The organism is Undibacterium sp. Dicai25W (genome assembly GCF_049340505.1).
GTDB lineage: Bacteria > Pseudomonadota > Gammaproteobacteria > Burkholderiales > Burkholderiaceae_D > Undibacterium > Undibacterium jejuense.
In genome coordinates, this window is sequence record NZ_JBMPOQ010000005.1 from 1 (window position 1) to 57,671 (window position 57,671).

50 protein-coding genes are annotated in these 57,671 nt (G+C 45.1%); 16 read left to right on the plus strand and 34 right to left on the minus strand.

What is annotated here, in order from left to right; genetic code table 11:
• Positions 1–144: 144 nt before the first annotated feature.
• Positions 145–1,470, plus strand: a complete 1,326-nt coding sequence (locus ACO0KY_RS07490) for a hypothetical protein (RefSeq protein WP_423045092.1) — start codon at positions 145–147, stop codon at positions 1,468–1,470.
• Positions 1,471–1,775: 305 nt separating this feature from the next.
• Here ACO0KY_RS07490 and purL read toward each other — a convergent pair whose 3' ends face one another.
• The 21 genes from purL to ACO0KY_RS07595 form a co-directional block, all read right to left on the minus strand.
• Positions 1,776–5,777, minus strand: a complete 4,002-nt coding sequence (gene purL / locus ACO0KY_RS07495) for a phosphoribosylformylglycinamidine synthase (protein WP_423045093.1) — start codon at positions 5,775–5,777, stop codon at positions 1,776–1,778.
• Between the two features lie 137 nt (positions 5,778–5,914).
• The gene (locus ACO0KY_RS07500) at positions 5,915–7,591 is read right to left on the minus strand and encodes a glycosyltransferase family 39 protein (protein ID WP_423045094.1); all 1,677 of its coding nucleotides are present in this window, start codon (positions 7,589–7,591) and stop codon (positions 5,915–5,917) included.
• A gap of 186 nt (positions 7,592–7,777) precedes the next feature.
• The gene (locus tag ACO0KY_RS07505; RefSeq protein ID WP_186911592.1) at positions 7,778–8,995 is read right to left on the minus strand and encodes an EAL and HDOD domain-containing protein; all 1,218 of its coding nucleotides are present in this window, start codon (positions 8,993–8,995) and stop codon (positions 7,778–7,780) included.
• A 41-nt stretch (positions 8,996–9,036) separates the two neighbouring features.
• The gene (cheZ, locus tag ACO0KY_RS07510; RefSeq protein ID WP_423045095.1) at positions 9,037–9,669 is read right to left on the minus strand and encodes a protein phosphatase CheZ; all 633 of its coding nucleotides are present in this window, start codon (positions 9,667–9,669) and stop codon (positions 9,037–9,039) included.
• Between the two features lie 27 nt (positions 9,670–9,696).
• Positions 9,697–10,092 (minus strand): chemotaxis response regulator CheY, encoded by a 396-nt coding sequence (gene cheY, locus ACO0KY_RS07515; protein WP_186911590.1) that lies wholly within the window; start codon positions 10,090–10,092, stop codon positions 9,697–9,699.
• 99 nt (positions 10,093–10,191) lie between these two features.
• Entirely contained in the window at positions 10,192–11,268 is a 1,077-nt protein-coding gene (locus ACO0KY_RS07520) for a protein-glutamate methylesterase/protein-glutamine glutaminase (RefSeq protein ID WP_423045096.1), read from the minus strand.
• A 50-nt stretch (positions 11,269–11,318) separates the two neighbouring features.
• Positions 11,319–11,927 (minus strand): chemoreceptor glutamine deamidase CheD, encoded by a 609-nt coding sequence (gene cheD, locus ACO0KY_RS07525; protein ID WP_186911588.1) that lies wholly within the window; start codon positions 11,925–11,927, stop codon positions 11,319–11,321.
• Positions 11,924–12,814: a CheR family methyltransferase gene (locus ACO0KY_RS07530; RefSeq protein ID WP_423045097.1), complete on the minus strand. Its 891-nt coding sequence runs from the start codon at positions 12,812–12,814 to the stop codon at positions 11,924–11,926. Before ACO0KY_RS07530 ends, cheD begins: the two co-directional genes overlap by 4 nt.
• A gap of 80 nt (positions 12,815–12,894) precedes the next feature.
• Entirely contained in the window at positions 12,895–14,607 is a 1,713-nt protein-coding gene (locus ACO0KY_RS07535) for a methyl-accepting chemotaxis protein (RefSeq protein ID WP_423045098.1), read from the minus strand.
• A 62-nt stretch (positions 14,608–14,669) separates the two neighbouring features.
• The gene (locus ACO0KY_RS07540; RefSeq protein WP_186911585.1) at positions 14,670–15,185 is read right to left on the minus strand and encodes a chemotaxis protein CheW; all 516 of its coding nucleotides are present in this window, start codon (positions 15,183–15,185) and stop codon (positions 14,670–14,672) included.
• 37 nt (positions 15,186–15,222) lie between these two features.
• Positions 15,223–17,277 (minus strand): chemotaxis protein CheA, encoded by a 2,055-nt coding sequence (cheA, locus tag ACO0KY_RS07545; protein ID WP_423045099.1) that lies wholly within the window; start codon positions 17,275–17,277, stop codon positions 15,223–15,225.
• A gap of 52 nt (positions 17,278–17,329) precedes the next feature.
• A complete protein-coding gene (locus ACO0KY_RS07550) occupies positions 17,330–17,695 on the minus strand; it encodes a response regulator (protein WP_162020889.1) in 366 nt (121 codons plus the stop codon).
• A 52-nt stretch (positions 17,696–17,747) separates the two neighbouring features.
• Positions 17,748–18,296 carry a chemotaxis protein gene (locus ACO0KY_RS07555; RefSeq protein WP_423045100.1) on the minus strand — a complete coding sequence of 183 codons (549 nt, stop codon included), beginning with the start codon at positions 18,294–18,296 and terminating at the stop codon, positions 17,748–17,750.
• Between the two features lie 49 nt (positions 18,297–18,345).
• Entirely contained in the window at positions 18,346–19,275 is a 930-nt protein-coding gene (gene motB, locus ACO0KY_RS07560) for a flagellar motor protein MotB (RefSeq protein WP_186911582.1), read from the minus strand.
• 21 nt (positions 19,276–19,296) lie between these two features.
• Entirely contained in the window at positions 19,297–20,157 is an 861-nt protein-coding gene (gene motA / locus ACO0KY_RS07565; RefSeq protein WP_186911581.1) for a flagellar motor stator protein MotA, read from the minus strand.
• 140 nt (positions 20,158–20,297) lie between these two features.
• Positions 20,298–21,107, minus strand: coding sequence for a class I SAM-dependent methyltransferase (locus tag ACO0KY_RS07570; RefSeq protein ID WP_423045101.1), 810 nt, complete (start codon positions 21,105–21,107; stop codon positions 20,298–20,300).
• A gap of 18 nt (positions 21,108–21,125) precedes the next feature.
• Positions 21,126–21,680: a flagellar transcriptional regulator FlhC gene (gene flhC / locus ACO0KY_RS07575; RefSeq protein WP_423045102.1), complete on the minus strand. Its 555-nt coding sequence runs from the start codon at positions 21,678–21,680 to the stop codon at positions 21,126–21,128.
• 33 nt (positions 21,681–21,713) lie between these two features.
• The gene (flhD, locus tag ACO0KY_RS07580) at positions 21,714–22,031 is read right to left on the minus strand and encodes a flagellar transcriptional regulator FlhD (protein WP_186911578.1); all 318 of its coding nucleotides are present in this window, start codon (positions 22,029–22,031) and stop codon (positions 21,714–21,716) included.
• Positions 22,032–22,540: 509 nt separating this feature from the next.
• A complete protein-coding gene (gene dnaQ / locus ACO0KY_RS07585) occupies positions 22,541–23,248 on the minus strand; it encodes a DNA polymerase III subunit epsilon (protein ID WP_423045304.1) in 708 nt (235 codons plus the stop codon).
• 63 nt (positions 23,249–23,311) lie between these two features.
• Entirely contained in the window at positions 23,312–24,721 is a 1,410-nt protein-coding gene (gene tilS, locus ACO0KY_RS07590) for a tRNA lysidine(34) synthetase TilS (RefSeq protein WP_423045103.1), read from the minus strand.
• A gap of 9 nt (positions 24,722–24,730) precedes the next feature.
• Positions 24,731–25,705, minus strand: a complete 975-nt coding sequence (locus tag ACO0KY_RS07595) for an acetyl-CoA carboxylase carboxyltransferase subunit alpha (RefSeq protein WP_186911576.1) — start codon at positions 25,703–25,705, stop codon at positions 24,731–24,733.
• A 599-nt stretch (positions 25,706–26,304) separates the two neighbouring features.
• On the opposite strand from ACO0KY_RS07595, the gene ACO0KY_RS07600 reads away from it, so the two are divergent.
• The 5 genes from ACO0KY_RS07600 to ACO0KY_RS07620 are packed head-to-tail and all read left to right on the plus strand — an operon-like array spanning position 26,305 to position 30,656.
• Positions 26,305–27,342: a L,D-transpeptidase Cds6 family protein gene (locus ACO0KY_RS07600; protein WP_423045104.1), complete on the plus strand. Its 1,038-nt coding sequence runs from the start codon at positions 26,305–26,307 to the stop codon at positions 27,340–27,342.
• Positions 27,342–28,610, plus strand: coding sequence for a L,D-transpeptidase family protein (locus ACO0KY_RS07605; RefSeq protein WP_423045105.1), 1,269 nt, complete (start codon positions 27,342–27,344; stop codon positions 28,608–28,610). The genes ACO0KY_RS07600 and ACO0KY_RS07605 overlap by 1 nt, the downstream gene beginning before the upstream one ends.
• Positions 28,611–28,624: 14 nt before the next feature.
• Positions 28,625–29,287 carry a peptidylprolyl isomerase gene (locus tag ACO0KY_RS07610; RefSeq protein WP_423045106.1) on the plus strand — a complete coding sequence of 221 codons (663 nt, stop codon included), beginning with the start codon at positions 28,625–28,627 and terminating at the stop codon, positions 29,285–29,287.
• 55 nt (positions 29,288–29,342) lie between these two features.
• Complete coding sequence (locus tag ACO0KY_RS07615; RefSeq protein WP_186911574.1) at positions 29,343–29,831, plus strand: peptidylprolyl isomerase; 489 nt, start codon at positions 29,343–29,345, stop codon at positions 29,829–29,831.
• 39 nt (positions 29,832–29,870) lie between these two features.
• On the plus strand, positions 29,871–30,656 hold the full coding sequence (locus ACO0KY_RS07620; protein WP_423045107.1) for a UDP-2,3-diacylglucosamine diphosphatase: 786 nt from the start codon (positions 29,871–29,873) through the stop codon (positions 30,654–30,656).
• Here the strand turns inward: ACO0KY_RS07620 and ACO0KY_RS07625 are convergent.
• Positions 30,653–31,372, minus strand: coding sequence for an ABC transporter ATP-binding protein (locus ACO0KY_RS07625; protein ID WP_423045108.1), 720 nt, complete (start codon positions 31,370–31,372; stop codon positions 30,653–30,655). The genes ACO0KY_RS07620 and ACO0KY_RS07625 overlap by 4 nt on opposite strands.
• A gap of 67 nt (positions 31,373–31,439) precedes the next feature.
• Here ACO0KY_RS07625 and ACO0KY_RS07630 point away from each other — a divergent pair, with 67 nt between their 5' ends.
• Positions 31,440–32,018 (plus strand): arylesterase, encoded by a 579-nt coding sequence (locus tag ACO0KY_RS07630; RefSeq protein ID WP_423045109.1) that lies wholly within the window; start codon positions 31,440–31,442, stop codon positions 32,016–32,018.
• A gap of 4 nt (positions 32,019–32,022) precedes the next feature.
• Positions 32,023–33,084 (plus strand): tRNA 2-selenouridine(34) synthase MnmH, encoded by a 1,062-nt coding sequence (gene mnmH, locus ACO0KY_RS07635; RefSeq protein WP_423045110.1) that lies wholly within the window; start codon positions 32,023–32,025, stop codon positions 33,082–33,084.
• 5 nt (positions 33,085–33,089) lie between these two features.
• Here the strand turns inward: mnmH and ccoS are convergent, their stop codons facing one another.
• The 7 genes from ccoS to ACO0KY_RS07670 all read right to left on the minus strand — a co-directional run bounded on the left by ccoS (position 33,090) and on the right by ACO0KY_RS07670 (position 39,436).
• Entirely contained in the window at positions 33,090–33,233 is a 144-nt protein-coding gene (gene ccoS, locus ACO0KY_RS07640) for a cbb3-type cytochrome oxidase assembly protein CcoS (RefSeq protein WP_186911571.1), read from the minus strand.
• 2 nt (positions 33,234–33,235) lie between these two features.
• Positions 33,236–35,530 carry a heavy metal translocating P-type ATPase gene (locus ACO0KY_RS07645; RefSeq protein ID WP_423045111.1) on the minus strand — a complete coding sequence of 765 codons (2,295 nt, stop codon included), beginning with the start codon at positions 35,528–35,530 and terminating at the stop codon, positions 33,236–33,238.
• On the minus strand, positions 35,527–35,769 hold the full coding sequence (locus ACO0KY_RS07650; protein WP_423045112.1) for a heavy metal translocating P-type ATPase metal-binding domain-containing protein: 243 nt from the start codon (positions 35,767–35,769) through the stop codon (positions 35,527–35,529). The genes ACO0KY_RS07645 and ACO0KY_RS07650 overlap by 4 nt, the downstream gene beginning before the upstream one ends.
• 498 nt (positions 35,770–36,267) lie before the next feature.
• Positions 36,268–37,260: a S49 family peptidase gene (locus ACO0KY_RS07655; RefSeq protein WP_423045113.1), complete on the minus strand. Its 993-nt coding sequence runs from the start codon at positions 37,258–37,260 to the stop codon at positions 36,268–36,270.
• A 15-nt stretch (positions 37,261–37,275) separates the two neighbouring features.
• On the minus strand, positions 37,276–37,641 hold the full coding sequence (locus ACO0KY_RS07660) for a Rieske (2Fe-2S) protein (RefSeq protein ID WP_423045114.1): 366 nt from the start codon (positions 37,639–37,641) through the stop codon (positions 37,276–37,278).
• 11 nt (positions 37,642–37,652) lie between these two features.
• A complete protein-coding gene (locus ACO0KY_RS07665; protein WP_186911567.1) occupies positions 37,653–38,312 on the minus strand; it encodes an HAD-IA family hydrolase in 660 nt (219 codons plus the stop codon).
• Between the two features lie 110 nt (positions 38,313–38,422).
• Complete coding sequence (locus ACO0KY_RS07670; protein WP_423045115.1) at positions 38,423–39,436, minus strand: RluA family pseudouridine synthase; 1,014 nt, start codon at positions 39,434–39,436, stop codon at positions 38,423–38,425.
• A 645-nt stretch (positions 39,437–40,081) separates the two neighbouring features.
• Between ACO0KY_RS07670 and ACO0KY_RS07675 the strand changes: the two genes are divergently transcribed.
• From ACO0KY_RS07675 to ACO0KY_RS07705, 7 genes are all read left to right on the plus strand, one after another.
• Positions 40,082–43,072 (plus strand): Rne/Rng family ribonuclease, encoded by a 2,991-nt coding sequence (locus ACO0KY_RS07675; RefSeq protein WP_423045116.1) that lies wholly within the window; start codon positions 40,082–40,084, stop codon positions 43,070–43,072.
• Between the two features lie 229 nt (positions 43,073–43,301).
• The gene (gene moaA / locus ACO0KY_RS07680; protein WP_423045117.1) at positions 43,302–44,426 is read left to right on the plus strand and encodes a GTP 3',8-cyclase MoaA; all 1,125 of its coding nucleotides are present in this window, start codon (positions 43,302–43,304) and stop codon (positions 44,424–44,426) included.
• Positions 44,427–44,616: 190 nt separating this feature from the next.
• On the plus strand, positions 44,617–45,492 hold the full coding sequence (locus tag ACO0KY_RS07685; protein WP_423045118.1) for a peptidylprolyl isomerase: 876 nt from the start codon (positions 44,617–44,619) through the stop codon (positions 45,490–45,492).
• A gap of 223 nt (positions 45,493–45,715) precedes the next feature.
• Positions 45,716–46,972: a hypothetical protein gene (locus tag ACO0KY_RS07690; RefSeq protein ID WP_423045119.1), complete on the plus strand. Its 1,257-nt coding sequence runs from the start codon at positions 45,716–45,718 to the stop codon at positions 46,970–46,972.
• A gap of 6 nt (positions 46,973–46,978) precedes the next feature.
• Complete coding sequence (locus ACO0KY_RS07695) at positions 46,979–47,413, plus strand: hypothetical protein (RefSeq protein WP_423045120.1); 435 nt, start codon at positions 46,979–46,981, stop codon at positions 47,411–47,413.
• A 5-nt stretch (positions 47,414–47,418) separates the two neighbouring features.
• Complete coding sequence (locus ACO0KY_RS07700; protein WP_423045121.1) at positions 47,419–49,023, plus strand: diguanylate cyclase domain-containing protein; 1,605 nt, start codon at positions 47,419–47,421, stop codon at positions 49,021–49,023.
• Between the two features lie 464 nt (positions 49,024–49,487).
• Entirely contained in the window at positions 49,488–50,708 is a 1,221-nt protein-coding gene (locus ACO0KY_RS07705; protein WP_423045122.1) for an SGNH/GDSL hydrolase family protein, read from the plus strand.
• 60 nt (positions 50,709–50,768) lie between these two features.
• Here ACO0KY_RS07705 and ACO0KY_RS07710 read toward each other — a convergent pair whose 3' ends face one another.
• Positions 50,769–51,824: a questin oxidase family protein gene (locus tag ACO0KY_RS07710; protein WP_423045123.1), complete on the minus strand. Its 1,056-nt coding sequence runs from the start codon at positions 51,822–51,824 to the stop codon at positions 50,769–50,771.
• Positions 51,825–51,922: 98 nt separating this feature from the next.
• On the opposite strand from ACO0KY_RS07710, the gene soxR reads away from it, so the two are divergent.
• Positions 51,923–52,372, plus strand: a complete 450-nt coding sequence (gene soxR / locus ACO0KY_RS07715; RefSeq protein ID WP_186911557.1) for a redox-sensitive transcriptional activator SoxR — start codon at positions 51,923–51,925, stop codon at positions 52,370–52,372.
• 9 nt (positions 52,373–52,381) lie between these two features.
• Here the strand turns inward: soxR and ACO0KY_RS07720 are convergent, their stop codons facing one another.
• Genes ACO0KY_RS07720 through ACO0KY_RS07735 form a run of 4 tightly spaced genes read right to left on the minus strand, consistent with a single transcriptional unit; the run spans position 52,382 to position 57,646 of the window.
• On the minus strand, positions 52,382–53,857 hold the full coding sequence (locus tag ACO0KY_RS07720; RefSeq protein ID WP_423045124.1) for a DNA recombination protein RmuC: 1,476 nt from the start codon (positions 53,855–53,857) through the stop codon (positions 52,382–52,384).
• Positions 53,858–53,912: 55 nt separating this feature from the next.
• Positions 53,913–54,404, minus strand: coding sequence for a group II truncated hemoglobin (locus ACO0KY_RS07725; protein ID WP_423045125.1), 492 nt, complete (start codon positions 54,402–54,404; stop codon positions 53,913–53,915).
• Positions 54,405–54,450: 46 nt separating this feature from the next.
• The gene (yfcF, locus tag ACO0KY_RS07730) at positions 54,451–55,092 is read right to left on the minus strand and encodes a glutathione transferase (protein WP_423045126.1); all 642 of its coding nucleotides are present in this window, start codon (positions 55,090–55,092) and stop codon (positions 54,451–54,453) included.
• A gap of 43 nt (positions 55,093–55,135) precedes the next feature.
• Complete coding sequence (locus ACO0KY_RS07735) at positions 55,136–57,646, minus strand: ABC transporter permease (protein ID WP_423045127.1); 2,511 nt, start codon at positions 57,644–57,646, stop codon at positions 55,136–55,138.
• Positions 57,647–57,671 lie beyond the last annotated feature (25 nt).

Below are 57,671 nucleotides of genomic sequence, written 5' to 3' on the forward strand. Positions count from 1 at the left end.
TGTGTCGCCGACGCCGTCTAGGCGTATTGATTCCATCTTCCATCATGTACAAGTGTCCACTTAATAAGTGGACACGATCATCTACGCTTACGCTCTTAACTTCAAGATGACTTCACCGGGTGCTTACAATTAAAGCGCCGCAGTATGTTGTTGATGGCAGCAGCGGGGGCTATTTCCTATATATCTTTTTCTCAAAAAATATTTGGAACGAATTTTTTGTTCAATGGCTATTCACGTGATTTTTCATTTTCATTTTCATATCCGGGTGTCTGGACGCATGGAAGCAAGATGGCAAAAGCTGTCGACGGTGGATATGTCATTAGTGTTGATGGGGGAAGCTCATCGAATATTGTTAAGATAAATGCGCTTGGTAAGCAAGAATGGGTAAGAATGTTGATCGGTAGCGATGATGGTTCTTCTTTTAAAGGTAAAGGGGTGACTATCGACGGAAACCAAGGATATCTTTTGATTGGGAATACGGACTCACACGATTTGCTGGGTAGAGAGTGGAGCGAAGCCGAAGCCAAGCGAACAAGACTAATGTATCAGTTCACACCAAAGATGGCACTCATATCGAAAATAAACTTGCGTGGTGAGGTCGTTTGGCAAAAAATTTATGGAGATAAGGAAACCAATTATGTTAGTTCTGCACAGCATGTGATTCCGGTAATTAACGGCGGATTTATTGTGTTTGGCGTAAGAACAATTAGACTTCCGGATGCCGTTTTAGGGGGGCGTGCTAAAACAATTCAAACCCCATGGATTTTTAAAATCGACACAAATGGGGAAGTTCAAAGTGAATTTTCGATCCTTGAAGTTAATGATATTTCTGTGAAGAGTCCATCAGGGGAGGATATTTTTTCTAAGCCAGTGATTGATTCGCATGGAAATATTTTTGTTGTCGTTGAGACTGAAGAGATAAAACATATTTTAGATGAAAATGGCATTGATAAGTTGGATGCTGGTTTCCTTGGAGGTGTGCGCAATTATCTTCTTTTGAAATTAGATCAAACCGGGAAAGAGCTACGTCGATATCAATTAAACACGGATACTTTAGGTATTCCCGTAATAGTTTCGGCTGAGGCTGGTATAGAAATGTTCCGTTTGAATGATGAGGATACATCGTCAGATAAACTCCCCGGATTTGTTCATTTTCGTTTTGACTCTGAACTTAAACTTATTTCCTCAAAATTTATTGCTGAAGAAAAATTCCGCGTGGAAGCTGCAACACGTTCTGGAGAAAATAGTTTTCATTTATTTGGCATTGAGTATAACCCAGGAAGCGATAGTGGGCATGCCACATTGGCGTATTTGAATAAGGATGGAGTCTTGGAGTACAAAAAAAGGTTTGGAGGAGATTACTGGCCAAACGATATTGCTGCAGGCAATAAAGACAATGAAGTGCTTGTGTTTTATAACACCGACTCATCAGATGTCACGAAGGTAGAGAAATTTACCTTAAAGATATAAAACGAGTTCCGTAAAGTAGTGAATGAACCAGTTACGACGATTCAAATTGATTGACTGTTTTATAGAACCCTGACCTGTAGTGGTTGCGACCTGACCGTCTCCAATAGGCACAACTACTACAAGTGAGCCAATCACCGCGAACAATCAACGCCAGTTCACCACCATTAACCGGACAATTGATATACGGGCACATCTCAACTTACTTAGTTTAAATTTGCAACTCTATTTTGCAAAAAAAAGCTCTTGCTTATTTGTGCGAGAGCTTTTTTATTCAACAAACTACACTGTCTTAGCAAGTGAAAAGTTTAACCCACCCATTTGCGCGCATTACGGAAAACGCGCATCCACGGTGAGTCTTCTGCCCAGTCATCTGGATGCCATGAATGGATAGCAGAGCGGAATACGCGTTCCGCGTGCGGCATCATGACAGTAAAGCGACCATCTGCATTGGTGACCGAAGTAATGCCTTGCGGAGAACCGTTCGGGTTGTATGGATACGCCTCTGTTGCTTGTCCATGATGATCGACAAAACGCATTGCGGCTTGCACTTTGGTGATATCGCCAGTGGTAGAGAAGTCAGCAAAGCCTTCACCGTGTGCAACGGCGATTGGTGTCTGTGTACCCGCCATGCCTTCAAACAAAATGGAATTTGATTCGAGCACTTCTACCATGGAAAAACGGGCTTCAAATTGTTCCGATTTATTGCGGGTAAATTTAGGCCACGCTTCTGCGCCAGGAATAATCGACTTCAAGTTACTCATCATCTGACATCCGTTACAGATGCCCAGACCAAAAGTATCGTCGCGATGGAAGAAGCCTGAGAATTGTTCAGACATCATGCTGTTAAACAAGATGGTTTTGGCCCAACCTTCACCTGCACCTAATACGTCGCCGTAAGAGAAACCACCGACTGCGATTAAACCTTTAAAGTCCGCTAATTTGACACGTCCGGCAATCAAATCGCTCATATGGACGTCAACAGATTCGAATCCTGATTTATGCATTACATAGGCAGTCTCAATGTGGGAATTGACGCCCTGCTCACGCAAAATAGCTACCTTTGGACGAACACCTTTTGCGATAAATGGTGCAGCAATATCCGCTTGCATATCAAAGCTGATCTTTGGCTGCATACCTGGATCTTGCACGTCCAGAATGCGGGCATACTCTGCATCTGCACAAGCGGGGTTGTCACGCATACGTGCGATCTGCCAACTGGTTTTACTCCAGATTTGATGCAATGAAGACCGTGCCTCAGCAAAAATTTCTTTAGCGTCGCGCATAAAGCCTATGCTGTCGCCCTGGTGTGCTTTGCCGATGATGTGGCTGCAAGCACCTAAGTTATGTGCACGCAATACATCCATGACTTCGGAACGTTGTTCAGTACGAACCTGAATCACAGCTCCGAGCTCCTCATTGAACAATGCGCGCAAGGTCAGATCGTTACGACGTTCTGCAACCTGCCCTGCCCAATTTTTAGCGTCACCCTGATCGGCTGCGTGTTCCGCTTCCATCGTCAGAATATCGAGATTAATCGACAAGCCTGCGCGGCCAGCAAATGCCATTTCACACAGCGTCGCAAACAAGCCACCATCCGAACGATCATGATACGCCAGGACTTTATTGTCACGATTTAATTGTTGAATCGCTGCGAAGAAGGCTTTCAAGTCTTCTGCGCTATCCACATCAGGTGCTTGATCACCAATTGCTTGCATTACTTGCGTAAAGCAAGATGCACCGAGACGGTTTTTACCGCGGCCAAGATCAATCAGAATCAGGCTCGTATCGCCTTGATCGAGACGAATTTGCGGCGTCAGTGTTTTGCGAACATCGTACACAGGAGCAAAACCAGAAATGATCAACGATACCGGTGACATGACCGATTTATTCTGATCATCTTCTTTCCATGTAGTACGCATGGATAAAGAGTCTTTACCGACTGGAATACTAATACCCAGCGCCGGGCACAATTCCATACCAACTGCTTTCACTGTATCAAACAGTGCTGCATCTTGCCCTGGTTGACCACATGCAGCCATCCAGTTAGCTGAGAGTTTGATATCTGAAATTTCTTTGATCGGTGCTGCTGCGATGTTGGTAATTGCCTCACCCACTGCCATACGGCCAGATGCTGGGGCATCAATAACGGCCAACGGAGTGCGCTCACCCATGGACATTGCTTCACCCAGATAGCCTTCAAAACTCATGGTAGTGACCGCGCAATCAGCAACAGGCACCTGCCATGGACCAACCATCTGATCACGCACGGTGGTTGCGCCAACGCTACGATCACCAATCGTAATCAAGAAAGACTTATCGGCAACAGTTGGTAAGCTCAGAATGCGATGCGCAGCGTCACGCAAATCGATGCCTGTCAAATCCAAAGGCGCAAATGTTTTTTGAACGCGCTCAACGATACGATGCATCTTAGGTGGTTTGCCCAACAATACATTCATTGGCATATCAACCGGAGAATTGTTATGTTCAGGGTCGATCACCTTCAATTGACGCTCTTCGGTGGCGGTACCAACGACGGCAAACGGGCAACGTTCACGCTCACAGAAACTGCGGAATAATTCCAGACTTTCAGGGGCGATTGCCATGACGTAGCGTTCTTGAGATTCGTTACTCCAAATCTCTTTTGGAGCCATGCCGCTTTCTTCGAGATGGATTTTACGTAAATCAAAAATCGCGCCACGCTTGGCATCATTCGTAATTTCAGGAAATGCATTCGACAAGCCACCAGCACCGACGTCATGAATCGACAAAATCGGATTATCGTCGCCCATTTGCCAACAGGAGTTGATCACTTCTTGTGCGCGACGTTCCATCTCCGGATTTCCGCGTTGCACGGAATCAAAATCAAGATCTGCAGTGTTAGTGCCTGTTGCCATCGATGAGGCAGCGCTACCACCCATACCAATACGCATGCCTGGACCACCAAGTTGTATCAACAGACTACCGACTGGCAAATCATTTTTGAGTGTGTGCTTGGCAGAGATATTTCCAATACCACCTGCAATCATAATCGGCTTGTGATAGCCGTAGACGGTACCAGCAACGTTTTGTTCATAGGTACGGAAATAACCGCCCAGGTTTGGACGACCAAATTCGTTATTAAATGCCGCGCCACCTAATGGGCCATCGACCATGATTTGCAAAGCAGATGCGATGCGATCTGGCTTGCCGTAAACTGCAGCAGACTTTTCGCCGGTATTGCAATCGCTGGCATTTTCCCAAGCTTGTACATGACCAGGAATTTGCAAATTGGAGACCGTAAAACCGCACAAGCCGGCTTTTGGCTTCGCACCACGACCAGTGGCACCTTCATCACGAATTTCGCCACCAGCACCAGTGGAAGCACCAGGGAATGGGGAGATCGCGGTCGGGTGATTATGCGTTTCCACCTTCATCAAAATGTGGGTCAGTTCTTCAGATGCCTGATAAACACTGCCCTGCTCACCATTCTTTGGATAAAAACGTTGAACCGTCGCGCCTTCGATAATCGATGAGTTGTCGCTATATGCTACCACCGTCCCTTGAGGGTGTAATTCGTGGGTATTTTTGATCATCTTGAACAAAGACTTGTCTTGAGTGACGCCGTCTATGGTCCAGTCTGCATTGAAAATTTTATGGCGGCAATGTTCGCTATTCGCCTGTGCGAACATCATTAACTCGACGTCAGTAGGATTACGCTTTACCGTCTTAAAAGCATCAACCAGATAGTCGATTTCATCGTCCGACAACGCAAGCCCCAGCGTTGTATTGGCTTCGAGTAATGCTTGTTTGCCACCAACCAGAATATCGACAAATGCCAATGGCTTAGCTTCCAACGTACTGAACAATGCCTGTGCTTCATTGGTATGCGACAAGACCATTTCTGTCATGCGATCATGCAACAATGCAGCTATCACATCACGGTTCGCTTGCTTGATCTCTTTCGTGCCGCCAAAAAAGCCAGTTTTCATTTGTACAAAATAACTGACGCCACGCTCAATCCTGCGAATCTGAGGCATGCCGCAGTTGAGGGCAATTTCAGTCGCTTTACTAGCCCACGGAGAAATCGTACCGAGACGCGGGATCACGACAAAAGTCTCACCCTCCTCGGTTCCGCTGAATGATTCGCCGTACACCAGCAGCGCTTTCAGGCGATCAATTTCAGTTTCTTGAAGCGCAGAGCTGACATCAACAAAATGTTGATATCTTGCAGTGACACCAACAATATTGGCATCAACTTCTTGCAGACGGTTAAGAAGATTGGAAGTACGAAAAGCAGACAGGGCGTTAGAGCCTGACAATATCAACATGGCGTGAGAGGTATTGGGCAATAGCGCGAGACAGTTTCTCTCTAACTATCGCAGGTTGGACGAGAAAACCGTGATTATACCTTGATGCCAAGGCGCACTCCAGAACAGCGCGAATTAAATCAGCACAAATTGCTGACTTAATTTGAAAAAATGGAAGTGTTTCCGATTTGTGCGATCAATTTGAACTGTTTGGAATAATTTTTTTGCTTGAATTCATCCAAATCTTGCTTCACAACAAGCAAAGATACCGTTCCAGTCGTGATCACTTTCATGAATTCAGCATCATCAATGACAATGTTATTTTTATGTAATTTATTTCCCCAAAACAAATCACTGCTATGACTCTCAACGATTTTAACTGGCTTTTTTAAATAAAATGGAACCGAGGATTGCTGTTCAAATACATGGAATAAATAAACCTCAGACGCAGCATTATTTTTCTGCAAAAAGCTAATCGTCGAACGCGCTGAATTAACATCATCCAATGCAGTCAACGTTTCCAACAATATTGGCAAGCTCAACACCGGCAATAACAGATAAGCAAACACCCCTATCCTTATCACGCTAAACGCCACTACCATACTAACCAGAACAGCGATGAGTAATCCGATCAAGCTATACAAAACAAAATTTGATGCGTCAATGCCACCAATTAACAACCCGTTCATACTGTCGTGGCTTGCAGTGAGCAACCACCAAATTGCGAACGAACAGAATGTAATCAAAACAATCCCGGGCAACAACATCCTCCAGCTTGCTGTTTTTATTTTACTTTCGACCATAAACGCCAATTGCATAGCAGCCACGGGCATGACCGCAACCAAATAGTAATTTGCTTTAGCACTAGAACTAGAAAAGAACAGCACGGGCATCAACCATGCCATAAAAAGAAACAAATGTAGCTTCTTATCCTGTAGCACTTGTCCCTTAGCAAAGAATAAACTTGGCAAAAGTAACGACCAAGGAAATAAAAATATCAACACCCGTGGAATGTAGTACCACCATGCCCCTGCATAATAGTCGTGTGGTTCGCGCTTTCCGAGAAAACGCAATATGTGTTCATTGATAAAATAAAACCAGGCAAAAATCGGCTCCGTCATCATGGCGGCGATATGCCATGGTGCGGAAATAACAAAAAATACCAACAATCCGCGCCAGTTAAACCACAGACCCAGACGCTGAAAGAAATCACCGATCGAGCTTGAACTTATCAAGATGTAAGACCCAATGATCGCTGAAAACAATATCAGCGACACAAATCCCTTGGCTAGCAACGCAAATGCCAGCAACGCCATCGTGCGGTAAAGTAAAGACTGTTGCCTGCTTTCGAGATAGAGATAAGCATGCATCACTGCACCGGTTAAAAACACGGTCAGCAACATGTCAAACATCAGCGTTCTCGCCATTGCGGTCACACCCAAAGCGGACACGAAAACGATTGCTGCAAATTTACCGGCAGTTTCGCGGTTCACTTGTCTCGCAAACCATAAAATGAGTCCAACACATCCAAGACACGACAAAGCTGGCACCAATCTGACAACCCACTCCGCCTCACCAAACATTCCAAAAAACATGGCGGTCAACCAGTACAACAAGGGTGGTTTTTCCATGTAGGAAAGTCCGTTCAGATGCGGGATGACCCACTGTGCCCAGTCTCCGGAATGCAGCATTTCTCGCGAAATTTCGGCGTATAAGCCTTCATTATTATCGAGCACAGCATATCCACCCAATCTAAATCCTACGAAATAGATAGCCACTACCCACACCAACCAACGTGGCATATCAGGAAATAGAGGTGTTTTCTGTACTTGCATTCAATAACAATTCAACAAAATGACCACAACAAATAGGACTTACGCAAAATTTTCCTCAATGGGCTTGTCAGTCGCGCGGTACAAATTGTACAACAACGAACCATCATTCCGTTGAGTTGCTTTTTGGGTAAGTCCAAACAAAAATGGCAAGCGCTCACGCTTGCCATATTCAAGCATTACAAACAATCACGCAGCCGATGCAACGTTTTTGGCCCAAACTAGTGATGCCAAATGCGCAGCATTCACGTCCTCAGCCGATATTTTGACTGATTCAGCCAAAGACCCAACCAAAGTGCTATTTAACTCACTTGCCTCAGCCAATGCCAGATAAGGGCCATAAATACCGCCCCTTGAAATCAACGCATCAGTAACAACATCCGGCAGTTGAATAGAAGACAAAACTTCTTGCATTGGCAAACCAAGCAAGCGATCTAATAGCGAAAACATACCGGCCACGAATAAATTTTCAGCCTCAGCCTTTGACATCTTCATTTGCCCGAGCACTTCAGCGAAGCGACCACGGACGATTGCAGTTTCTAACAAAACAGGCGAATACCCACTGCTACTCGCAGTTGCCAGTAATACCGTTAACCATCGGTACAAAGGACTATATCCCAGCATTTGTACTGCATGTTTTAAAGACTGCACTTCAGTTCGCAAACCGAATCCTGCAGAGTTAATGTAGCGTAGTAATTTATATGCCAAAGTCGGATCTCTCTTAACCACCAACTCTAGCTGCTGAACATCCGCATTTTTTCTGACCATCTCCATCAATTGCAAAATAGTCGTCTGTGACGAGTTCAGCGCCTTAGGTGCAGAACTCGGACGTGGTGTCAAATGCAACTTACCGACAAAACTATCCAATCCTAAAGCGGAACACGCGTCGAAATCCTGCCAGGTTGCTACGTTGCGAGCGACCATTTTTACTGCTGACTGCTTTAGGCTAGCATAAACCTTCGCTTGTGATGCAAAGTTGGATGCGTTTAGCTTTACTTCAATATGCGAAACGTAGGCAAAAAACGAGCGCTCCAGCGTTGTAATTTCAGCCCCGCGTAAGCAAATTCCAAAGCCCAGCGTGCGTAGTTTTTTTACCGCCTCCAGAGTCGCTTCATTTGCAAAATACTTCTTATGCAAAATAAGCACCGTGTTTTTAGGAGGAAATAAACTCAAGCCTTCAGCTTGCAACAGCTCAGGTGCAGCCTCTAGAAAAAGCAGACTATCACCTAATAAAAAACCTTTATCGTCATCGTTGAGGTGACCAGCAACGAACTCAAGCAAATGATTGAGGTTTTCTAAGCTAGTTTCGGCGTTCGGATCTTTTTGTAGCCATGAAAACTGAAAACCAATTACTCGCTGCTTGGGATCAAGTAAAGGTTCGCGTAAAATAAAATTATCTTCAATCATGTCGACTTTGCTATTAATATAATTTGTCGAAAACAAAAATTTTAAAAACCCAAACTATCCAAAAGGTCGTCCACTTGACTTTGATTGGCGACAACGTCAGCTTTCCCTTCAGGATTAATCTGCGGCCCATTTAACAATCCATCTGCCACTTCTTTCTTCTTGTCACCTGGAGAATAATCGATGAGCAATTGCACGAGCTGCTGCTCAAGATTCTGAGCCAACACGGTTACTTTCTTGATGACTTGTCCGGTAAGATCCTGAAAATCTTGCGCCATCATGATTTCCATCAAATGGGCTTTGGTTTCAGCACTATTATTACTTACCAACGTCAAATACTGGATCATCTCATGCGTCAGTTCCTGATATTGCTCAGGAGTTGCAGGCTGCAAAGCAAATGCTTGTAAAGACGAGTTAATTTTTTTTGCACCAACATCCAATTCTTCTTGCAAAGGAATCGCGATGTCTGTCGCATTTAATACGCGTTGAGCAGCTTGCTCCGACATGCGAGCTACGTAGTCAAGCCTGTCTCGCGCATCAGGAATATCTTCTGCTGCCCGCTCTAACAACTTATCCAGACCCAAACCGCGCAAGCTGTCATGCAATAGCCGCGTCATGTGCCCGACTCTTGACAGGAGATCTTCTTGCTGAGTATTTTGATTTAAATTTTGACCCATATTGACCCCAGTACTTTGCATTTCTGCTTATGCAGGCTTACCCAGCTTTTCAAAAATTTTCGAAAGCTTCTCATCCAAAGTCGCAGCCGTAAAAGGCTTAACGACATAGCCATTAGCACCTGCCTGAGCCGCAGCAATAATGTTTTCTTTTTTCGCTTCGGCCGTTACCATTAATACTGGCAATTTTGACAAAGCTGGATCAGCACGAATATGCTGAAGCATAGTCAACCCATCCATATTTGGCATATTCCAGTCGGAGATAACGAAATCGAAGTCGCCATTTTTTAATTTGGCGAGCCCCATCGCGCCATCTTCTGCTTCATCGACATTGGAATAACCCAATTCTTTCAGCAAATTTCTCACGATGCGGCGCATGGTAGAAAAGTCATCTACAACTAAAAATTTCAGATTTTGATCGGCCATGAATCACTCCACTATTTCTTTAATTACAGTTATTAGTATTATCGGTCAAATTAAGTTTAAAAGGTGTTGAAATTGCAGTTAAGCATGATTTCTTATCGATTAAACCCTTAAAGCACGGCTTCCTTGCGTTGCAAGATAATGTAACACTTTTGCAGGCAAGTCATTCAAAGAAGCAACTTCATGTGTTGCGCCAGCCGCTATTGCTTCCCGAGGCATCCCAAATACAACACAACTAGCCTCATCTTGCGCAAAATTATATGCACCGGCGTTTTTCATCTCAAGCATGCCTGCAGCACCATCTTTACCCATACCTGTCAATATAACACCGACCGCGTTCTTACCGGCAAAACTTGCTGCTGACCGGAACAATACATCGACCGAAGGTTTGTGACGATTAACCGGTTCACCGGTATCAAGTTGGGTAACATAGTTTGCACCACTACGTCCTAGCAATAAATGTGAGTGTCCAGGTGCGATATAAGCATGCCCGGGCAACACACGCTCCCCCCCTGTTGCCTCAGATACCGAAATCTTACACAAGCCATCAAGTCGCTTAGCAAAAGACCGTGTAAAACCTTCTGGCATATGTTGTGTAATGAGAATACCAGGACAATCTGAAGGCATTTGAACCAGAAAACTCTTAATAGCCTCAGTACCACCTGTTGACGCTCCAATAATGATGAGTTTCTCACTACTGGTCAAAGGATTTCTTACCATCGGCAAGGAATCCTGCGTAGACTTTTGTTGACCTGCAACGCTCATCGTTCGCGGACGGATTCTTGCCTTGGACGCAATCCTGATTTTGTCCGCGATAAGTTCTGCGTATTCCAGCATTCCGCTCTGAATCGACAACTTAGGCTTTGTAACAAAATCCACCGCACCCAATTCCAAAGCACGCATCGTTATCTCTGAACCGCGCTCTGTCAGCGAAGAAACCATAATCACGGGCATAGGACGCAAACGCATCAAGCGCTCGAGAAAGTCCAGCCCGTCCATTTTTGGCATTTCAACGTCCAACGTCAACACATCAGGGTTGGTTTGCTTAATCAATTCACGAGCCACCAGTGGATCTGGTGCAACACCAACGACTTCCATATCTGGTTGACTACCAATGATTTCAGTCATGACACTTCTAATCAGCGCTGAATCATCAACAATTAAAACTTTAATCTTCATTGTAAAACCCCGTATTCACGAGCCTGCTGTTAGGAACAATGGCGTTTGGATCAAAACAGATCCACCTCGCCACCAACCGACGTCGACTTCAGCCTACTTGCATAATCCTGTTCGCGACGTTTCAGCGTATCGTTGTGTTCAACTTTCAGCTTTTTAACAAGCACTTTGCCTGTTTTTGGAAAAAAATAGACTTTTCTCGGATAAATGTCGTTCAGATCTTCAGCAATAACACGCATCCGCTCCGCCTTCAAATAATCGAGCACGAATTTGGCATTTCGCTCCCCGACATTGATCGCTGTAAATCCGCGTAAAACGTTTCCACCACCAAAAACCTTTGCTTCCATATTCTCACGTTTTGCTCCAGCCTTGAGCAACTCATTAATCAAGACCTCCATCGCATAGGTGCCGTATCGCATCGAAGCCGATACAGGATTATCAGCATCACCACCCGTATCGGGAAGCATAAAATGATTCATACCACCAACACCCGAGACGCGATCACGAATGCACGCTGACACACAGGAGCCCAACACTGTGACAATCAGCATATCCTTATTTGTGAAATAAAACTCACCTGGTAAAATTTTTGCTGCATCACAGTCAAATGTTCGATCGTAATAGACATTCGTCGCGAAGTGCTCTTCACTCAATTGACTCATAGGCCACCTTTGTGCGCATGATTTGCGACACCCTTTCCATGGGCAGAATGCAAGCTGGCAAGTTCGTACACAGTTTTGCCTCTCAACTTAAAGTCATCTGACACATAAAGAAAATTCTCTGAATGTCCCGCAAATAACAAACCATCTGGCTTCATCAAAGGAACAAATCTCTTCAAAATTGCTCCTTGAGTCGGCTTGTCAAAATAAATCATTACGTTGCGGCAAAAAATTGCATCAAATGGCCCCTTCAAAGCCCAGCTATTTTCTAATAAATTTAGCTGTTTGAAAGTAATCATATCTCTTAATTCTTGCCTGACACGAACCAAGCCTTCTTGAGCGCCTTTACCTTTAAGAAAAAACTTTTTTACACGATCAGCAGATAATTTTTCTATTCTGTCTATATTGTAGACACCTCTTGCAGCCGTATTTAAAACGTTGGTATCGATATCGGTCGCAATAATTTGAGCTGGTGGGCGCAAGCTTCCAAAAGCTTCACAGAGCGTCATCGCAATCGAATAAGGTTCTTCACCGGTAGAACTTGCCGAACACCAAATTTGCAAGGACTCCCTCTTATTCTTGGCATGTTCGGCCAAAATAGGGAAATGATGTTCCTCGCGAAAAAATGATGTTAAGTTGGTCGTCAATGCATTCGTAAAAGCTTCCCACTCGTCACTTTCATGCTCTCTTTCCAGCGTGTTCAAATAATCTGAAAACGAATTAATACCAGTCGCTCTCAAACGCCTGGCGAGGCGACTGTACACCATCTCTTGTTTGCTGTCGGCGAGAGAAATTCCAGCTCGTTTATAAATAAGATCTCTGACACGATCAAAGTCACGCGCATGAAACTCAAATTCTTTAGACCCTTCAGACTTTTCTTTCGCCGCCATTTTTTTCCTTATTCTCAATTCCAGACAAGAGCAAATCTCACTACTCTTCTATCGATTAAACCCAACAATAAACAAGGAAATCAGAACTCTTCCCAGGCATCACCGTCACCCGCTGGAGCCGACTCAGCTTTTGGCTTTGATGCTTTTGCACTAGAAAGATTTGAACTGATCGCCTTCGCTTTTATTTTTGGACTCTGACTAACGGTAGTCTTTTTAACTGGAGCAAAAGATGTTTTAACTTGGGACGTCGCATTCACTTTGAAAACGCTGACCGCCTGACCCAGCGCGATTGCTTGCTCTTCCATACTTTCAGCCGCTGCTGCTGCCTGCTCAACCAAAGCGGCATTTTGCTGGGTCATCTCATCCATTTGCGTAATGGCAAGGTTAACTTGCTCAATACCTGCGCTTTGCTCCTGACTTGCAGCAGTAATTTCACTCATAATGTCGGCAACATGTTGGACGCTAGTGACGATTTCATTCATGGTTTTACCAGCCTCATCAACCAATTTACTACCTTGGTCAACTTTGTCAACAGAGTCACCTATCAGGGACTTAATTTCCTTCGCTGCACTGGCGCTTCGCTGCGCAAGGTTACGCACTTCGGCAGCGACCACAGCAAATCCACGTCCCTGCTCTCCGGCTCTCGCGGCCTCTACTGCGGCGTTTAAGGCCAAAATATTAGTTTGAAATGCGATCCCGTCGATAACACCTATAATGTCAACAATCTTGCGAGAACTTTCTTTGATTGATCCCATGGTACTGACAACTTGCCCAACTACCGCCCCCCCTTTGACTGCTACACTTGATGCTGAAACGACGAGTTGATTTGCTTGACGTGCATTATCTGCATTTTGACGTACCGTGCTAGTCAGCTCTTCCATAGAACTTGCCGTCTCTTCCAAAGAACTAGCTTGAGATTCAGTTCGGCTAGACAAGTCGGCGTTTCCAGAGGCGATTTCCTGAGACGCCACAGTAATTGTTTCAGTCCCATTACGAACCTGACCAACAGTAGAAGCCAAACTGTCATTCATGTTTTTCAACGCAGCTAGCAAAAGCGCGACTTCATCACTACCTTCTACCGTGACCTGGCTACGTAAATCCCCGCTTGCTACTGTCTCTGCTAATTCCAACGCTTCGGTCAATGGCTTAGTAATACTATTCGTCAATATCCAGGCAAAAAACGCACCCAATCCCAAGGCGCATAGCAAGATCAAATATAAACTATACGTGAGCCTTGCCCCCGTCTTGGCCGACGATTCAAAAACATCTTTCGAAGTAGCATCTTGCAACTCAACTAGCTTATTAATTCCTGCAATTGACTTACTACTTAACGGTTCAAGAACTGTCGTAATGATCTTGACGGCTCCTTCGCCATTAAACGCCAATGCTTGCCCAACCGCATCTTTGAACGGTTGCTCACTTTGCTTATCGAGCTTTTCCACATCACTCAAGATATTTTTTTCTTCATTACTCAAACCGAGGAGAGAAATTTTTTCTTTTGCCTCCTGGTAAATTTTTCGCTGACCTTTTACTTTTCCCTCTTCTTTTTGCATCTCTCCGACATCGGACTGAATACCGATATTGCGCATAGCGATACCAGCTTCATACAGGGAGTTTTTCATTGAATTTGCTAATGCTTGCTTTTGACTCGCCAGACTGAGGTGCTCAGTCATTTCTGTTCGATTAGAGGAACTCATTGCATTAACGAAAAGCATTACTACAACAATTCCACCTAAGATAAGTGCAAAACCGATTCCTAATCGTGCACCAATTTTTAAATTGCGCAAATTCATACACTTATCTCCAAAAAAGTTATTACTTCAGCCAACCAAAGAAAAGTTCAATGGCTACTGGACTAAACTGAATGGTCAACCAAGCCCATTTCTGGACTCGACATCAATTTGTCGATATCAACCAAAATCAACATCCTGTCTTCCAACGTCCCCAACCCAATCAAAAATTCAGTGTTAAATGTTGTCCCCATTTCCGGCGCAGGACGAACCTGGTCCGGCATTAACGTCGTCACGTCAGACACGCTATCGACCACCATCCCTACGATACGGCCCTCGATATTGAGAATAATGACCACCGTAAACTGATCGTATGTCGGGCTTCCCAAATTAAACTTAATGCGCATATCAACTACCGGTACGATAATCCCACGCAAATTGATGACGCCTTTAAGAAATTCTGGAGCATTGGCAATACGCGTTACCGCCTCGTAACCGCGAATTTCCTGCACTTTCAAAATATGAATACCATACTCCTCATTACCTAAAGTAAATGCGAGAAATTCATGCCCGGCAATATCTGCTTCTGCGTGTCCGCCGTGTGAATTTTGGTCATTAATAGATTGTGCACCTTGCGTCATTTCTTGTCCTTCATATAAATAAGTTGCTGTTTCGGTATCATTTAACTGATCTCAGGAGTGCCGACACATCTAGAATGAAAGCAACACCACCATCACCTAAGATAGTAGCCCCAGATATACCCGGGATTTTCTTGTAATTGGATTCAATGTTTTTAACAACTACTTGTTGCTGACCAACCAGATCATCAACAAACAGCGCCGCTTTTTTACCATCGACCTCAACAATCACAACGATACCTTCTGATGGGTCTAAAAATTTCGGCTCCAAGTCAAATTTTTGGTAGAGCGGAACGAGCGGCAAGTATTCATCCCTGACTTTAATTACTTTGCCTTTACCATTAACTTCTTTGACATCCTCTTTCGCAGGCTGTAAGGATTCAACAACAAAACCTAACGGCAAGATATAAATCTCTTCACCAAGCTTAATCGACATACCATCAAGAATCGCCAACGTCAAAGGAAGAGAAATGATAATCGTGGTGCCATAACCTTTTGCGGACCGTATATCTACCACGCCGCCCATCGCAGTAATATTACGTTTAACCACATCCATACCGACACCACGACCAGAAACGTCAGTAACAATTTCAGCCGTGGAAAATCCTGGAGCAAAAATGAGTTGCCACACTTCGGGATCGGACATCGAATCAGGAGCGGTTAAACCATTCTGACGCGCTTTAGCTAAGATTTTTTCGCGATGCAGACCACCGCCATCGTCACTGACTTCAATTACGATGTTTCCGCCTTGATGAACAGCAGACAAAGAAAGACGACCAGTTTCACTCTTACCGACTTCTTTCCGTGCAGCAGGCATTTCGATACCATGATCGATACTATTTCTTACCAAATGAGTAAGCGGATCAACAATGCGCTCGATTAAGCCCTTATCCAACTCTGTCGAGGCACCATAAGTAACGAATTCAACTTTTTTGCCGAGTTTTGTTGCCAGATCTCTGACCATGCGTGGGAAACGAGAGAATACATAGTCCATTGGCATCATACGAATCGACATGACTGCTTCTTGCAAATCACGCGTATTACGCGTGAGGTGCGCGACGCTATTGAGCAGTCGCTCATTAGCAATCGGATCCAGATCCTGGGTGCGTTGCTCTAGCATCGCCTGGGTTATTACCAACTCACCAATCAGATTAATCAGTTGATCTACCTTCTCGATCCCAACCCGGATCGTAGAAGACTCTTGAGAAGTATGGCTTTTTTCATTTTCTTTTTTTACAGCGACTTTCTTCTCAATATTTGCAAGCGGATTGACGATATTAGAAACTGAAGAACTTGAATTATCCGGCGCATTGTTCGTTTCGGATTGACCTTCAAGAGGCGGGAACATCGATTCAAGGGGCTCGAAAAAGCCATAACCCAAATCTTCTTCAGATTGCGCATCCTGCTTTTGAGCACTTTGTTCTGGCAATGCCTCTTCGGTGATCGAAAGGCAATCCGGATCTAAAATAAACGAGCAAATGGAGATAATGTCATCTTTACCTTCATTGGTTCGCAAGTGAAGGACGACCTTGTCAGCATGAGCATCGCCGCGTAAGATCATGCCAAGTAAACCCAACTCAGCCATCAAAGCACTGGCATCACCTTCGCTCACATTTGGTAGTTCGATTTTATAAGCAGATTTATAAACAATGGAGCCATGATCAACGACTTCGACTGGCGGAGGCGGAGGCGGAGTAAACGATGGAACGTCCTGCGACAGCGACTGCAATAACATCCTGACATCCGCGACCGCATCTTGATCAACCGGCGTCCCTAAGCGATGACCGTCCAATTGCATCTTAAGAATATCTTTGGCGATCAAAAAAGCGTCAACGTGATCACCCGTTAACGCCATTTCACCTTTTCTGATTTTATCCAGCAACGACTCTAAGACATGCGTGACTTCCGTCATGTCATTCAAGCCGAATGTCGACGCGCCACCTTTGATTGAATGCGCCGCACGAAAAATAGCATTCAGATCCTCTGGATCAGGAGCGGAAATATCGACCGCAAGCAACAATTTTTCCTTCTCTGCCAGAAGCTCATCCGCCTCATCAAAGAAGACTTGGAAAAACTGACTCATGTCAATCGTCATTATTAAACTCCGAGATTTACATTGGCACGACAAAAATGCAAAGCGACATTACTTAGCCGATTACTTTTTTTACTACTTCTGTTAATTTTTGAGGATCAAAAGGCTTAACCAACCAACCATTCGCTCCCGCAGCACGCCCCTTTGCCTTCATGTCATCACTGGACTCAGTTGTCAGCATCAGAATTGGCACCCGTTGGTATGTTGCCAGACCTCTTAAAGACTTAATCAAAGTAAGACCATCCATGCGTGGCATGTTTTGATCAGTCAAAACTAAATCAACGACTTGGTTACGTGCCTTTTCAAGCCCATCTTGCCCGTCTACAGCTTCAATGACTTGATATCCCGCAGCTTTCAGACTAAAAGCGACCATCTGTCTCAAAGAGCCAGAATCGTCAACTGCTAAAATTGTCTTGGCCATAATTACTCCGTTTTACCAATTAAAGGCAAAATGCCTTGAGGGTTTTTTCAAACTAAAATAATTCAATATCACCACTATCCAGATGCTTTTGGTGAACCGCTTTTCTCAACAAATCTTTCAGATCCGCACTCTGTTTTTCCAAACGCAACGTCGTCTCTTTCAACAAATGGGCAATATCATCACTTTCTGTATCAGTAGCAATATCATCCCCAACAACACCGAGAGCAGTCAACACTTCACGCAACCCCTCACAACGCTGCATCGTACGTGAAATAAGTTGACTAGTAAGATCCTGGAATTGCAAGCAAGTTACTGCTGAATTGATATGTTGCGCTATTTCCTGTTGAATAGTTTTTAAGCGATCAATGCTATCTTCAGAAATAGATCCGGCATCAATAATCATGGAAATTTCATCCTGCTCTTTCAACACAGCAGAATGCAAAGCTAGGAAACTGACTCCGAGTTTTTCTATTGCCTCACCAAGCAACAATGCGGTTTGCGCAAGATCTGTCTCCACTTCTGACAAATGGGCGCTTCCATGGTCTGACACGCCAGACAGCAATTCTTTAACGTGGGAGCCCAACATTTTCTTTTTGGACATCTTCAGCATCCTATCCGCATAATCTAAGCCAATGAAATAATTTCAAGCACTACTTTTCCCGACTGACAGAAACTTCCGTGCTCGAATCTGCCTGGCTAGTTACTTCAACTGATCCACCATCCTGTGATGCAGATTCTTCGGCTTTTTTATTCATAACAATAATGCTGATGCGACGATTAATCGGATTTAAGGCATCATCTTTATCAAACAACACAGAAGATGATAAGCCGACTACACGCAATACTTTAGACTCATCCATACCGCCGTAAATTAACTCACGTCGTGATGCATTTGCTCGATCCGCTGACAACTCCCAATTACTATATCCTTTTTCACCCATACCATAAGGGGCAGCATCGGTGTGTCCAGACAAGCTAATTCTATTCGGAACTTCGTTTAGCGCCTTACCAATTTCGTGTAAGATTTCCTTTGTATAAGGTTGCAATTCCGCTTTAGCGGAGGCAAACATCGGACGATTCAGCTCGTCGACCATCTGTATCCGCAAACCTTCAGTTGTTATATCGAGCAAGAGCTGTTTTTTATATTGTTTAAGGGTAGGGTTTGATTCAATCACTGCCTCAATCCGCGCTTTCAAGCCCTTCAATCTTTCGGCATCTGCTTTTGCTAAAGCTGCCTCTGCTGCTTGCAGGTTATACGATTTCTTTTGCGCTTCAATGTCGCCTTTGCGATTTTGCCCTTCGCGTAAGCTGAGATCCTTACCACCACCTTTAATCACGCTTGAACTATCACCACTACCATCGCCACCAGCCATAGCCACTTTTAAAGGTGTCTGAAAATACTCAGCGATACCCTGCAAATTTCCCTTTGCTGTCGAACCAAGCAACCACATCAACAAGAAAAATGCCATCATCGCCGTCACAAAATCTGCGTATGCGATTTTCCACGCACCGCCATGATGACCACCAGCCACTTTTTTAATGCGTTTAACAATGATGGGGCGTAATTCTTCGTTTGCCATAATTAACCTTCTCCAGTCATATTATTTTGACTTGGACTGCTTAATATGCTCTTCAAGCTCACTAAACGTCGGACGTTCAGTTGAATACAGAACCTTGCGACCAAACTCAACCGCCAAGGCAGGCGCATAGCCATTCAAACTTGCCAGCAAAGTCACTTTGATACATTGAAAAGTTTTAGAAGATTCATCCATTTGCTGCTCCATCAGCCCAGCCAAAGGACCAACGAAACCATACGCCAGCAAAATACCCAAAAACGTACCAACCAAGGCATGCGCAATCAATATCCCCAGTTCAGCAGGTGGAATACCCACTGACTCCATCGTATGCACCACCCCCATCACAGCAGCAACAATACCAAATGCCGGAAGACCATCACCTAACTTTGCGATGAAATGAGCAGGAACAGCAGCCTCGTGGTGATGAGTTTCCAACTCATTATCCATCAAATTCTCGATCTGAAACGCGTCCATATTGCCCGATACCATCAACCGCAAATAATCACCAATAAATTCCATCATATGATGATCATGTACGATCGCAGGGTACTTACTAAACAACGGACTTTCTTCTGGCTTCTCGATATCACCTTCAATTGACATTAAACCTTCTTTGCGCACCTTCGTCAGGACGTCAAACAACATAGTCATCAATTCCATGTATAAAGCTTTGGTGTATTTGGACCCTTTAAAAACACCTGGCACAGCCTTCAAAGTTGCTTTGAGACTTTTGGCATTATTTCCTACCAGGGAAGCACCAACAGCCGCGCCCCCAATCATTAACAACTCCAATGGCTGAAACAAGACTGCCAAATGGCCACCGGCCATTGCGAAGCCGCCAAACACCGAACCCATAACGACAATATAGCCAACGATGACTAACACGGAACTTACTCCTTGAAGGAAAATCTACGCTTAAATAACTTTCTCCTATCATAGCAGTCCAATCCATAGGAGGCACTTGAAATGCAACAAATAAGAGTTAAAAAAGGTTGATTCAGAGAATTAAATACCCCATTGCTACATTAAATTTTCCAAACGTACAATACAGGTGCATTTTCCGCCGTTTGTATCTCGGTAAAGGCCGGAACATCAGGAACACAAAATTCGTAGCTTAAAAAAAGTGTGCCAGGCGACATCTCATTTTGCACCTTCACCCATATTTCTGACATGACAACCGGCGATAAATAAGAGAAAACAACATTAAACTTTGAAAAATCAAGGTCTTCGTATTTCCCCAGAGAAAATTTCAAATTTTTAATGCCATAAAATTTCCCAAGTGCAACACTTATTAACCATGGAAACATTGCAATCTCCACACCAGCGACAGACCATTGGGGGCGCGCCTTTGACAAGTCAAAAAGTAGGCCACCAAAACCACTACCAACATCTAAAAATTTGACATCTTGCTCGTCAGGAAGCAACTCAAGGATGGCAGCCGGCAAAGTAGCTTCTGATGGATAATAAGGTACGCGAGTACGAAAAGTTGAACCGAAAATCAGAAACAAAACAAAAAACAACAACAAGCTGATTATCGGTGGAAGCCGTATATACAGTGCAAAAACAACTGCAACAGGAAAAAAGAATTCGATGACGCGCCACCACCAATCCATCCCACAGACGTAGGCAAGGCTTAAGGATGCAGTGGATTGCAACGCAAGAAGTACAAAGAATGGAATTAAGTAGCCAAACAAGTGTTTACTTGCAATGGCAAGTGTGACGCATACGGCAAGTGATGCAACTTGAATGAGAAGTGCGCGTACAGCCGGAGAATGTATTTTTTTAATCTCCGGAGGAACATGGCTTTCGCGACTGTTGGATGACGCTAATTCCAAGACCCCTCCCAAAGATTATTAAGCCACCATCTCCAAAGAAGAATCGGCGTCTTTAGCCTTTTTAGTCTTGCCCGCTCTCGAAGGGACATGACAAAGACCACACTTATAATGATCGTGCAAATCAAGAGAATGCGCAACAAAATGCCCGCCACATTCACAACATTTTGCAAATGTTAGCATTTTTCCCTCAAAAAATCTCACCAGAGTCCACGCACGCGTCAATGAAAGTACCGCATCATCAGCAGAAGCACAACCAACTTGCTCGAGGTACAGACGATATGCCTTGACGATTGCTTCAACACCAAACACCTCGGCATGCTCATTGAGGTATTTGTAAATATTCATAAACAAAGAAGAGTGAATATTTGGCTGCCAGGTGACAAACCAATCCGTAGAAAAAGGCAACATCCCTTTTGGTGGAGAAACGCCCTTCAACTCTTTATAAATCTTGAGCAAACGTTCACGAGACAGAGATGTTTCTGACTCAAGCAGCTGCAATCTCGCGCCAAGATTGACCAGATCTACAGCCAATTGAATTTCATGCGCCTCAGTCACTACACTTTTAATAGCCATCACAGCCTCCATCCAAAAGAATATCGAAACAACTCAATGAATTTCTTCAATTGGTTGTCCAGCCATCAGGATTGCCGCATGTGAATGCGCGAGTGCACGTTCTTTGTTGTAGTTGGTCAGCATACAAAGAATTGAACTATCTTCAAACCGGAAGCGGGCCAGCATCATATTTGAACCAGCCAATTTCAAGATTTGTGAATTATTCAAACCTTCGATCAAGTCCGCGATTTCTTTTCCGATGCCGAGGCGGAAGATAGCAGTAGCTTTATCAGCACGTATCATTTGCTGCGCCAGCATTAAGTAGCTCAGGTTTGCGTCGCGAATTTCAGCCATCATATCGTTCTGTGTCATGTTCCCACCCTCCGTTCCATTTTTCAAAGGCCATATTCCGTTGCCAGTGAGACAGATTGTGAGCGCACGCAAAAACGCCGTGTATAGGCAATACACGGGATTTAATTCCAGAAAAACAGGCATAATCTCGTAGGAAAAAATCCTACAAGAAATAATTGATAACGAGCATAAAAAATATGCTGTTTATATTGAATTTTATTTTTTCCACTATATCGGAAAAATTCCCAACAAAATCAAACACTTAAATGTAAAAAACCAAATTAGCGTTTTCTCTTAATATCATTAACGGCAAAAAAAACAGGAACTTTAGGGGTTTTTTTAAAAAAATTTAAAAATATTTTTCTTACTTTTATTAACGGCGGCGATCAGAAAAACTTTAATTTTTTTTTGATTTTTTTTTACTACCAACATGTAATTATGCAAAATCGCAACAGCTATCCGCTCGCCGAAAAGAAAATCCCCCTCATTTGAGGGGGATTTAATAGCCAAAAAAACAAGAATACAGCAATTTACTGAGCCGGTGTACGCCAGATACATGATTGACGTAACTGCTTATCCAGCCCGGACAAGAGATTTTCATGCTCCGTTAGCTCAACCTCATCTGCAGGCCTGACCAATACATCACCCACAGGAAGATCAATCACTTGCGACTCCTGAACAACAGGCGCAACTTCCTCTTCCAGATCAATGGCAAAGCTATTTTGCCCACGTGACATTGCCAAGAAAACATCCGCCAACAGCTCAGCATCCAATAAAGCACCGTGCAGCTTGCGGTGAGCATTAGAAATTTCATAACGATCACACAAAGCGTCCAACGAATTTCGCTTACCTGGATGCAATTCTTTTGCCTGCACCAAGGTATCAATAACAGTTTCGACATAATCGCCGAACAAACCAAGACCCAAGCGGGAAAATTCTGCATTTAAGAACGAAAGATCGAACGGTGCATTATGGATAACAACCTCAGCACCCTGAATGTATTCGCAAAACTCTTTTGATATCTCACCAAATTTAGGCTTATCACTCAGGAACTCGGCGGTCAAACCGTGGACGGCGAGCGCCCCCTCCTCCGACTCCCGTTCTGGATTGATGTATTGATGAAAGTTATTGCCAGTTAATTTACGATCTATCAACTCGACGCAGCCAATTTCAATAATACGGTTGCCATCCCGGACATTTAAACCCGTTGTTTCCGTATCTAAAACGATTTGTCTCAGAATTTTTTTCATTTACTTACCTTATTATTTCATGCCGCAAACAAATAGCGATAGTGATTCAGGCTAATCAGCAACCCAGTCAAGCACTAAATGAGTTCCCACTTGAGTATTGACAGATTCCGAACAGTATTGCGACTGCATTCCAACCCCTGCGGCATATACAAGCTCACTACCAATAGATACAAAAGGCAATTGTTGGCGCACCCAAAATGGGATACGCAGCGCTTGATAATGACTCTTCATATCGCGGGTAGATCTATTTTCTGCCAATTTCAAACGCTCCCCCCCGCGCCGCAAATGCAAGCAAAGCGCTTGCTGCTGCAACCAATCGGGGCTCAATCCGCGACTTCCACGCCTGAAATGCAACGTCCCATGAAAATCAGGAAATGGCATCGAGGATTCTCCATTCCAGGTAAACGCAACACTCAATGCGCCGTCAACTGCTTCACGCGCACGATCTGCTGCGTATATTTTTTCCTGATAACGATGAATTGCCAGTTTCTCATGATAAATCGTTATTCGGGCATCGCCTTTGGCCTCAAATAGCTGCTTGCAAATCTCATTCAGGCGTGAAGTAGATGGCATACGCACATCAAACTTAGAAAGCCACAAACGAAATAGATTATTAATCCGTTCGGCGTTTAATGCGCGCATGCGTTGGAGGTCAAGATCCAGCATCTGCCCCGACGAACAATGCGCGAGGTCTTGCCCTGCCAAAGCCTCCGCCAAATTTTGCGCCGATTGCATATGCTTTGCAGTACGTGACATGCGACCGGCAAATCCTGGCGAAATCTGCTCAAGAACAGGCATCACCTGAAGCCTTAACGCATTTCGAAGATAACGCCCGTCCTCATTCGACTCATCCTGGATGTAAGAGATTTGATTTTCGCGCGCGAAATGTTCGAGCTCCACCCGAGAAACATCAAGCAAAGGTCGCATCATCATCACCGATGGCGTGCCAAATAAACCGGGTGCAAAATTAAAACGATTCATACCAGAGAGCCCAGCCACACCTGATCCGCGCAACATCTGCATCAACAAGGTTTCCGCTTGGTCATCCTGATGATGAGCTGACAACAAGATCTCTGTTTTCGATGCAACGCTCATTCTACCAAGCGCAAGATAACGACCTTTTCTGGCGCTTCCCTCAATACCATCGCCTTCATTGTTAGTGACAACAATTTTCTCGAAGGCAAGAGAGATACCCAATTTCTGGCAGTTTAATTCGCAATGTACAAGCCAATCGTCCGCATTCGGACTGAGTCCATGATGTACATGGAACGCGCTAAGGGGAATACCGCGCAAACGACAATATTCAGCAGTCAGGGATAATAAAACAGATGAGTCTAAGCCGCCGCTATAAGCAACAGCCAGACCACATTCAGAAGGGACTTTTCCTGATTCCAAAAAAATCGAATTTAAGGTCTCAGAAAAGTGATGCATCAGTGCACCACTTAAACTACTTGCGGTCATTCGGATAACTTATTCTGATACCTTAGTTTCCTTAAATTTGCCATAGCTCATTAATTTCTCATGACGTGCCGCTAACAAATCTTTGGTTTTTACGCCTTGGAACTGGCGCAGTGTATCGGCAAGTGCACGCTTGACCAGTGCACACATCTGCTTAGGATCGCGATGCGCGCCACCCAGCGGTTCATTAATAATTTTATCGATCAGACCCATAGCCTTCAGTCTGTGCGCTGTCAAACCCAAGGCTTCCGCAGCGTCTGCTGCGCGATCAGAGGTTTTCCATAAAATGGAAGCACATCCCTCAGGAGAAATCACTGAATATGTCGCATATTGCAACATCAACACCGCATCGCCTACAGCCAATGCTAAGGCACCACCAGAACCACCTTCACCAATGATGGTCGCTATCAAAGGTACCTTGAGTTCAGCCATGACATATAGATTATGACCAATCGCTTCAGATTGTCCGCGCTCTTCGGCATCGATACCTGGCCAGGCACCAGTCGTATCAACAAACGTAAATACGGGGATATCAAATTTCTCAGCCAATTTCATCAGGCGCATCGCCTTGCGATAACCTTCTGGTTTTGGCATGCCAAAGTTACGCAATGCGCGTTCCTTGGTGTCACGGCCTTTTTGGTGACCAATGACCATACAGGCCTGACCGTTAAAACGAGCCAATCCGCCGACAATTGACAAATCATCCGCAAAACTACGATCACCATGGAGCTCATGAAAATCAGTAAAAATCTGATTAATGTAGTCCATAGTGTATGGACGTTGAGGATGACGCGAAATCTGCGACACCTGCCATGGAGTCAACTTTGCATAGATATCTTTAGTCAACATCTGACTCTTTTTAGATAATCTATCAATTTCTTCAGAGATATCTACCGCGGAATCATCTTGAACAAATCGCAACTCTTCAATTTTTGATTCTAGTTCAGCAATAGATTGCTCAAAACTCAGGAATGTCGTTTTAGTCATCGTGCCCCCTTAAATCCACACGAGTTAAAAAAAGCTTTATTAGGCAAATTTAAGGCAAAAGCCAATAAAAGGAGTTAGCGTGCGCCATAACTTCTCATTAATCCGCAGACCAATAAGAGTAGTTGAGACCTCAGATTGCTCTGTCAGATTTGCCAATATTTATATTTCCAATATCGCTCCCCGTCAGAAACGGAGAATTACAAGAAAATATTTGAACGGAGCAGATTAAATATCAAAAACAACCATTCTGTCCAGCTTCACATGCTCGAAAAATTTATCAGACGAGAATTGCGCCCTACTCCGCTTATTTTCCGTCAATTTGGGTGGCCGCAAAACCGTGAGCTCTTAACCTCAGGATAATTTAAGCACCACATTGAGAGCAAATTAGGTGAACTCCAAGCCCCCAAAAGAGCTAATTGGGAAATAATTTTGGCTTTTTTCCCAAAAAACACATGATAGTGTGCCCCAGTAGCATGTTTCTATGATCAAAAGCCCATTGTGCCGCACTTATTTGATAAGATGGCACTTTATTATAGTTTCAGTATAACATTACCGCCTTCATGTTCAGTCAACCTCTGATAAATCTAAGCCAGAACACCATGCGCCAAACCATTAGAAGTATCTTTGTTATTTCCAATCTATCTCTAGCGCTTATCGCGACCTCATCCTTCGCAGATGAAGCAAGCGATATAGGAAAACTGCTTCGCGCCGGACAAACAACTGAAGCTTTGCAAAAAGTCGATAATGCGCTGACTACTAAGCCCAAAGACGCGCAATTGCGCTTTTTGAAGGGGCTCATTCTTACTGAGCAAAACAAATCAGCAGAAGCAATTACTGTTTTTTCTAAACTGACTGACGACTATCCTGAATTACCAGAGCCATATAATAACCTGGCGGTTTTATACGCTGCTTCGGGACAATACGATAAAGCGCGTGCTTCGCTGGAAATGGCGATCCGCACTAATCCTACATATGGGACTGCGCACGAAAATCTGGGTGACGTCTATGCCAAGCTGGCGAGTCAGGCCTATGACAAGGCATTGCAATTAGATTCAGGCAACGCCACTGCCAAACTAAAACTGACTATGGTAAGAAATCTGGTCGGCAACTCAGGTGGCGTCAACCCAAAAATTAACCCGGCCCCAGCCACCCTGATTGCTCAGGCTTCCCCCGCGAAAGCTCCGGCTGCAACACCTGCCGCCCCCGCCAAAGCTGAAGCTCCAAGCAAACCAGAGGCCAGCCCAGCCAAAGCTGATCCAGTCAGTACAAAATCCAAACCAGCTCCTGCAGTTGACAAAGACGACGATGAAGTCATCAAAACGGTAGAGAATTGGGCAAAGGCGTGGAGCAATAAAGATACCAACGCTTATTTGACGCACTACGCAAAAGATTTCCAGACCCCAAAAGGCGAATCACGTAAGTCCTGGGCTGAAGAACGCCGCAATCGCATTGAAGGTAAAGGTCGTATCAACGTAAAGCTCGAGAGCATTAAAGTCAGCGTTGATGACAATGAAGCCACCGTTAAATTTCGCCAGATTTACACATCCGACCAGTTGACAGCAAATAGCCGCAAGACTTTGGTCATGGTCAAGCAAGATGGCAAGTGGCAAATCAAGCAGGAGCGCGCGGGTAGCTGATGTTTTTCTCTGCGTTTAAACATACTTCGACCAAATTACTGGCTGCGAAGAAGCATAGCTGCGCCTTTACCTTACTTTCGTGCCTGGCAACGCTGTTGCCAGCATCGATGGTTGAGGCTAAGACACATGCAAGCAAAGCGTCCGCATCTGAAATGAGCTCCGACTCACCCAATCCGGATACGTTACTGATCGAGGTTTACCAAAATCTTTCCAATAACAAATTACAAGCGGCGCAGGAAAAGGTAGATCAATTGATTGAAGCCTATCCGCATTTTCAATTAGCTCATCTGATTCGGGGTGATTTACTGATGATGCACGCACGGCCAGTTACCAGCTTCGGTGCCGGGGCAAATGCGCAGGCGGACAAGCTCAAGGAAATGCGCGATGAAGCTGCAATGCGCATCAAATCCTATCGCGAACGCCCAAATCCGGCATTGATTCCGAAAATGGTTCTGCAACTCCGAGACGATCAAAAGCAAGTACTGGTAGTCGACGCCAATAAGTCCCGACTATATCTCTATGAAAATGTTGGTGGTCAACCTAAACTCTTGAGCGACCACTACATAAGTCACGGCCGATTCGGGATCAACAAATTCAAAGAAGGTGATCAAAAAACGCCTTTAGGCGTCTATTACATTACCAGTCGACTCTCCGGTGGAAAATTGCCTGATTTTTATGGCCCTGGCGCACTTCCCCTGAATTATCCCAATGAATGGGACAAAATTAATGGACGCAGTGGCTCCGGCATCTGGTTACATGGGATGCCCTCAGCCAATTTCAGCCGTCCACCGCTTGCTTCAGATGGCTGCGTCGTGTTAACGAACCCTGATTTCTTAAAAATCTCTGCCTTGGTTGATATAGGCAAAACACCTGTCATCATCAGTGATCAGGTAGAGTTTGAAAATCAGGCAAAATGGCTTGCAGATCGCCAGTTTGCTGCAAAGTTACTCGATGACTGGCGACTGGATATAGAAAGCAAAAATGCTAATCGCATCTTTGCCAATTACTCCCGCAACTTTAAATCTCTCCAAGGAGAAGATTTAAATGCCTGGTTTTCAAAACAAAGGCAAAATTGGGAAGCCTGGACAAATCCCGTCATACAATTGAAGAATGTCACGCATTTCCGTTATCCTGGGAAAGATGAAATTATCGTCAGCACTTTCACTCAGGAAACTCAATCCGGCAAAACCAAAACGAGCGTCCGTAAACGCCAGTATTGGCTCAAAGAGTCAAACAAATGGCGAATTGTTTATGAAACAACCGTCTAAATACAGGAGTTAAAGTGAAATCAGCAACTACAAAATTAGTTGGACTGCTACTCAGTGCTATGCTGAGCCTGAGTGCCACACAGACATTCGCTGACGAATTGCCTAAAGTATCAATCAAAACCAATCTAGGCGAAATCGTGGTAGAGCTCTACCCTGAGGCTGCACCAAAAACCGTTGATAACTTCATTAAATATGTCAAAGCGGGTCAATACAAAGGCACGATTTTTCACCGCGTAATTGATAACTTCATGATTCAGGGCGGTGGCTACGATAAAAATATGAAAGAAAAACCAACTGGCAAGCCGATCGCCTCCGAGGCAGCGCTGGCTTTGGAAAAAGGGGTGAAGAACGATCTGGGTACCATTGCAATGGCGCGTACAGAAGATCCGAATTCGGCAACAGCCCAATTTTTCATCAATGTCAGAGATAATGATTTTTTAAATCATCAGCCTTTACCTGCGGGCGATCCTGTAGAATTTAATTACCGTGGCAACATAACCAAAGCACCACGAAAGCAAGCCTTAATTGCCACTGCCGGCTATACACCCTTTGGCAAAGTTATCAAAGGCATGGATGTTGTTGAAAAAATTAAAGCTGTTGAAACAAGTGATTCACACATGATGCAAAATGTCCCCAAAAGGGACATCATCATAGAATCAGCAACTGTTATAAAATAAATTTCCTGATACCTTATTTTCATCCCTTATTTTCACCCCATTACCAAGGAATATTATGGCCATTCTCATGACTACTAACCACGGCGCAATCACGATTGAGCTGGACGAAGCAAAAGCACCGAAAACCGTTGCTAACTTTCTTGCTTATGTAGCTTCCGGTCATTATGCTGGGACTATTTTTCACCGTGTCATTGACGGCTTCATGATTCAGGGCGGCGGCTTTGAACCTGGCATGAACCAAAAAGATACATTGGATGCAATCGAAAATGAAGCTAGCAATGGCTTAAAAAACGAGCGTTACTCAATCGCGATGGCACGTACTGGCGCACCACACTCTGCAACAGCACAGTTCTTCATCAATACAGCAAATAACAGCTTCCTCGACTATCCTGGTCAAGATGGCTGGGGCTACTGTGTATTTGGTAAAGTAACTGAAGGCAAAGAAATCGTTGATAAAATCAAAGGTGTTAAAACATCACGCTCAGGTATGTTCCAGGACGTACCAGTTGAAGATGTCATCATCGAAAAAGTTGAAGTCATTTAACTAATTCAACTGCTTTTTCAGAACATTATTCGATTGAGTGTGAAAAATTCCGAAAAGCAAACAACAGCGCAACCCAAAATGGTTGCGCTGTTTGTTTCCGACATCCATCTTAGTCCATCGCTACCGAAAACCACCCGTGCGTTCTTGAATTTCCTGGCAGAGCAAGGAACAAAAACGGAACAACTCTACATTCTAGGAGACATGTTCGAGTATTGGGTTGGCGACGATGATATCGACGACAAATATAATGCTGAAGTTGTGCAAAGCTTGCATAAACTAACTGCAGCAGGAGTCCAGTTATTCTGGATTGCGGGCAATCGCGATTTTTTAATCGGCCAGGATTTTGCGTCAGCGACTGAAATACAGCTACTCCAAGACCCAAGCGTCATCATGGTCGCTGGAAAAAAAATCGCCATATGCCATGGCGACGCACAATGCACTGACGACATTGGTTACATACAATTCCGCGCTCAAGTTCGCAATGTTGAATGGCAACGCAATTTTCTTGCCCTCCCCCTTGCACAAAGAAAAACGATCGTCCAGGGAATGCGCGAAAGCAGTAAGATGCAACAAAGCCAGAAAGAATTGTCTATCATGGACGTCAATTCGTCTGCAATCGAGCAATTGTTCGCATCCACCGCTTGCCACTACCTGATTCACGGACACACACACCGCCCCGCTTTACATGAGCATGAAGGGCAATATCGTTATGTTTTACCAGATTGGTGCTGTGATGAATCCCCCCCCCGTGGCGGCTGGATATCCATCGATAAAGATGGAAAAATTCACCGCGTCAGCCTCAATCACTGCGAGATCACAAGCTAAGTTGATACAACGTTGGACGACAGCTCATCGCTAACTAAATGACCGGCAGCAATCGTCAAGGTTCTGCCACACCGAGCTGCAATCGAAAGATCATGCGTCACCAAAACGAGGGTAGAATTGCGTTCCCGATTAAGCGCAAACATAAGCTGAATAACAGCCTCACCGGTAACCGCATCAAGACTACCAGTGGGTTCGTCAGCGAATAAAAGAGGCGGCTCAGTCACAAATGCTCTGGCTAACGCAACGCGTTGCTGCTCGCCACCAGAGAGAAATTTCGGATAATGTTTTAAACGCGAAGACAAACCAACGCGCTCTAGCATTTTTTCCGATTTTTGCTTTGCGTCTTTATCGCCACGCAACTCTAACGGCAACATGACATTTTCCAGCGCCGTCAAATGCATCAACAGCTGGAAAGACTGAAAAACAAAACCTAAATTTTCTTTACGAAATTGCGCACGCCGGTCTTCATTCAATGCAAATAAGTCAACCCCAGCCAGATGAACCGATCCTGAACTGGGAATGTCTAAGCCAGCCAGAATACCTAGCAAGGTTGACTTACCGGAACCTGACGCACCAACAATTGCAAGCGTTTCTCCTGCTTGCACGGTAAAATCAATACCGTTCAAAATACTTAGATGTCCACTTGCGTCTTCGACTTGCTTGACCAGGTTATTAACCTCTATTGCCGTTTTTTTGCTTACTTTAGGATGTGTCATGCTGTCTTTTTTATCCTGTCGTCAATTTATGCTTCGAGCCCTGCTTTTCCTATTGATCAGCAGCTTAATGCCGTTCGCTTACGCACATTCTGCATCAAAATCTATCTTGGTGCTTGGTGATAGCTTGTCGGCAGAATATGGCTTAGTTCGCGGTCAAGGATGGGTTAGCTTGATGGAAAAAAAACTGGCAGATTTCAACCCAAATTCTACCGTGATTAATGCCAGTATCAGTGGAGAAACGACAAGTGGCGGAAAAACCAGACTACCGGCCTTGGTCAACAAACTCAAACCAGACATAGTAATTATTGAATTAGGCGGCAACGACGCTTTGCGTGGCTTAGCTCTTGCTGCATCAGAAGAAAATTTCCGCGCCATGATCACAACTGCCAAAAAGGCGAATGCGGAGGTAATTCTAGTTGGCATGCGAGTTCCGCCAAATTACGGCAAAGAATATACCCAGAGTTTTTTCTCGCTTTACGCAAAACTCGCCAAAGAACAAAAGATACATTTGGTTCCCTTTTTACTTGAAGGAATTGCCGAACGGGATGATCTTTTCCAAGCCGACAGAATTCACCCTATCGCCAACGCCCATCCTTTGATTTTAAATAACGTCTGGCCGCAGTTAATGCATTTACTGACGAAATAAGCCAATGAAATATCCCGAACTGATTTATTTCGGCAGTATTGCCGAAAATCTTGCCCAATTTGATTGCATCATTGACGTCCGTAGTCCTGCCGAATTTGCTGAAGACCATATCCCCGGAGCGATTAATTGCCCGGTACTGAGTAATGAAGAACGGATACAAGTCGGCACGATGTATAAGCAAGTTGGATCATTCGAAGCGAAACGGCTCGGTGCAGGGTTGGTCGCAATGAACATTGGTCGCCACCTTGCTACCCAATTTCAGCAACAAGGAAAATCCTGGCGTCCCTTGATCTACTGCTGGCGCGGCGGCAACCGCAGTGGCAGTATGGCGTTTATTTTCTCGAAAATTGGCTGGCCAGTTGCACAGCTACAAGGTGGCTACAAAGCCTACCGTCAACACGTCAATCTATCGATTTCGGAGCTTGCAAATGCTGCGCAATGGAAAGTTCTGTGTGGTACAACTGGCAGTGGAAAAAGTCGCTTATTGAACACGCTCACATCTCTCGGCGAACAAGTTCTCGATCTCGAACAACTAGCGCAACATCGTGGCTCTGTATTGGGCGATATTCCAACCGAAAAACAACCCTCTCAAAAAATGTTTGAAAGTCGGATTTGGAATGTATTAAAAAATGCAGACCATGAACGTACTATCTACGTTGAAGCTGAGAGCAAAAAAGTTGGCAATTTGCGAGTACCGGAAACTATTATGAGCAAGATACGCGAGTCACCTTGCATTTCAATATCTATGCCTATGTCAGAAAGAGTAAATTTACTAATGGAAGACTACGCACATTTTGTACAAGATCCGCAACAACTCAACCAACAACTCAACTTTCTCAGCCATTTGCATGGAAACGAAAAAATAAATTTCTGGAAGAAGCAAGCGTTAGACGGGAATATTGCCAATGTGGTGCAAAGCTTATTGGAGGAGCACTATGACCCTGCCTACACCAAATCTATTGCACGTAATTTTTCCAAGTTCAATCAGGCGCAACAGATAAGTCAAGCAAGCTTAAGCAATGCAGATTTTGAATTGAGCGCAAAAAAAATTATTTCCCATGGATAATCTGCTCAGCCGTCAACATCCTCCAGAATACGCTGTCCCTCTTGATCTAACTCTTCAAATTGGCGGTTATTGATAGCCCACCAGAATACGCCACCAATCGCAAACACTAAGACTAAGCTTAGTGGGATTAAGAGATATAAGATATCCATAATTAATTTAAACTTTCCGACACTGCATATTCGGGCTGCGGCAACAAATACAAGCGCAGTGCATTCAATACGACAATCAGCGAACTCAAGGACATACCCAATGCGGCGTGCCATGGTTCCAGCCAACCTATCACAGCCGCCGGAATCGCGAACAAGTTGTAAGCTATTGCCCAGATCAGATTTTCTCTGATTAATCGAAATGCTTTGTTGGCTACAACAAATCCAAAATCGAGGTCACTCAAACGATTAGACATCAGCAACACATCACTACGGGTCTGAGATATAGGTGCGCCCTGCCCCATCGCAACCGCAACGTTCGCCAATGAAAGAGCGGGACCATCATTCATACCATCGCCCACCATCACTACGATTGCCCCTTCAGCCTGCAAAGACTGGACAATATTGAATTTATCTGCGGGACTAAGATTTGCTCTGGCATCGTCAATCCCACAATCACGCGCAACGGCTCGAACCACCTCATCACGATCACCAGACAACAACAATATTTTTTTGTGGCGCGCCTGTAACTTTTTGACTGTTTCAATGGCATCAACGCGTAAGGTGTCAGCCAAAGCGAACACCATCATCACACCATCCTCATCCGCCAACACGGAAACTGTTGCTTCGCGCATCGCCGTTGGGATCTCAAAAAACTGGGGATTTTTTAAACCGGATGTTGAAGCCAAACCAAGCGCAAAGTCGATACTACCCAAGCGATAAGAGCGATTATCAATCAACGCCTCTATCCCTCCGCCAGCCACTTCATGCATGTTCGTCACTTGCATTTCTGACGTATTTTCATTTTGCGCAGCCAACGCATCGGCTATCGCTCTGGCGGCAGGATGCCCCGAACCCGATGCCAACAGAAACGCAATACTCTCGGCATGCGGTACATCTCGTTGCAGCAATTGCTGCGCCACTCTGAGTTTGCCGACGGTCAAAGTGCCAGTCTTATCGAAGACAAAATGCGTCGCTTCAGCCATCGTCTGAATCGCCTTACCATTCTTTATAAGCACACCATTTTTTGCTAACAGGCCGATAGCGGCAGACATCACACCAGGAGTCGCTAAAGATAAGGCGCAAGGACAAGTCACGACAATGACGCTAATCGCAATCCACAAAGCACGGTCCGGTTCGAAAAAAGTCCAGAAGATGCCTGTCAGTAATGCGATTAACAAAATAATACTCAAAAAACGGCTTGCATGTTTATCCGCCAACAAAACTATCGGCGGCTTCTCGGTCGCTGCAGTTTCCATCATCTCTATCAATGACGACAAATGCGTTTCCGTACCGACTTTAAGTGCTTTGATAATTAAAGTACCATTCGAATTGATAGCACCTGCGATCACATTATCACCGACGGTCTTAAGCACAGGGCGCGACTCACCTGTCATCAGCGCTTCGTCGCATTCACTATGGCCTTCCAGCACAATGCCATCTGCCGGAATATGATCACCAGGCGCAACCAAAACCAGATCATCGATGTGCAAAGCTGACGCGTCCAGCGCCAAAACTTCTCGACTTTGCGGATAATTTATCAATTTTTGGGCAGAGACCGGTACCAGTTGCGTAAGCACCCTGAGTGCTGTCGTGGTCTTTTTTTGGACTTTGCTTTCGATCAAACGTGCGGACAGCAACAAAAAGACGAACATGATTGCAGAATCGTAATAGACGACACCGCCACGAAATGTTGCCCAGACACTGGCAAAAAATGTCAGCAATATTCCGAGCGACACTGGCACATCCATACCAATATGACGATTTCTCAGGTCGCGCCACGCCGCCTTAAAAAACGGCAAAGCAGAAAAACCCACGACCGGTACCGCAATCAACATGCTGGCGATTTTGAGCAATTTATCAAGATCGGGGGTCAGATCACCATCAACCTGCGGAACTGGCACCAAATACGCTGGAAACGCATACATCATGATTTGCATCATGGCGAAACCAGCGATAAACAAGCGCCACAAAGCGAGCTTGCTTTCTTTTTTTTCAAATTCGTCGGGCGATTGAGTGGCTGGCAAGGCACCATACCCAAGATGAATAATCGCAGAAATGATATTTTTAATATTATTTCTTTCTGACTGCCAGACGACCTCAGCCTTATGGGTCGCGGTATTAATTTTAAATAAATTTATACCAGGCAATTGACGAACCCGAAATTCAATCAGTTGCACGCAGGCAGCGCAATGCATGCCGGACAGGCTGATCTTTTCGGATTGAATTAATTGGTTTTCTTGTTGCTGACTCGCGATGACAGAATCGGGCTTATGATCAAAATCTGAAATAATACTCATAGCACTTCCGTTTGCACCAATTTAGCTTGCAAATACTCGTCTACCATTTTGTTGCGTTCAATCGCATGCAATATTGCCAAACATCCATGGCAGCAGACTGCCCTTGGCTGTCCATTAAATTTGATATACAAGGCTTTGGTTTCGCGCATTTTTTCGCCGCAATGATAGCAATCGATCTTTTCTACACGCTGAGTGTGAAAAGGCAACATCTCCAACAAATGAGAAAGTGAGATCGCCATAAGAAACGAACGGAAAGTAGGGATAGAAATTGGCAATAATACTATCTTAACCGATTACGCTTATTCAATCTTTGATATGCCGCAACACCATATAAGCTACGAACAAACTCTATCGTTCTCCAAAACGATATTGACGCTATTGCAGAACATGTTTCGGAATTAAAAAAGCAAAAAGACGGTAGCATTGCACTACCGCCTTTTTGTTTCTTCATGTTTCTGACTATTCGATGAGGAATCTTAGAGACCTCTAATCCGCTTCACTCCACGGAGAGTTACAACACTAATTGTCTTCTATCCACTTCATACATAACCGGCAAAACAAACTACAACCGGGGCTCAGATGCAAACCGCCTTGGAAACGAAATAAATTTTATATCGACCTCCCGTTTTGAACCAGTTACGGACTCAATATAGAACAACTGCCCTTCGAGTGGAAGATAATTAAAACTATCAAGCGTGACGAAGGATTTAAAAAATTAACTAAACTAATTCAATGCATCAATGTAAAGTCAGCTTGCTGGATTTGGTCAATGTCGACATCGCAGCACCACCAACTGAAGCACCAAATTTTTTGAGTACGCGTTCTGGCAGGTCTTCTTTTTGGGTGTAATCGACAACATCTTCCGCCTTGATTACATCACGCGCAACAGAATCTACTGTTCCAAAGCCATCCGCCAGACCCATTTCTACCGCTTTACTACCGACCCAAAACAAACCTGAAAAAGTTTCAGGTGTTTCTTTGAGGCGGTTACCGCGTCCCTTGCGAACAACATCGATAAACTGCTGATGAATTTCATTGAGCATTGCCTGAGAATAGGCTTTTTGCTTTTCTGTCATTGGTGAATAAGGATCCATGAATCCTTTGTTTTCACCAGCCGTCATCAAGCGTCGTTCGACACCAAATTTATTCATTAGACCGGTGAATCCAAAACCATCCATCAATACGCCGATAGATCCAACAACACTAGCTTTATTAACAAAAATTTTGTCCGCTGCAGCAGCAATATAGTAGCCGCCAGAAGCACAGATTTCATCCACGACTACGTACAATTTTTTCTCTGGGTATTGCGCACGCAAACGCACAATTTCGTCGTTGATCATGCCTGCCTGAACAGGGCTGCCGCCAGGGCTATTGATCCGTAAAATAACGGCCACCGAGCCTGACTCCGCAAACGCGCGATCAAGTGCGGGGATAACATCATGCGCACTACCACTACCCTCAGCATCAATCTCGCCATCAATTTCAACTAAAGCGGTGTGCTGCGCATTGTTGTCAACCTCCGTTTGAAACAGACCACCAAATCGATAAACTCCAAATACAAGGATCGCAATAAAGGTCAATTTGAAAAATATACCCCAGCGACGTTGTAATTTTTGCTCTTGCAAGCTTGCAAAGGCCAATTTTTCCAAGGTTTCGCGCTCCCAGTGAGAGGCTTGACCGACCGCTTCTTGCACGCCTGAGACAGGCAAATCGTTGTTCTGTATTTCCATAAAAGCCTTCAATAATTACGCAATGACGGGCTGGATATAATCATCAGGATGCCAAAAGACTTTGCCATCGCTTTCACTGACTTGTATCTTTCTCAAACGGCTACCACGGCAAGGACCACCTGAACAATGTCCGGTTTCGGGCTCATAAATTGCCCCATGTGTCGCGCACATAATGTAAAGGCCGCTAGACTCCAAAAATTCGCCAGGATTCCAGTCGAGTTCAACTGGTACGTGCGCGCAGCGATTCAGATATCCATGCACGGTACCAGCATAACGAATTACAAAACCCGTTGCATCATCACTCCCCGCTGTCAATGGAAAACGAACGCCTAGGCCACCCTCAATTAACTCATCCGTAGCACAAATCGATATTGACGTCATATATTCTCCGATCAGGCATGTTGATTGAGCCACTGGTGCAACTCGTGCACACTAGATGCCGAATACAGAGGATTCAAAGCAGCAAGCAACGACGGCGCGTGAGCACCATATTCCACAGCAACCCCACCAGCGCCGGCGTTAGCTGCCATTTGAAGGTCATGAGTGGTATCGCCTATCATTAAGGTTCTCTGCATTTCCTGACCAAGTTCGCGGGTCAACTCTTGCAACATCGCTGGATGCGGCTTAGAAAACGTTTCATCCGAACAACGGGTTGCATCAAATACCGAAGTCAGATTAGCAGTGTGCAGCGCACGACTGAGTCCCACCCTGCTCTTGCCAGTCGCCACTGCCAAAAAATATCCTTGCTGTGCCAGATCACTGAGCATTTCACGCACCCCATTGAACAATGGAAGTTCGTGATCCTTAGCAAGATAATGATAGCGATAACGTTCGACCATACGTGGATAATACTTAGGATCAACATCAGGTAGCGCCGCAGCCATTGCTTCTGCCAGCGAAAGACCGATCACATAGGCAGCAGCACTATCATCTGGTACAGGCAAGCCCAAATCACGGGCTGCTGCCTGTATACATTTGACGATCGTGGCTGTGCTATCCATGAGGGTGCCATCCCAGTCGAAAACAATAAAATCAAATTGCTTTTTTGCCATATTTGTAAGTGCGATACCTATGTAAATAATATTTTGGTAAAAATTATAAAAAAGGCATCAAAGTTGCTATTCAATAACGAGATAATACCATTAGTAAGTCATCAAGACTTTCAGGCGCCAGAAAGGCTGCGCAAGAAGTCCTCACACTCTTTTGGCAAATGTGCATTCACGGTTGTCAATTTACCCGTCTCAGGATGGGTAAAAGTGATTTGATGAGCGTGTAAAAACATGCGCTTTAATGATCCACGCTCAGATGTCGCTTTTTGCAAGGCTTTATTATGAGGAAAATCGCCATATTTATCATCACCTGCAATAGGGAAACCGCTAGCCGATAAATGCACGCGAATTTGATGAGTCCGACCTGTTTTCAGTTCCGCCTCTAGTAAAGCATATTCTTTAAATTTTTTCTTTAAAGAAAATACAGTGTGTGAAGCCATGCCGTCTGCCTGCACCCTGACTCGCCGCTCTCCGTCGGCTGTCGTATATTTGTGCAAAGGTAATTTGACATGCTGGCGAGCATTCTTCCAATCACCATACACCAAAGTAAAATATCGCTTATCGGTCAGACCATCGCGCATTTGCTCATGCAAGTTTGTTAATGCTGTGCGTTTTTTGGCAATCAGCAATAGCCCTGATGTTTCCCTATCGAGTCGATGTACCAACTCCAAAAATTTAGCTTCAGGCCTCGATGAACGTAATTGTTCAATGACACCATAGCTAACACCCGATCCACCATGTACCGCAACACCGGCTGGCTTATCGATAATCAACAAATGACTATCTTCGAAAACAATCGGGAATTCTAGCTTAGGCACCACTTGTGTCGATGGCTCGGCCATACGTATAGGAGGAATACGGACAACATCCCCCTCCACCAATCGATACAACTGATCAATGCGACCTTTGTTAACGCGTACCTCACCTGATCGCAACACACGGTAAACATGGCTTTTAGGCACGCCTTTACAGATGCGCAACAGGAAATTATCAATGCGCTGCCCTGCCTCTTCTTCAGAGATTGTCAGCATTTGGACTTTCGGCTGTGACGCTGAAGGCTGCTCGTGGGGAACATTTTGCATCTGTTTTTGATGCTCACCCCTATTAATTGTCGCTAAGTCCTTCATTTTGAATATATAATCATTTTCGCTTCAGCAATTACGCTTTAGCAGTGTAAGAGAAATAAACAGCTATTTTACACAGGGGCAAGTCTATCAGCCTCGCCAGTTTGCAAATATGATGGAAAAAGATGTGTATGCGCCCTCGTTTGCGTACCAAGGTAGCGACCAATTGTTGCTATCGGGCATAAGTTAGACGAGGTTGTATCAGAGAGCTTGAAATGTAAGGATAAGTTGGACAAGAGATGCTGGTTTAATTGTTAATGAGCATGCTTGTCTAGGTAGTTTTTGTAATAAAGGCGATTCCGTCAGACACAACAAAATAAGATGGTCTGACACCAAAGTTGCGCATCGCCTGGCGTTCTGCTTAGTTATTGCACAAATATAACCAAGCCTGAGAACGCGGGGGACATGTGCACTCGAATTTGTTGCAAAAATTACACGCGCCAAGCGCGAAGCAGTAGAGGATTGAGGTTCATTGCAATACAGCATTGTTGCTGGTCCATTGCTGACTCAATGTTATGCGGCTGCGCCAAAGGCATTTCCACCCCCTTCAAATTCTCCGTTCTGGCATACATCCCGGCACCAGTACAGTCGTTGTTTCACCGAATGAAGCAACGGCAAAAGATGACCATCAGGTCACGGAGTAAAAAAATGAAACGTATGTTGTTCAATGCTACGCAGCAAGAAGAATTGCGCGTCGCTATCGTCAATGGGCAAAAACTCATTGATATTGATATCGAGACCGCTGGTCGCGAATTACGTAAGTCAAACATCTACAAGGGCGTCATCACCCGCATCGAACCATCGCTGGAAGCATGCTTCGTCAACTACGGCGAAGAGCGTCACGGCTTCCTTCCTTTCAAAGAAGTCGCTCGCAGCTACTTCAAAGAAGGCATCGACGTTCGTAACACTTCCATCAAGGAAGCATTGCGCGAAGGTCAGGAAATCGTTGTTCAGGTCGAAAAAGAAGAACGCGGCAATAAGGGCGCAGCCCTCACCTCGTTTATCTCCCTGGCAGGACGCTACCTGGTATTAATGCCTAACAACCCACGCGGCGGCGGTGTTTCACGTCGCGTTGAAGGCGAAGATCGTCAGGAATTGCGCGAAACCATGGACAAACTCGACCTGCCAACCGGCATGTCAGTGATTGCCCGCACGGCGGGTATTGGTCGTAATGTTGATGAACTGCAATGGGATTTAAATTACCTGATGCAACTCTGGCGTGCGATTGAAGGCGCTGGCAAGTCTTCTCCTGGTGCTTTCCTGATTTATCAAGAATCTTCATTAGTGATCCGAGCGATTCGTGATTACTTCCAACCTGATATCGGTGAAATCCTGATCGATACAGACGAAATCTACGAACAAGCTCAGCAATTCATGAGCCACGTAATGCCAGATATGGTGCATCGTGTGAAGCGTTACAGCGATGATGTACCGCTGTTCTCACGTTTCCAGATCGAACATCAAATCGAAACTGCGTACAGCCGCACAGTTCCACTGCCATCCGGTGGCGCGATTGTTATCGACCATACCGAAGCTTTGGTTTCTGTCGACGTTAACTCTGCCCGCTCAACCCGCGGCGGCGACATTGAGACAACTGCGCTCAATACTAACTTAGAAGCAGCAGAAGAAGTTGCACGTCAGTTGCGTTTGCGTGACTTGGGTGGTTTGATCGTGATCGATTTTATCGACATGGAAAACACCAAGAATCAACGCGAAGTCGAAACTCGCCTGAAAGATGCGCTGCGCTATGACCGTGCGCGCGTGCAAATGGGCAAGATTTCTCGCTTTGGCCTGATGGAATTATCTCGCCAACGCCTGCGCCCTTCCCTGTCTGAAGGTAGCCACGTTACCTGCCCACGTTGCAATGGCACAGGTCATATCCGCGACACCGAATCTTCAGCATTGCAAGTCCTGCGTATTATTCAGGAAGAAGCAATGAAAGAAAATTCAGCAGCGATTCACGTACAAGTACCCGTAGACGTTGCAGCCTTCTTGCTGAACGAAAAACGTGGCGAGATTCTGAAAATCGAAACCCGCCATCGCGTCACTGTGATCCTGATTCCAAATACCCATCTGGAAACGCCACATTACAAACTCGATCGACTGAAACACGACGACCCTCGCCTGGAAGAACATCACGCCAGTTACGCTATGGCGGAACAGGTAGATACAGATATCGGTTACAGCAAACGCCAAAAAGAGGATGTAAAGCCGCGCCAGGAAGCAATGGTAAAAAGCATCACGCCAGAAACAGCACCTATCGTAGAACGCAAAGAAACTCCAGCACCTGCCGTAAGCGCACCAGCGCCAGCCGCCGGACCAGGCTTCTTTGCCAAACTGATGAGCTTTTTCTTTGGCAAATCTGAAGTATCTGCAACAAAAGCAGCAACACCTGTCGCTACTGAAGAAAAATCTGCTGATCGTGATCGCAATGGCCGCAACGGCCGCAATCAACGCAACAACCAACGCAATCGCAATCGCAGCAACCGCGATCGCGACGAACGCGAAGATCGTCCGGCAGCGGCAAGTACAGAAAAAAGTGAAGCAGCAAAAGCACCAGTAACCGAAACGCCACGTCCACCAAAAGCAGCGAAACAAGTTCGCGAACCACGTGAACCCAAAGAGCCGCAAGAAGGCCGCCGCGAACGCCAACAACGTCAACGCGAAGAGCGCAAGGAAGCCTTGCTAGCGGAAGCCAAGCCAGAAGACTTGATCCAGAAGCACCAGGATCCGGCGCCTGTTGAAGTGATGCCAGCACAAGCGCCACTACAAAACCTTGAGCAAGGCGTGGATGAAAACGCGGAGCAAAGCGAAGAGCGTCGTCGCCGTCGCCGTCGCGGTGGTCGCAATCGCAACCGTCGTGAACGCGAACCTGGCGAAATGAATGAGCAAGGTGAGTTGGCAATTGAATCTGGTAGCGCACCAATCTCAGAAAGCATTGCTATGACTGAAGTGACAGCTGTGGTGACAGCTGTGCATGCGACTCCGGTAGCCACACACGCTTCCGCTTTAGTTTCTGCAACGGTAGCACCGACGTTAGTAGCTGTAGAAGTCACTACAGAAGCTGCGCCAACACCTGCAGCGGTGGAATCCAATGTAGCACCCGTTACTGCGGTTTTTGAGCCAGTAGCAGCAATGACGCCGGCACCAGTGATGGTGGCCAGCAACGCTACAAACGCCGTCCATGATGCAGTCCCAGTAGCAGAAACACCTGCTGCAACGATTGCGATTACTTCAACTACGGCAACACACATTGAACCTGTAGCACCTACAGAAACTGTGGCAAATGTTGCAACAGCGACTCCTGCCGTTACCGAAGTTGCGCAGCCAGCGACTGCAGTGCCGGCAGTTGAAGCAATCGTGGCAGCGGTTGCAGCTACTCCGGTTGCTCATGAAACAACTGCAACTGCAGCAGTTACTGCGAAACCAGTTGTAACTGCAGCACCAATGCCGCTGGAACAAATGCACGACATGTTAAGTGCGGCGGGCCTGCAATTGGCTAGCACTGATCCAGAGAAACTACGCGCAGCACAGGAAAGCGCAAGCAAGAACGTACCAGCACCACGCGTTCCACGCGAGCGTAAGCCTTTGCCACCTGCTTCAGATGAACCCTTAGTTCTGGTTGAAACTCGTCGTTAATCTGCATCAATCTAAAGCCGGCAAAGTCCTTGACTCTGCCGGCTTTTTTCATGCCCGGGAGAAGACGCCAATTTTCGGTAAACTAATAGCGAGCCAGGTATCTATTCGCCCCCACCACATGCTCAGAATCCACAAATAGCAAAATGCTCAATATGCAGAGCATCACTCCTGATTTTGAATCTCGTGGTATCGTTCTGAATTACTTAGCGCTTATTTCAAGTTGCACCAGATGACGGAAAAATTTATTCCATTAATTGATATTCGTAGACACCGAGAGTCTCTCACCATCCCCGCACAAATGAAGCTACCCAACGGGGATTTGAAAGACACATTGGCACGCCCTTTGCACGATTTGCGCATTTCCGTTACCGATCGCTGCAACTTTCGCTGCGTGTACTGCATGCCGAAGGAAGTCTTCGACAAGGATTACGAATATTTACCACACAGTTCACTGCTCAGCTTTGAAGAAATTACACGGATTGCAAAAATCTTCCTGAGCCACGGGGTAAAAAAAATTCGCCTGACTGGTGGCGAACCTTTGCTACGTAAAAACATTGAAGATTTAGTCGCCATGCTGGCCGAGCTACGGACGACAGACGGAACCCCACCAGATTTAACGCTCACGACGAACGGCTCACTATTAAAGAAAAAAGCGCAAAGCTTAAAACAAGCTGGACTCAATCGCGTTACCGTCTCTTTAGATTCGCTTGACGATGCGATTTTTAAACGCATGAATGATGTAGATTTTGCCGTATCCGACGTACTAAGCGGCATTGATGCTGCGCATCAAGCTGGTTTAGGGCCGATTAAAATCAATATGGTGGTCAAAGCTGGCGTCAATGACAATGAAATTATTTATATGGCGCGCTATTTTAAAAACAGCCCTCACATATTGCGCTTCATTGAATACATGGATGTAGGTGCATCCAATCATTGGCAATCGAGCGATGTCATTACATCACATCAAATCATACAACGTCTGAACGCAGCAGGCATGCCGCTACACTCGCTGGCGGCTAATTATGAAGGTGAAACCGCTCAGCGATGGAAACACAATAACGGTCAAGGTGAGATAGGCTTTATTTCAAGCGTCAGTAACGCTTTTTGTAAGAATTGCAGCCGCGCCAGACTTTCAACTGAAGGAAAACTATATACTTGTCTGTTTGCGACAGAAGGGCATGATTTGCGCGCACTTATTCGCAGCAAAGATAATCACTCTGATTTACTTGTCGCCAATGTGATTGCCTCAATCTGGCAATCGCGCACAGACCGCTACTCAGAGTTGCGTGACCTGAAAGAATCCAAGAGTCAACCTGGCGAGAAAAAAATTGAAATGTCATACATAGGCGGATGAAATTATCAGCAGGACGACATTTCAGTTCACAGGACTATTTTAAAAAATTTATACAATAGGACTGCCTTTCAGGTAAAAATTTATGTCGACCAGTATTTTCGTCACGAAACGTGACAAGATATACATCGACAAATGCAGCATTTTTTATGGCAGGCACAGTACAATTCGTTTTTTAGATATGGAGATTAGATTGAAAGCTTCAACGTGGTTATTGGGTGCCTTCGCATCCCTCGTATTTCTGAGCGGCTGCGGCGGTTCAAAATCATCAAACAATGCTGTTTTAGCAACTGTTAGTAGTGTTAGCATCTCCCCTACCCTCAATACTTCGCCGACCGTTCTAAAATATCGCCAGGCCATAACGATGGTCATTAACGGTCAAAATTTACAGCAGGGCGTTAACATCAATAATCCGGGTTGTGCTAATCTGACTGAGTCTGCAGGTGGATCGAATACCACGCGCACATTCACCTGCAAAATTATCCGTGTCGGTCCATTCAATATGAGCATCACGGACACTGCAAACAATCAACTGTATTTCGCAGCAATGAGCGTCCCTTTGGCAGCAAGACCGCAAGTAACACTGGCGACAACGATGGGGAATATTGTCGTAGAACTCAACCCTGGTGCCGCACCCATTTCAGTAGACAACTTCCTTAATTATGTTGAAAGTGGCTTCTATTCGAACACGATATTCCACCGCGCAGACAATCAGGTTATTCAAGCTGGTGGATATACTCCCACCCTGACAGCACTAACACCAACGTATAGCGCAATTACTTTGGAAAGCACATTAACAACTGGCCTGAGCAATACACCAGGTACGATAGGCATGGCTAGTACCAATGTCGCAAACTCCGCGACTTCCCAGTTTTATTTCAACGTTGTTGGTAACAGTTCCTTTTTTAACGCAACGACTACGAGCGGTGGCTATGCAGTGTTTGGAACTATCTTCAGCGGTCTCAATGTCATGAAAGCGATTGATGCAGTACCAACCTCTGCTCAGGGAGGTTTGCCAACAGTACCAGTGACGCCAGTCATCATCACTTCAGCAACCAGAACACAATAAACAATACATTCTCATGGGCGCTATACAATACTAAATGTGCAGCGCCTTTTTCGTTTGCCTCGGCAATTTACAACAAGGCTACCTGTTATAAAAAGTCAAAGTGGCATAAAATAAAATATTTTAGACGACTTCGCTTTCATTCCAAATCAAACACGATAGTGCGCTAAACTAACACCCAGACTCACAGCGATTAAAACAAGTCAAGTATATATAGGAAAAACCTATGTTTGCTTCACCAATCAGATTAATCCTGCTTTACACCCTCTCCTTACTTGCACTTTGGTGTTCGTCTCATAGTTTTGCTCAAACAAATAACAATGACGTTTCCATATCGGGATTTGGCACCTTAGGTGTCGTCCATAACGATACACGTCAAGTCGATATCATTCGCAACCTATCGCAAAATAATGGCGTGGGCTTTACTCGTCAGACAGATGTTGGCATGGACAGTAATCTTGGCTTGCAAGTTGACGGTCGATTCTCCGATACCTTGGATGGAGCAATTCAAGTCATCAGTCGTCGCAATCCGGACCAATTCCATCCTCAATTAAGCTGGGCATACCTCAGATACCTGCCAAATGACAATCTGACGATCAGAACAGGCCGTCTTGGCTTTGACGCCTATATGTTGGCTGATTCAAAAAACGTTGGTTATTCGTATATTTGGATCAGGCCGCCAATCGATTTTTTTGGCAGCCTCATTTTGTCGTATTTCGATGGCGCGGATTTGCGATATACCCACAATCTAGAAAATGGCAAAATAACATTCAAACTTTTCTCAGGAATCGCCAGAGAAAAGTTAAATACTGGATATGCAAATCAAATTCTTTCCTTAGCGGGATCCAAACTTTTAGGTGGCCATATTGAATTTGAGCAAGACCACTGGACATCTCGCCTATCCTACAGCGTCCTTCAAATTGCCAACGAGTATCCACGTCTCACATCAACATTGGGCAAACTACAGTCACCAGACTATCAAACCTTCATACCAAACGGATCAACCATAGCGAGTGAACTTTCGTTACAAAATAAGCTTGTCCGCTATACGTCCCTTGGTATTGTCTACGACAACAGCCCATTTTTAGGGCAATTCATGCTCAATGATATTCACTCAGATAGTTTGATTATTCCCCATTCAAGAGCAGGATTTTTAACCTTAAGTTACAGGATCAACAAGTGGACGCCGTACTCAAGCTTATCTGCAGTCCGTCCAATTGGCGGCAATAATATAACAACAACACCTAGCATGCCGCCATCAGTCGTCACATTAATCAATCGCATCAATCGCGGGGTAATTGGCCAGGAAAATAATCAGACAACATTAACGACCGGGATTCGCTATGACCTTACCAATAGCAGCAATATCAAGGTACAAATTGACCAAATTCATAATACTGATCACCTTTTAGTACGTAAAGTCCAGCCCGGCTGGAATGGCCATGCCAACTTAATCAGTATCGCTTACAACTTTATCTTTTAGCGCAAAATGAAAAAGATAACGTATTTTTTGATGACCATAACTTCCATGGCATTAATAAGAAATGCGTGGGCGGAGCTCGTCGTCATTACCAACGTGAACAGTGGGATTAACAAATTAAGTAAGACAGATATTGTGAATTTATATATGGGCAAAAGTCGTAAATTTCCAAATGGATTAATGGCCCTGCCGATAGATTTAAAAAATAGCGATATTGAAAAAGCAGAATTTTACTCATCCTTGACCGGAAAAGACCTGCCAGAAATCAATTCCTACTGGGCAAGATTGCACTTTTCTGGACTTGGGTCCCCTCCCGTTCAAGCAAAGTCTATGGATGACGTACTCAATATTGTTAGTGAAAATAAAGGTGCTATTGGATATATAGATAGAAAGAAGATTGATAAAAGGGTTAAACTAATCTACATCGTCAATCCTTTGCCTTAAGCCAGATGAGAGAACTGATACGCACCAGCATCGTCTTTCGTAGCGCCAGCGCCGTGCTTGGTATGGCTTTGTTGGTAGGTAGTATTTTTTCACTCTTTACGTATTTCTACCTGGTAAATACTGAACAAAAACATGCCATTTCTAACATCAAAGAATTACTCAATTCTGTAGAAAACACCGTAGCCGTTGCGTGCTACCTGTCTGACACCAATTTAAGCAATGATGTTGCCAACGATCTACAAAAAAATACAAATATTAAAGAAGTCCGGATCTTCAACAATAAGACCCTGCTCTCCGAAGTCAAAAAAGACTTTCCAAATGCCAGCAATAACCTAAGTCGTGCCATCAGTAAAGATTCAGATTTCATTCAAAATGATATTTACTCCCCTTTCAACAAAACAGAACAGGTTTGCCACATCCGCGTCAGAGTCAACCAGGAAGCAATTTATGATCAAAGCACAACAAAAGCACGGATCATCTCTGTTTTCTTGTTTTTACAGACCATCCTTATGGCATCCGCAGTTGCATATATTGTTTTATCCATCATTACCAGACCAATCAAAACAATTTCTGATCGACTTCATAAGCTGCGTCCAGAAAAAGGCGAATTGCTTCCGCAACCAGAAAAAAATAAATACGACGAACTAGGGCAACTAACCAGCGATGTTAATCGTCTGATTGCGGATTTAGTCGGAACCCTTGAGGAAGAAAGAGAACTAAGAATCCAACATGCTTTGGGCGAGAAAAAATTCCAGACGATTTTCGATAACGCAGAAACAGGCATCTTTCAGATGAACAAAGACGCGATATTGACGTCCTGTAACCCCGCATTTCTACAGATGCTAGGCGTAGAAAAAGAGAACTCCAGCAACGCACTCATCGAAACCATGAAAGGTCAAGAACTGCGTTTACATCTGATGATTGACACTGCGATCAATGAAATGCGCGTTCTCTCTGACGATTTTTATGTAGAGGTCGATCATCGCAAACAAAAAAAATGGATACATCTGGTTATCCATGCGACCGAAAATGGCGAATTGCAAGGTTTAATGAATGACATTACTGAACGCAAACTACGGGAAGAAAATGCAAATCAATTAGCAATCACTGATCATCTTACCGGTGCATACAATCGCCTTGGTTTTGAGCGAGAGATGGCGCGCCGGTCAAAAGCACATATAAATGAAAGCGGGAGCCCTTTCTTTATCATGCTGATTGATTTGGACAAGTTTAAGCAGGTGAATGATCAACTCGGTCATCAGGCTGGAGACGAGGTTCTAATCCAGTTCAGTAACATACTGCACAAGACCTTAATAAAAAGCGACTTTATCGCCAGGGTAGGTGGAGATGAATTTATAGTTTTGCTACACGATCTACAAAAACAAACAATTGCTGAAGAAATCGCAAAAAAAATCATTTCACAAGTCGCTGCCCCAATTGCTCTCAGTGCGGGAAGCTGGGCCAGCATAGGCACCAGTATCGGTATAACTTTTGTCGATCGGGCTAGCTTCGTCCCCGCAGAGGTTTTAGCAAAAGCCGATATCGCCATGTATGAAGTCAAAAAATCCGGACGCAATGATTACCGGATGGCCGACACGACAGATAGCTAAAAAGCGCATGATTATTTACGCACTCCAAAATCAACGTCAGGTTTGCGCAACGACAAATTCAACTAAATTCGAAAAATAAACGCATTAAAACGAATTTAGCAATTTTTAATGCAATTAGAGTGAAATATCTAGAATAAAACAAACTTCCCCCTCCCCTTCACACATACAATTTTTTCGCGGAAACTTTTCCGCGATTCAAAAAAGATGCTGGCACTTCGCCATCTTCATCACATTGCAGCAGTCGTTCGCAGTAGAAAATTCTCAGCAGTGAAAAACATTTAACAATAGTTTCAAATCATGCCCGACAGCGTGCGGTACAAGCACTTAAAGCATGGTAACCAGCAATATCTCAGAGGACTCACGCAAACCCCCGCTTCGAAGCAGCAAGATCGGCACGAACAAAGTTAAAAAGCGACGATGACGGGAGATTTTTGAGCTCCCCACCTTAAAATTCTGAAGACAAAATGAAATACTTAAAAACGTTTTTACTTAGCCTTTGCATTCCACTGTTAGCCTTGGCAAGCGCCTCAAGCTACGCGTTTGGCAGCAACACTTACACCTACTTACGCTGTTTTTACCGCATCAATGCATCTAACCTGACACCAGCAACGACCTACGTATGGGGGCGCGATCCAAGCAGCAATGACTACTACCGGATCAATGGCTATTGGTATAGCAATGTCGATCTGAATAATATGTTTTACAGCGCAACCACCCAAGCAACTTTGCAGTCAGTCTGCCAAAGCACTCTTTCCTCACAAGGCATCAAGGCACCTGTTGCAATGTATGCTGCCGCCGATAGCTCGGCATCTTTAAACCACACGGTCTGGACCTTAGATCAAGTCACTCAGAACGGTAGTATCAATAAAATCGTAGCGTTCGGCGACAGCTTATCGGACATGCAAAATATGTACAATGCCACTGATTGGGTACTACCAAACAAGAACAGTTATTTTGCAGGAAGATTTAGCAATGACAAAAACTGGCTCGATTATTTGTCGGCCAATCTCAATTTACCTATCTACAACTGGGCCGTTGCAGGTGCGGCTGCCGACACCTACTTTGTCATTCCCGATGTCAGTCAGCAAGTAGCATCCTGGGTTTCTTATACGCGAAATGCACCCAACTATCAGCCGCAAAATACCCTATTTACATTACTCATTGGCGGCAATGATCTGGTCAATTACGGACGCACTGTGGCGACAATTATCGCAGCGGAACAAAAAGCACTGACCAATCTGATTGCGGCTGGCGGAAAAAATATCTTACTGGTCAATTTACCTGATGTCTCACGTGCTCCGGTTTTCGCGACACGCACCGATGCAGCATCCGTCAAAGCACAGGTTCAACAGTTAAATCAACAACAAGCGGACATGGTGGCGACATTCAGGGCAAATTATGGGAGCAATATCAATATTCGCATTTTTGACGCCAATAGCTTATTTACCGATCTGTTAAATAATCCGTCCAAATATGGCGTGAATAACACAACGCAATCCTGCCTCAATATTAATTCGAGCTCGACATTGAATTATACGTACACATGGTCGCCACGCAGCAATTGCATCAATGCCGATACCTTTGTGTTTTGGGACTTACTCCACCCAACAACGCATACGCATAAGTTACTTGGTGACAATGCCACGAACTTCACGAGAGCAAACTTCAATATCGGCAGCAACTAACGATTGATATTAAAAAAAACTTGCGCACGCCACCCTGTTAGCGTGTGCAAGTTTACTGATTCAATTCACCAGACCATGAATCAATCTGACCGATTGAAGATACAAAGGATTTGGCACAATTTGATACTCAAGAAAGCAACTGTAAGTCATTTTAATGACATGATCATCTTTAGAACGAAGTGCCAGCGCAAATAATCCCTCCCAATCTTGCATATTCAGACCGCCCTGCCCCTGGACATCACTATTCATCAATAAGGTCACGGGTTGAGCTGGTGGCAAAGCTGGCGCCCCTATCGACACATAGGCGACGCACAAGGCGACCCAAAGATCACCCATCATTCGTGAAAACCACATTTCCGGGATAAGTGCCGCTAAGTCAGAAAATGCCTGCAACGCCGTCACCATATGTAAGGCAGTAAAATTCTGCGTTCGGAAATAACAATGAATTGCCAACACTCGCATTCCTGCTAATGCATCATCACAATGCGGCAGTGTCGGGCACATCAATAAAAATTCTTTATCTGCCATCACTGCACGCATTTTGCTGGTAATCATCTCACCTGCAAATTTGCGACCGCCGAACACCAAAGAAAGCTGAGCAAAAGCACCTTCCATTGACCCATCAAATTCAGAATTTAGTGTTGACAACCGTATAGGAAAGTTATTCACTATCATTGCTGCCAAGCCAGCGGCCACCTCCCCCTTATGTTCCGCGCGGATCCCATAAGCTAAGCGGATCAGCGAGTGAAAAGCACCGCTAGCAGGGGCAAAGGGAATCTCATTTAAGACCTCCGCAAGCACTGCACGGATGCCCTCAACCAGCACTCGTTGGGTTAAATATGCCTGCAATTCAGAAAAACACGAAGCCTGTCCTATGCATAGACGATAATTATGGCGTTGAAAACTTAAGGTGGATGTCATCGCGGTGACATCAATGGCAAAGGTTTCCCACCAATAATCAAAGAACTCCTGTAATACTTGATCACTCGCCCCCATGTTTGCCAACGCAACCAAAGCCATAGGACAATGATTTGTAGTGCCTTTCGCAGCCAGTGCGAATTTTTTATTTGCGTCTAATAGAGTATGCAAGACGCCCGATTCATTGATGATCAGCATTTTTCCTCCCAATAAATTTGAATACAGCACAAGATTACAAGTTGAAGTAAACTTGAAGTCAAGTCATAAGAATATGGGTTCTTAAAAGGAGTCAACACATGTCAGATTTAATCTCTATAGGCGAACTGGCGAAGCGCGCTGGCATCAACGCCAGTGCTATCCGGTTTTATGAAGAACGGGGCTTGCTAGAAAGCGTCACTGCTGCTGGTCAACGTCGGCACTTCAAAAAGGACAGTTTACGCCGGATAGCGTTTATACGCGCCGCACAAAACGCCGGTTTAAGATTGGAAGAAATTGAAGTCACGCTCAAGCAACTGCCCGACCAACGAACACCCAATAAAGCCGATTGGCAAAAGCTCTCCAGCGCCTGGCAACCATTGTTACAGCAACGCATTGATGCATTGATTGCACTACGTGATCAATTAACGTCTTGCATAGGCTGCGGTTGTCTCTCACTCAAATCTTGCGCGCTTTACAACCCGCAAGATCAAGTTTCCAGCAAAGGTGCCGGGGCGCGTTTTCTGTTAGGTGACCGCCCAGACAAATAAATTTATTAATTATGAATCGGCATCACCGCCAAGCTCTGCCGCACCTAACAAATTTTGCGCAGCATCCACCGGCAAGGCTTCAACATCTTTTAACTTGCGCGTCATTTGCCGCGTGCGTACTTCTGCCTGATCAATGTTTCTCGCTGCTTTTTCCAGTGTTGCCTTGGTTGCAGCCAATACATCACCAAACTTAGAGAACTCGGTCTTTACCGCGCCCAGTACTTGCCAGACTTCAGATGAGCGTTTTTCAAGTATCAACGTACGGAAACCCATCTGCAAGCTATTTAACAGCGCAGACAAAGTGGATGGCCCTGCAATTGACACTCTGCACGTACGTTGTAAATCGTCTGCCAAACCAGGCCTGCGCATGACTTCCGCATATAAGCCTTCGGTCGGTAAAAAAAGAATTGCAAAATCAGTCGTTAATGGAGGCGAAACATATTTTTCTGAAATTGTTTTCGCTTCAGAACGTATTGCGCGTTCCAGCTCTTTACCAAAGCTTGCCACCCCTTCCGCATCAGCACGTTCTGCTGCATCGAGTAAACGTTCGTATTGCTCTTTCGGGAACTTTGCATCAATCGGCATCCAGACGGGGGCTTTACCCTCTTCTTTGCCGGGCAATTTGATGGCAAACTCTACCCGCTCACCAGTGCCGGGAATAGTTTCGACGTTCTTGGCATATTGGTCTGGCGTCAGCATTTGCTCCAGTACCATCTCCAATTGCACCTCGCCCCAGGTACCGCGCGTTTTCACGTTCGTCAATACACGTTTGAGATCACCGACGCCAATCGCCAATTGCTGCATCTCGCCCAAGCCTTGATGGACTTTTTCAAGCCGGTCGGAGACTAGCTTAAATGATTCACCTAAGCGTTGCTCTAAAGTTGCATGCAATTTTTCATCAACTGTCTTGCGCATTTCTTCCAGCTTGCTGGCATTTTCAGCTTGCAGCTGTTGGATTTTTTGCTCCAAAGTCGCCCGAATTTCGCTCATGCGTTGGGCATTGGATTCTGTGAGGTTAACCAGTGTCTGATTCAAAGTATCGGCAAACAATTTAAGGCTATTGCCCTGCTCTTCACGTGCATTCTGACTTTGCTGTATCAAGGCCAGACGCATTTGCTCTAACTGTTGGGCATTACTTTCATTGAGTTTTGCCAATTGTTGAGAAAAACCATCGATCTGACCTTTTTGCAAGGTAGCGACGCTCGTCAATTGGGTCGCCATTCCTTGCTGCAAACGGGAAAAACTTGTTCCCAACTCTTGCCGCGTCGCCAATGCAGTTGATTGCACTTGCTCGCGTAGCGAACGCTCCGTGCGCTCATCGCTCAACAGTTGCTGTTGCTGCGACGTCTGCAAAAAGTGCTGCAGTGTTTGCAAATCCAAACCTTGCTGATCTTTTTGCGCACTGCTGGTACGGATCAATAAGATCACGATCAAGATAAGGACGAGCAGCAATGCCGCCAATATTACGAGTTCAAATGTAGTCATGTTTTCAAAAAGCGGAAACCTTCAGTTGTATGGCAGTGCACGCAAGTATGCAGAATCAACCCGGGGTATTACGCATCCAATCGGCGGTTTGGTAAAACGACTGCATCAAATGCTGCTGCAAGCCTTCTTCAATGCCGACATCCTGCATCGCCCACGCCATACAACGTAGCCATTGATCACGCTCAGCGCTGGCAATCGCAAATGGCAAATGACGGGCACGCAGCCGTGGATGACCAAACTGACTGATGTACAAATCTGGCCCACCCATCCAACCAGACAAAAACCAGAACAATTTATCGCGCGAACTATCCATGGGTACCGGATGCATCGCTCGGATACCTGCGAACTCCGGCTCCAATTCCATCAGGTCATAAAATCGATCGACCAGGTGACGCAGATTATCTGCGCCACCGATCAATGCATACAAATTCGATTTTTCTTCTTCCGCATCGGCATTGCTTTGTTCTTGCTGATCTGCTTGCTGATCTGCTTGCTGATCTGCTTGCTTAGTATCTTGCTTGATTTCGTGCTTCATTTCATTATTCATTACTACTCACAAAAGAAATTTCTCTGCCGCATTAGTGCGACATGTTCTACAAAACTGGTCTGCCTTGCTGCAACCATTGCTGCACAGAGGCACGTTGCCACTGATGATGTGCATATTCGACGAGACGTGCCGGTACTGCTTCATGATGTTGCACAAGACGATGCAGCATTAAGGCCAGATCTGTATCAGCAATGCTCCATTCACCAAACATATTTTTCTGACCGACTGGCAATAAGGTCTCAACAACAAAATACAGATTTTGTGCTACAGCTAAAGCCGTTTCCGATAAAGGTGAAAATTTTTTGCCATAAAAAATACCTTGCGTATTGCGCTCAACGCGAATCGCCATCAGGTCACTACGCAACCATGCTTGAACTTGCCTCGCTCTGGCGCGTCGCTTTGCGTCTTTAGGATACAAAGCAGGACCCTCAAATACTTCATCCACATATTCAGTAATGGCAGAAGATTCAGATAAACTAAAGTCACCATGCAGCAAAGTTGGTACTCGTTGGGTCAGGGATTTTTCGGTAAAGTCTTTCTCATGATTTTTCTTCGCTGCCAGATCTACTGTGATTAATTCAAACGGCAGTTTCTTTTCTTGCAGGGCGACAAAAGCTGACATCGCATAGGGACTGCAAAATTGGCTATCGACATATAAACGCAAAGCGTCTTCAGAATGGCTTGCCATAGTTATCCTTCAAAAATATTTAAATTCAAATTTCAATAGCGGTTCAACTTTCACGCAGGCTCAACAGTGGCGGTTGATTTAACACATTGCGCAAACCTACCCACCCACCAAACAAGGCACATGCCGCGCCAATAAATACGCCAACAAGCCACACTAGTGGCGAAAAATTCCATTCAAAATTAAAGCTGAAATGCGCCAGCGCCCAGCCTACAGCAGACGCACCACTTGCCGCCAATATACCTGCAACACTGCCAATCAGCAGGAACTCTATCCATTGCGCGTGGGACAATTGCTTGCGGGTCGCCCCCAAAGCTCTAAGTAACGCCGCTTCACGTTGCCTGACGTCCTGTGATCCCGCCAGTGCAGCGTACAACACCAGAACACCCGACGCCAACGTGAATAAAAACAAAAATTCTACGGCAGTAATGACCTGATCCAGCACGCTCTGCAATTGCTTAATCATGGCACCAACATCTACAACCGTCAGATTCGGATAATCGAGCGTTAATTGATTTACAAAACGCACATCATTTGCAGGCAAACGAAATGCGGTGATCCAGGTCACTGGCATATCGACCATGGATTTTGGATTAAGGACAATGAAGAAGTTAACCCGCATCGAGCCCCAGTCGAGCTTACGCAAGCTGGTCAACTTTGCCGTAACTTGCTGTCCGGCGATGTCAAAACTTAGTTGATCACCCAATTTAAGTTTGAGTGTTTTAGCAATACCAATCTCAACCGACGCCTCGGGTTCAATAGCACTGCTATCATCAAACCATTTTCCAGCGGTAATTTGATTTAATGCTGGGATTTCATTCATTGCCGATAAATTAAACTCTCGGTCAACCATGCGTTTCGCCTGATCTTCCTCGTAAGTTTCTGCGGTCACGGCTTTGGCGTTCACGGCAATCAAACGTCCACGTATCATCGGATACATAGATGGGTGATCAAATGGCGCAAGCTTTGCCGCGATCTCGTCTTTTTGATCAGGCTGTATATTGATCACAAAATGGTTCGGTGCATCAGCGGGCGTTGATTTTTTCCATGCTGAGATCAAATCGCCTCTGACCACCGTCAACAACAGCAATGCCATCAGACCCAGTGCCAAAGCCACGATCTGTATCACGGTGGCTCCTGGTCGACGCTGCAATGCAGTGACTGCAAAACGCCACGATGTGGATTGAAACACATTGCGCACGCGTTTCAATGACATCACACACAACCAAGAGATCAACGCAAACCCTAATAAGCCAACTAAAAAACCAGCAGAGGTCAGCAGGCCTAATTTCACATCACCCGTTTGCCATAACAATAGCCCGACAAACATCGACAAACCCAATACATAAGTGACGATAGTTAAGGCTTGCGGCGCATCTTGCTCGCGTCGGATAACGCGATTGTGTGGGACGTTTCTCAGTTGCAAAACCGGTGGCAAAGCAAACCCAACCAACAGTAACAAGCCAGTGGCGACACCATGCAAGGCTGGCAACCAGCTTGCCGCAGGCAAATCTTTCGCTAGTAAATTACCCAGCCATTCGAGCAACACATAGTGAGCAGCATAGCCAACGGCGACACCAACGATACTACCCAATAATCCCAGCAGCAAAAACTCTGACAGGTACATCATCGTGACCTGATTTTGTGTCAAGCCCAGACAACGCAACATCGCACACGCATCGAGATGTCGCAACATAAAGCGGCGCGCAGCCATGGCGATTGCCACTGCAGCCAGCATCGCAGACAATAAACTGACGAGCGATAAAAACTGTTCTGACCTATCCAGCGTTGCCCGCATTTCAGGACGACCAGATTGCAGCGACTCTAGTCGTACTCCTTTGAGTTTTTGTTGCTCAATCTGTGATTCTAATTGCGTCTGAAATTGCGCAATTTCTTTGTTGGCACCCGCCATGAGAAAACGGTAAGTTACGCGTGAGCCATTTTGCACTAAATTGGTCGCAGGCAAATCAGTCACTGCAATCATAACGCGCGGTGCAAAATTCATAAAACCGGCACCGCGATCAGGTTCATCGGCAATAGTATGAGTGAATACAAAAGTCATATCACCCAAGCGTAATTTATCGCCTGGCTTCAGATTCAACGCAATCTGCAAAGAGGGGTCTATCCAAACCGTACCCGGTGCAGGAATATCGTCGGTGGCGACTTCCCGGTCAACACTACCCACGCGTTGATTCAGCTTCAACTTACCCCGCAAAGGGTAATGTTGACTGACCGCTTTGAGCGAGACCAGCTTAGCCAAAGCGTGATCGCCCTCACCGGCAATCCCCATGCTAGAGAACACCACGGTCTCAGCTGTTTGTAAGCCACGCTTCTTCGCTTCGGTTTTCCATTCTGGATTGACTGACTGATCAGCGCTGACCAATAAATCAGCGCCCAGCAATTGATGGGCGTCGCGATTAAGTCCACTACGCAGACGATCGGCGAAAAAACCGACAGACGACAAAGAAGCTACAGCAACTATTAAAGCAACTAGTAAAAACCGCAATTCACCAGCGCGCCAATCACGCATCGTCATGCGCCATGAGAGTCGAAACATCATTGCCTTTCGTCAGATCACCAAT

Coding starts and splice junctions, on each gene's coding strand:
- ACO0KY_RS07705 (WP_423045122.1), top strand. CDS start 49,488: ATGAAATACTTAAAAACGTTTTTACTTAGCCTTTGCATTCCACTGTTA.
- ACO0KY_RS07555 (WP_423045100.1), bottom strand. CDS start 18,296: ATGTCCAAAAAGAAAATGTTGGGCTCCCACGTTAAAGAATTGCTGTCT.
- ACO0KY_RS07710 (WP_423045123.1), bottom strand. CDS start 51,824: ATGCTGATCATCAATGAATCGGGCGTCTTGCATACTCTATTAGACGCA.
- cheD (WP_186911588.1), bottom strand. CDS start 11,927: ATGAGTCAATTGAGTGAAGAGCACTTCGCGACGAATGTCTATTACGAT.
- ACO0KY_RS07595 (WP_186911576.1), bottom strand. CDS start 25,705: ATGACTAAAACGACATTCCTGAGTTTTGAGCAATCTATTGCTGAACTA.
- ACO0KY_RS07690 (WP_423045119.1), top strand. CDS start 45,716: ATGTTTGCTTCACCAATCAGATTAATCCTGCTTTACACCCTCTCCTTA.
- ACO0KY_RS07695 (WP_423045120.1), top strand. CDS start 46,979: ATGAAAAAGATAACGTATTTTTTGATGACCATAACTTCCATGGCATTA.
- ACO0KY_RS07605 (WP_423045105.1), top strand. CDS start 27,342: ATGTTTTTCTCTGCGTTTAAACATACTTCGACCAAATTACTGGCTGCG.
- ACO0KY_RS07660 (WP_423045114.1), bottom strand. CDS start 37,641: ATGACGTCAATATCGATTTGTGCTACGGATGAGTTAATTGAGGGTGGC.
- ACO0KY_RS07670 (WP_423045115.1), bottom strand. CDS start 39,436: ATGAAGGACTTAGCGACAATTAATAGGGGTGAGCATCAAAAACAGATG.
- ACO0KY_RS07505 (WP_186911592.1), bottom strand. CDS start 8,995: ATGATTGAAGATAATTTTATTTTACGCGAACCTTTACTTGATCCCAAG.
- cheA (WP_423045099.1), bottom strand. CDS start 17,277: ATGACGATTGACATGAGTCAGTTTTTCCAAGTCTTCTTTGATGAGGCG.
- mnmH (WP_423045110.1), top strand. CDS start 32,023: ATGAAATATCCCGAACTGATTTATTTCGGCAGTATTGCCGAAAATCTT.
- ACO0KY_RS07665 (WP_186911567.1), bottom strand. CDS start 38,312: ATGGCAAAAAAGCAATTTGATTTTATTGTTTTCGACTGGGATGGCACC.
- ACO0KY_RS07600 (WP_423045104.1), top strand. CDS start 26,305: ATGCGCCAAACCATTAGAAGTATCTTTGTTATTTCCAATCTATCTCTA.
- ACO0KY_RS07535 (WP_423045098.1), bottom strand. CDS start 14,607: ATGAATTTGCGCAATTTAAAAATTGGTGCACGATTAGGAATCGGTTTT.
- ACO0KY_RS07500 (WP_423045094.1), bottom strand. CDS start 7,591: ATGCAAGTACAGAAAACACCTCTATTTCCTGATATGCCACGTTGGTTG.
- ccoS (WP_186911571.1), bottom strand. CDS start 33,233: ATGGATATCTTATATCTCTTAATCCCACTAAGCTTAGTCTTAGTGTTT.
- ACO0KY_RS07630 (WP_423045109.1), top strand. CDS start 31,440: ATGCCGTTCGCTTACGCACATTCTGCATCAAAATCTATCTTGGTGCTT.
- ACO0KY_RS07675 (WP_423045116.1), top strand. CDS start 40,082: ATGAAACGTATGTTGTTCAATGCTACGCAGCAAGAAGAATTGCGCGTC.
- yfcF (WP_423045126.1), bottom strand. CDS start 55,092: ATGGCAAGCCATTCTGAAGACGCTTTGCGTTTATATGTCGATAGCCAA.
- ACO0KY_RS07725 (WP_423045125.1), bottom strand. CDS start 54,404: ATGAATAATGAAATGAAGCACGAAATCAAGCAAGATACTAAGCAAGCA.
- ACO0KY_RS07550 (WP_162020889.1), bottom strand. CDS start 17,695: ATGGCCAAGACAATTTTAGCAGTTGACGATTCTGGCTCTTTGAGACAG.
- cheZ (WP_423045095.1), bottom strand. CDS start 9,669: ATGGGTCAAAATTTAAATCAAAATACTCAGCAAGAAGATCTCCTGTCA.
- ACO0KY_RS07625 (WP_423045108.1), bottom strand. CDS start 31,372: ATGACACATCCTAAAGTAAGCAAAAAAACGGCAATAGAGGTTAATAAC.
- tilS (WP_423045103.1), bottom strand. CDS start 24,721: ATGACCGCAAGTAGTTTAAGTGGTGCACTGATGCATCACTTTTCTGAG.
- ACO0KY_RS07540 (WP_186911585.1), bottom strand. CDS start 15,185: ATGACGCAAGGTGCACAATCTATTAATGACCAAAATTCACACGGCGGA.
- purL (WP_423045093.1), bottom strand. CDS start 5,777: ATGTTGATATTGTCAGGCTCTAACGCCCTGTCTGCTTTTCGTACTTCC.
- ACO0KY_RS07490 (WP_423045092.1), top strand. CDS start 145: ATGTTGTTGATGGCAGCAGCGGGGGCTATTTCCTATATATCTTTTTCT.
- ACO0KY_RS07720 (WP_423045124.1), bottom strand. CDS start 53,857: ATGACTACATTTGAACTCGTAATATTGGCGGCATTGCTGCTCGTCCTT.
- cheY (WP_186911590.1), bottom strand. CDS start 10,092: ATGGCCGATCAAAATCTGAAATTTTTAGTTGTAGATGACTTTTCTACC.
- motB (WP_186911582.1), bottom strand. CDS start 19,275: ATGGCAAACGAAGAATTACGCCCCATCATTGTTAAACGCATTAAAAAA.
- flhD (WP_186911578.1), bottom strand. CDS start 22,031: ATGACACAGAACGATATGATGGCTGAAATTCGCGACGCAAACCTGAGC.
- ACO0KY_RS07520 (WP_423045096.1), bottom strand. CDS start 11,268: ATGAAGATTAAAGTTTTAATTGTTGATGATTCAGCGCTGATTAGAAGT.
- ACO0KY_RS07650 (WP_423045112.1), bottom strand. CDS start 35,769: ATGGCGATCTCACTTTCTCATTTGTTGGAGATGTTGCCTTTTCACACT.
- ACO0KY_RS07530 (WP_423045097.1), bottom strand. CDS start 12,814: ATGGCGGCGAAAGAAAAGTCTGAAGGGTCTAAAGAATTTGAGTTTCAT.
- moaA (WP_423045117.1), top strand. CDS start 43,302: ATGACGGAAAAATTTATTCCATTAATTGATATTCGTAGACACCGAGAG.
- ACO0KY_RS07655 (WP_423045113.1), bottom strand. CDS start 37,260: ATGGAAATACAGAACAACGATTTGCCTGTCTCAGGCGTGCAAGAAGCG.
- ACO0KY_RS07645 (WP_423045111.1), bottom strand. CDS start 35,530: ATGAGTATTATTTCAGATTTTGATCATAAGCCCGATTCTGTCATCGCG.
- ACO0KY_RS07735 (WP_423045127.1), bottom strand. CDS start 57,646: ATGTTTCGACTCTCATGGCGCATGACGATGCGTGATTGGCGCGCTGGT.
- flhC (WP_423045102.1), bottom strand. CDS start 21,680: ATGGCTATTAAAAGTGTAGTGACTGAGGCGCATGAAATTCAATTGGCT.
- ACO0KY_RS07700 (WP_423045121.1), top strand. CDS start 47,419: ATGAGAGAACTGATACGCACCAGCATCGTCTTTCGTAGCGCCAGCGCC.
- soxR (WP_186911557.1), top strand. CDS start 51,923: ATGTCAGATTTAATCTCTATAGGCGAACTGGCGAAGCGCGCTGGCATC.
- ACO0KY_RS07615 (WP_186911574.1), top strand. CDS start 29,343: ATGGCCATTCTCATGACTACTAACCACGGCGCAATCACGATTGAGCTG.